Below are 57,671 nucleotides of genomic sequence, written 5' to 3'. Positions count from 1 at the left end.
TTTTACTTTTATGAGTCTGCTTTGGGCAAACGCGTTTCTCGATTTAAACTCTTCTGTCTGTTCTTTTAAAATATTAACGTGTTCGATTTTCGTACTCACTAAGTGATTGCTGTAAATCATAGACATTAATAAGAAGAACACCAACAAAAAATACCTGTAATGAATAGTGACTTCGTCACGGTTCAAAAAATTCCCTTTTATAATATCAATAAAAGTGAGTTTTTTCTGTGGACGGTTTGTTGGTCTTTTTGCCATGACTTGAGGTTGATTGAGTCGAGCCTCCTTTTTATTTTAATTTAATACCTGTTCTTAATTTTGCGCTTCTCGCCCGCGAGTTTTCCTTAATTTCTTCACTATCCGGAACGACTGCTTTGGTCTGCAAAAGATCAAAAGTCTTGTCGTAATTTCCGTAGATGTCTCTTGCCGGTTCGCCTTCGAACATTCCGTTTTTCAAAAATCTTTTGACCAGCCGGTCTTCCAGAGAATGGTAAGAGATGGCGACTAATCTGCCACCGGGTTTCAGCATTCTGTGCGCCTGAACCAGTAATTCTTTAATGACTTCCAGTTCCTGGTTGACTTCAATTCTGATGGCTTGAAAAATCTGGGCAAAAACTTTGTTCTGCTTAAACTGCGGAATGTAACTGAAGAGTTTTTTCAAATCTTCGGTGGTTTCAATGGGTTTCAGTTTTCGGTGATTCACAATTTCCCGTGCTAACTTTCTGGATTCCCGAATTTCACCGTATTGGTATAAAATATCTGCGAGATGCTCTTCCTCATATTCATTAATGACTTTTTTAGCATCCAGAAGTTGCATGACGTTCATTCTCATGTCCAGCGGCGCATTGCTTCTGGTCGAAAAACCTCTTTCAGCTTCGTCGAACTGATGAGAAGAAACGCCGAAATCCGCAAGAATTCCATCCACTTTCGAAACACCGTACATCATCAATGCATTTTCCAAAAACCTGAAATTTTGGTTGATGAGTGTAAACCGAGGATCGTCAATCGTATTTTTGAGGGCATCTAAGTCCTGGTCGAAAGCGTAAAGTTTGCCTTTTTCAGAAAGTCTGCTCAGGATTTCACGCGAGTGACCGCCGCCGCCAAAGGTGCAGTCCACGTAGATGCCGTCTGGATTCGTTACCAAATCATCTACACTTTTTTTCAGCAAAACAGGATTGTGATACATTTTTTTCTTCTAGGTGTTTTAATTTAAATTTCTCTGAACGTTTTACGGTTCTTCGCCGTCGAAACTGATCGTTCCCATCACGTCTTCAGCCAATTTTGCGAAATCTTCTTCTGAAGTGGTGATTACTTTTTCATAGGCCTCTTTGTCCCAGATTTCAAAAAGTTCGCCTGCGCTGGTGATTACGATTTCTTTTCGAAGGTTCGCAAAGAGCGTAAGGTCTTTTGAAATTTGTAAACGTCCCGCATTATCGGGCTCCACGATTTTCACTCCCGCCGTAAACATTCGGATAAAATCTGCATTTTTCTTAATGAAACGGTTGAGTTTGTTGAGTTTGTTCATCAGTTGTTCCCAGCCTTGCATTGGGTAAACTTCCAGGCAGGGTTGAAATACAGCACGTTTGACCACAAAGGAATCGTCGCCAAAGTCCCCCATCTGTTTTACCAGCGAAGAGGGGAGTTTTAGCCGACCTTTGTCGTCTATTCTGCATTCATATGTTCCGATGAAATTCTTCATTTGGGACAAATTTATATAAAAATTTCCAAAAGCTCCCACTTTTTCCCACTTTTTGACTTAATGTTAATAAGTTTTGACTTTATGATTAAAGTATTGATTAAAAAGAAGTTAATAAGTTGTTTTGATTTTTTTTCGCAGAACTTGGTCGTTCGGTGAAAAAATCTTAAATTTAATATATAAATAATGCTAAATAAGTTGGTTTTGGCGTTTAATTTGTATTTTTGCAAACGCTTATAGCGTAATGTTTATGATATTTAAAACTAAAAAGGACAAGAAGTTCGCTTTTATAGAAGCTGGAGATGGTGACCCTGTAATTTTATTACATGGTTTAATGGGTGGATTAAGTAATTTCGATGATACCGTAAATTACTTTTCAGAGAAGGGGTATAAGGTTTTTGTTCCTGTACTTCCTATTTACGATTTGCCCGTTCTGAATACCAATCTTACGACCATCGCGAAGTATGTCGCGAAATTCATCGAAGAAAAAGTGGGCAGAGCATCAACAATTGTGGGAAACTCAATGGGTGGTCACGTAGGTTTAATCCTTGCTTTAGCACGACCTGATCTGGTCGAGAATCTTGTTCTTACCGGCAGTTCCGGTTTATATGAAAAATCTTTCGGAGACAGTTTTCCCAGAAAAAGCGACAAAGATTATATCAGAAAGAAAACTGAAGAAGTTTTTTTTGATCCTAAGGTTGCCACAAACGATTTGGTAGAAGAAGTATTTGCTGTTGTGAACGACAGAATGAAAGGAATAAAAACGGTGATGTTGGCAAGAAGTGCCATCAAACATAATATGTTAAACGATTTGCCGAAAATAAAAATGCCGGTTTGTTTGATTTGGGGAAAGCAAGATAATGTGACGCCGCCGGATGTGGCAATAGATATGCATAATGCATTACCCAATTCTGATTTATATTGGATTGATCAGTGTGGTCACGCCGCAATGATGGAAAGACCACAAGAATTTAATGATCTGTTATATTCGTGGTTACAGAAACAAAAAAAGTAGTTGAATGGAAGTTTATTCTTCCATTTTTTATTTTAGTTATATTTTAAAAGAACTAATTATGGTTATCAAAACAGCGGAATTTGTAAAAAGTAGTGATAGATGGCAGGATTGCCCAGAACCGACCATGCCTGAATATGCATTTATTGGAAGATCAAATGTGGGCAAATCCTCGTTGATCAATGCGCTGATGAATCATAAGTATTTGGCAAAAACTTCCGGAACGCCGGGGAAAACGCAGCTTATTAATCATTTTGTTATTAATGAAAGCTGGTTTCTTACCGATCTTCCGGGTTATGGTTATGCCCGGGTTTCCAAAAGCATGCGGCGGGATTTTGAAAAACTGATTACAAACTATATCCTGAATCGGAAAAATTTAGTTAATCTCTTTATTTTAATTGATTCCCGACATACGCCACAGGCAATCGATATTGAATTTATTGAATGGTGCGGCGAAAACTCAATCCCTTTTTCAATTGTTTTCACCAAAGCAGATAAGTTGAAACCAACCGTAATCGCTAAAAACGTAGAGCATTATAAATCAGAACTGCTGAAAACATGGGAAGATTTGCCGGAAGTCTATGTGACCTCTGCCGAGAAAAAAACGGGTGGTGAAGGAATACTGGATTTTATTACAAAAACAAATGAATTCCTTATGCATAATCACGTTAAATTCTAACGTTTAAATTATTTCTTATCAGAAAATGGAAGATTTCGTTTGGAACATTAAGACTTTTGATCAACTTTCAACGGATGAATTACATCGGATTTTAAAAGCCAGAATCGATGTATTTGTGGTAGAACAAAACTGTCCTTATCCTGAAGTTGACGGTTATGATCCGCAAGCCATCCATCTTTGGGCAGAAAACAATGGTGAAGTTGCGGCCTACTGCAGGATTTTTCCAGCAGGAATAAAATATCCCGAAAGCTCGATAGGTAGGGTTTTGACCAATTATAAATATCGGAAAATGAATCTGGGGAAAACCCTGATGAATTTCGCAGTCAATACTATCGAAGCGAGATACCGCAGAACTTCAATACGAATTTCGGCACAGGATTATCTTCTTGCTTTTTATGCGCAGTTTGGGTTTATCCCGACTGGCAAAAGTTATTTAGAAGATGATATTCCCCACTCTGAAATGCTGCGAATTTAAAGAAAGCAGTATTTATAATCCTATTTCCGATAAAATTCCCAATACCCAAAACAGCGCAATCTTTTACTTAATAGTGAAAGATTAAGGATTTTATCATGCATTTTATTTTGCTATCTGTCAAGTAAAATGAATTTCTTAAATTAGCACCTTAAATAAATTATTAAATGAAAAGAATTTTTTTATTACTCACGTTTATGTTGAGTTTCCTGCAGTTAAAAGCAGATGAGGGGATGTGGCTTTTGAGCATGATCAAAAGACTGAATGGAGTCGATCTTAAAAAAGACGGTTTAAAATTAACACCCGACGAAATCTACTCGGTAAACAATTCTAGTCTGAAAGACGCTATCGTACAGTTCGGTGGAGGTTGTACTGCTGAAATGGTTTCTAAAGAAGGTTTGCTGTTTACCAATCACCACTGTGGTTACGGAAATATTGCAGCACTTTCTACTCCTGAAAAAGACCATTTAACCAATGGTTTCTGGGCAATGAAAAAAAGTGAAGAACTTCCTTCAAAAGGACTTTCGGTAAGATTTATGGTAAGAATGGATGATGTTTCTAAAAGAATCAACGCCAAACTTAATAACAATATGTCTGCTGAGGAAAGAAAAAATATCATCGATGCAGAATATAAATTAATTCAGGCAGAAAACTCCGAAAACGGGAAATATACTGTTGTTGTAAGAGATTTCTATAACGGAAATGAATTCTATTATTTTGTATATCAGGATTTCAAAGATGTCCGTTTGGTAGGTACTCCTCCAAATGCGTTGGGAAAATTCGGTGGCGATACCGATAACTGGGAATGGCCAAGACATACCGTAGATTTTTCAGTATTCAGAGTATATGCTGACGCAAACGGTAATCCTGCAGAATATTCCCCGAGCAATGTTCCAATGAAACCAAAGCATGCGCTGCCTATTTCAATGAAAGGGTATAAGCCTGGAGATTTTGCGATGATTTTAGGATATCCTGGGAGAACCAACCGGTTTTTGACTTCCTACGGTATCGAGCAAATGGTTACCAAAGATTATCCGGCTTATGTAGAAGCGTCTAAAGTTGCCATGGATGTCATGAAAAAATATATGGACAAAGATCAGGCAACCAAGATTGATTATGCTTCTCAATATGCGTCCGTAGCCAATTACTGGAAAAACAGACAGGGAACGATCGATGCGGTCATCAAAAACGGAACGGTTGCAGAAAAACAGGCTTTAGAACAAAAATTCCAGACTTGGGCTTTATTGCCGGAAAATGAAGCAATGTACGGTGGTATTTTGCAGGACATTAAAGCAAACTATGCGCAGATGTCTGATCGTAATGTAGAAAGAAACTATTCTTCACAATTACAGAGAAATGCAAAGTATATCACAATTGCTTACCAATTGGGTTCACTTCTAAATACGTATGCTGACCAGGATGTGGCCGGAAAAGCTGCGATGAAAACCAAGGTAACAGATGCGATTGATAGAGTTTATGATAAATTTAATGTAAAGCTTGAAGGTGAAATGTTAAACTCTATGGTAAATCTTTATCAACAGAGAGCGAATAAAGAAGTTGGTTCTGCTACATTATTTGCAGCTGACGCTAAAAATCTTTCCAACATGGCGTTCTCTTCAATTTTTGCAACCAAAGAATCTGCCCTGAATTTTCTAAACAATCCCGACCGTTTAAAAATCGATGCGGATCCTTTATTGAAATTAGCTAACGGATTCATCACAGACCAAAAATTAAACGGAGACAAATTTGCTAAAGTTGATGACGCTTTTGCAAAAAACAGCAGACTGTTTTTAGACGGTCTTAGAAAATCCCAGCCAGAAACTGCTTTCTATCCAGATGCCAACTCTACTATGAGATTAACGACCGGTAAGGTTACTACTCTGCCAGAAAGAGCTGATAGAAATTATGCAGGAATCAAAGAAAAAAATAACTACTATACCGAAATCAACGGAATGGTAGCGAAGTATAAAAAAGGAGATGAAGAATTTGATCTGCCTCAAAGATTCCTTGATCTGGTGAAGAAAAAAGATTTCGGTCAGTACAAAGATAAAAAAGGCTTTATGCCGGTGAATTTCCTAACAGATAACGACATCACAGGCGGAAACTCAGGTTCTCCAGTTCTTGATGGTCAGGGTAATTTGCTTGGTTTAGCGTTCGACGGAAATAGCGAAGCGCTGAGTGGAGATATTATCTTCGATAAAAAATGGCAGAAAACCATTAATGTCGATATCAGAATGGTCCTCTGGACGATTGAAAAATACGGAAAAGCAGGTCACTTAATCAGTGAATTGACTTTGGTGAAATAACTTTTTTTTAAAATTGTTAAAGACCGCTGGAAATGATCCGGCGGTCTTTTTTTTTATTAATGGGAACTCGTACAACTTACAATCATCATTGGCGATATTACGGTTCCAAACAGACATTGCGTGAGTGAAGCTGTAGATTTGACCAAGTCGAACTGCTTTGCGTCTTTGAATGTCTTTAAAAAGGATTAAAGCAGGGTGTTTGTCAAAAACATTTGAGGCCCTTGCGTTAAAAACTATATTATGACCGAAAAACTGTTATACAATTATATTTTTAGAAAAAATAAAAGCGAAGATTAATTTCTTCGCTTTATTTATCAGTCAACTTCGGGTCTCAGCATTCCCAGTTCGCCATAATGCTTTTTGAATTTGGCAATCTTCGGTCCTACGACCGCGCTACAATAAGGTTGCGTAGGATTCGCTTCATAATAGCCCTGATGGTATTGTTCAGCAGGCCAAAATTTTTCAAGTTTCGTAATCTCAGTTACGTATTTTCCGCTGTATTTTCCGGAAGCTTCAGATTTTTTCATGGCTTCCTCTGCTTTAGCTTTCTCGGCGTCGTCTTTATAGAAAATCACGGAGCGGTACTGGGTCCCTATATCATTTCCCTGTCTGTTCAAAGTAGTGGGATCGTGCAGGAAAAAGAAAACATCCATTAACTGTTCATAAGAGATGATTTTTGGATCATAAGCGATTTGTACTACTTCTGCATGACCCGTTTCTCCCGTACAGACTTCTTCATAGGTAGGGTTTTCTTTATGACCGCCGGAGTAACCGGAAATTACTTTATCTACACCTTTTAGTAAATTGAAACAACTTTCAACGCACCAAAAACATCCGCCACCAAAAGTGACGTATTCTAAATTTTGTTTGTCCATTTTTTTGTTATTTGTAACCAACTTTTTATTTTCCTGACCATTACAGGAAATTAAAAAAATACTGATAATAAGAATTAATAATTTTTTCATTGTGATAAAACTGATTTTTATTTTTAATCATATACGATAAAAACAGTTATTAGTTTTTTCACGAAAACCATGCCAGTCACTTCTCCCAAACCAAAGCACTTGCGCCAAGGATGGCAGCATCTGCTTCGTCAAGTTCGCTGAAAACCAGTTTCACTTTGTTTCTGAATATAGGGAACAGGTTTCTTTCCATGTGAAGTTTGGTTGGTTTCATAATAAAATCGCCTGCTTTGATTACACCGCCAAAAAGTAAAATAGCTTCAGGTGAAGAAAACATCACGAAATTAGCCAAAGCTTCTCCTAGTTTTTGTCCGGTATAACGGAAAACTTCAATGGCTACAGGATCTCCTTGTGTGGCACATTCAAATACAATTTTAGAATTCACTTCTTCTTCCGGATAATCATTGAGCATTGAATTCGGGAATTCTGCGCGCATTTTTTTTGCGGTAATGGTGATTCCGGTTGCAGAGGCATACGCTTCCAGGGAACCTTCAGAACCGGTGCTCCAGTGTTTTCTGCCACCTGGTTTTACAATGGTATGGCCCAGTTCTCCGGCGAAACCGTCGTGTCCGTAAATTAATTTCCCGTTCGAAATAATTCCGCTTCCCACACCCGTTCCTAGGGTCATCATGATGAAATCTTTCATTCCTCTGGCTGCACCAAACATCATTTCACCTAAGGCGGCAGCATTGGCATCATTGGTCATTTTGCAGGGAACGTCAAATTTATCGGTCATCATCTTTGCAAAAGGCACAATTCCTTTCCAGTGGAGATTTGGTGCCTGTTCGATGGTTCCGGTGAAATAATTGGCATTGGGTGCGCCCACTCCGATTCCATCGAACTGTCTTTGGCCACAATGCTTCATTATTAAAGGGGAAACTTTATCATATAAGGCATTTATAAAATCCTCTACTTCGGGATATTCCTCGGTTTTAAGACTTCCTTTTTCTAAAATTTCGCCGCGGTGATTGACGAGTCCGTATTTTGTATTGGTTCCGCCAATATCAACGCCGAGTGCTACTTGCTTGGATAGGTCTATTAATGCCATTAATGAAATTATTTAATCATTAAAATTACAAAAAATATTAGAACTGTTGCTAAAAAAGAACACTAATGGTGGATCGTTGTGAAATGAAATGCAGACTGGGATTGCTGCTTATGTTGCTGATGGATTGAAAGTTACTTGGTAGGTGTTCGGTTTCAGTTGATATTTGTCATGAATTTTTGGTATAAACTTTTCAAAAAAATAATCTTTTGATTGATGAGTTGGTGGGTATTTTTCCAAGTTGGACTTTGTTTTAAAAAAGAAAATCCCAAAGTAAAATTTCACTTTGGGATTTTTTATTGAATAGTATTATTTTTCCTAAGCTGGGATTTCTCCTTTGTATAAGAATGATACGATTTCTTTGTTGACTCTTTCTACCATTTCGGTGAAAAGATAAAAAGATTCCTGTTTGTAAATCACCAATGGATCTTTTTGTTCGTAAACCGCACCTTGTGAAGAACGTCTTAAATCATCCATTTCGCGTAAGTGTAATTTCCAGTTTTCATCGATGATAGCAAGAGAAATATTTTTCTCGAAATCATTGATCAAAGAATCACAATGGGTATCATGAGCTTCTTTTAAATCGGTAACGATGGTCATTGTTTTCGTACCGTCGGTGAAAGGAACCTGAATCATTTTGAACATTGAACCCTGGTTTTGGAACACATTCTCGATAATTGGGAATGATTTTTCTTTCAACAGATTCAACTTCATTTGGTAATCTTCGGTTGCCGCTTTGAAAAGAATATTGGTCAATTCCGGAACCTGTTTCGTTTTGAATTCACTCTCGGTAACCGGAGTTTCCATGGTGAAATATTTAATGATTTCGTATTCGAACTCTTTATAATCTCCTTCCAGTTTTCCTTGGGTAACGATCGATTGTGACACGTCATAGATCATGTTTGAAATATCATATTTCAGGTGATCACCGAATAAGGCGTTCTTTCTTCTTTTGTAAATAACGTCACGCTGTTTGTTCATCACGTCGTCATATTCCAAAAGTTTTTTTCGGATACCGAAGTTGTTCTCTTCTACTTTTTTCTGTGCTCTTTCGATGGATTTAGAAATCATTCCGTGCTGAATTACTTCCCCTTCTTTATGACCCATTCTGTCCATCATTTTCGCGATTCTTTCTGAACCGAAAAGACGCATCAAATTGTCTTCTAAAGAAACATAGAACTGTGAACTTCCCGGATCTCCCTGTCTTCCGGCACGACCTCTCAGCTGTCTGTCAACACGTCTTGAGTCATGTCTTTCGGTACCGATAATTGCCAGACCGCCATTTTTCTTGACTTCGCCCTGCAATTTAATATCCGTTCCTCTACCTGCCATGTTGGTTGCAATAGTTACCACACCAGGACCACCTGCCATTGCGACGATTTCTGCTTCTCTGGCGTGAAGTTTTGCATTCAGCACATTATGCTGAATTTTTCTCAATTGTAAAGCTTTCGATAATAACTGAGAAATTTCTACGGACGTTGTTCCCACCAAAACCGGTCTACCGGCGGCAGTTAATTTTTCAACTTCTTCAATTACTGCGTTGTATTTTTCACGGTTTGTTTTATAAACCAAATCCTGTCTGTCATCTCTTTGAATGGGTCTGTTGGTAGGAATTACCACTACATCCAGTTTGTAAATTTCCCAAAGTTCGCCTGCTTCAGTTTCTGCTGTACCCGTCATTCCTGCGAGTTTGTTGTACATTCTGAAATAATTCTGAAGAGTAATGGTCGCAAAGGTTTGTGTTGCGGCTTCAATTTTTACATTTTCTTTCGCTTCAATCGCCTGGTGAAGTCCGTCAGAATAACGTCTTCCTTCCATAATACGGCCGGTTTGTTCATCCACGATTTTCACCTCACCGTCGATGACCACATATTCATCATCTTTTTCAAATAAGGTGTACGCTTTCAGCAACTGGCTTAAGGTGTGAACTCTTTCTGATTTTACCGCAAATTCACTGAATACTTTTTCTTTGGCCTCAAATTCTTCTTCTTTGCTTAAATTCTTTGCTTCGATTTCAGCAATCTCAGTTCCGATATCATTCAGGACGAAGAAATCTTTATCTTCATTTCCGGCAGACATATATTCCACGCCTTTGTCGGTAAGATCAATCTGATTGTTTTTTTCGTCGATGACGAAGTATAAATCTTTATCGGCAATCGGCATATCTTTATTATTGTCCTGCATATATTGTCCTTCAACTTTTTGAAGAAGTGATTTATGCCCACTTTCTGAAAGATATTTAATCAGCTGTCGGTTTTTAGGTAAACCTCTGTATGCCTGAAGAAGTTTGAATCCTCCTTCTTTGGTATTTCCGTTAGCGATCAGTTTTTTAGCTTCGTGGAAAATGGCACTTACCGTTTTTTTCTGAATTTCAACAATACGGTCAACAGATGGTTTCAAAGTATCAAATTCCTGTCTGTCTCCCTGTGGAACCGGACCGGAAATAATTAATGGTGTTCTCGCATCGTCTACTAATACTGAATCTACCTCATCGACAATGGCAAAGTTTAACTCTCCCTGTACCAGTTCGGAAGGGGAAGTCACCATATTGTCTCTCAAATAGTCAAAACCAAATTCGTTATTGGTTCCGTAAGTGATGCTTGATTGATATGCTTTTCTTCTGGCGTCTGAGTTTGGCTGGTGATTATCAATACAGTCGATGGTCATCCCATGGAACTGATAAATAGGTCCCATCCAAAGGGAGTCTCTTTTCGCCAGATAATCATTTACTGTTACTACGTGAACTCCTCTTCCGGGAAGAGCATTCAGGTAAATCGGTAATGTTCCCACCAGGGTTTTACCTTCACCGGTGGCCATCTCTGCAATTTTACCGCTGTGCAATACCACACCACCGATGAATTGTACATCGTAGTGGACCATATCCCAAACGATAGGAGTTCCTGCTGCATCCCAATGGTTTTTCCAGACTGCGGTGTCGCCGTCTAAGTCAACGAAATCTTTCGTTGCTGCAAACTCCCGGTCCAGATCGGTTGCCGTAACGCGGATTTCTCCGTTCTGGGCCAATCTGCGGGCAGTTTCTTTGATGAGTGCAAAAGCTTCTGGAAGAATTTCGTTAAGAATTTTTTCTTCGACTTGGTAAGAATCTTTCTTTATGGTTTCGATTTTGGAAAAAAGCGATTCTTTCTCATCAACGTTTGTAGAATTCTTGATCTGTTCTTTGGTTTCCTCAATCTGCGTGGTAAAACCGGCAGTTGCAGTTTTTAATTTTTCTTTAAATTCGGCAGTTTTCGCTCGTAAACCATCATCAGTTAATTCCTGAATTTTCGGCTCTACTGCTTTTATTTTATTTAAAACTTTTTTTACTTCCTTGAGGTCAGTCACATTTTTGTCACCAAGAAAACCTTTAAGAACATTGTCTATAAATCCCATAGTATTTGCTTTCGGCTCAATGCGTGGGAACACGCGGCCATTTTAAAAATTTTAATTTTTAGAATTTTTCTAAAATAGAAAAGTCGATTGCCGAAAACGACGATCGACTGTGTTTTTTAATATTCATCTTCATTCCAAAGATAATCATCATCGGTAGGATAATCGCTCCATACCTCCTCAATCGAGTCATAGATTTCCCCTTCATCTTCGATGGCTTGAAGATTTTCTACCACTTCCATTGGTGCACCTGTTCTAATTGCATAATCAATAAGTTCCGCCTTTGTCATAGGCCAAGGTGCGTCGCTTAAATAAGAAGCTAATTCTAATGTCCAATACATATAATATAATTTTTTGCAAAAGTATAAAAATCATTGACATAAAAATATTTTTGTCTCTGATTTTCAACAAACTTTGATTAATATTTATTTTTTTCAGGAAGCATTTCTCAAAAACCATTCCACAAACTTTTTTATGCCATTTTGGAAATGAGTTCTTGGCTGATAACCGATTAAAGTTTTGGCTTTTTCAATATCCGCACTCGTTTTTATCACATCGCCGGGTTGCATTGGCAGATTTTTTTTCAGTGCTTTCTTTTCTAGTTCATTTTCAATTGCGGTCACCATTTCATCCAGGGAAATCACTTCACTTTCACCCAAATTGATGATTTCGTAAACATGATCGTGCGTTTCAATATACACAATTGATTTCTGAATGCCTTCAATGATGTCTTCAATGAAAGTATAATCTCTTGCGGTAGAGCCATCTCCATAAAAAGGGATTTCTTTGTCTTCGGATATGAGTTTGGTGAATTTATGAATCGCAAGATCAGGCCTTTGTCGGGGGCCGTAAACGGTAAAAAACCGCAGATGAATGATATCAATTCCATAAAGATGATGATAAACATGTCCTAAAATCTCAACACATTTTTTCGTGGCAGCGTAAGGCGAAATAGGTTTCTCTACAGCATCTTCTTCTGAAAAAGGCGTTTTTTCATTATTCCCGTAAACACTCGAACTTGAAGCGTTGATGAATTTTTTAATTTTAAAATCTTTGCACAACTCCCAAAGATTCATGGTTCCTTTGATATTCACTTCCTCATACTCAAGCGGCCGCTCGATCGAAGGACGAACGCCTGCTAAAGCTGCAAGATGAATCACGATATCAATTTTATGCTTTTGAAAAATTTTCTCTAATCCTTCTTTATCTCTAATGTCCTGATAATATAGCTGATAATTTTTTGATGAGGTTTCAAAAATTAATTTCTGAACGTCCAGTTCTTTTTCATGGAAGGTAAACTCTAGCATTTCTCCAACGGATTCCAGCGTATTTTTGATTTTAATCTTGTAATCATAAAAATCATCAAAGTTGTCAACATTAATGACAGAATGTCCATTTTTTAATAAGTGCTCGATCAAATGAGAACCTATAAATCCCGAGCCGCCTGTTATGATGTAATTCATGGTGTGTTTTTAAAACGCTAAGATAGGGATTTAATAAAAAAATTCAATCCTGAAGCGTACGGATTTGCGTAATTTTTTTAAGAGTCATATTGTACTTCATTGTTGCTGATTAAAACGGATTAAGTGGTTCATTTTGTATGATTTAACGCATAGTATTTTATTGGCGTTTTCCGTAATATTGTGTAATAAAACCAAAGTTATGAAACAAATGATTGTTAAGTATCCGTTAGTGATGATGGTGGCATTTCTGCTTGTTGTCTCGTGTAATAAAAAAGAAACCGTAACTGCGGCGGCTGAAAATCCTGAAGTGGTAATGCCCGCTTCAGATTCATTGTTGCATAATGATTCTACCGATTTGAGTTATGATTCTGCCACCGTGAAAACGGCAGTTGGCGTGAAGGATGAGGAGCAAAATGCGGTCAAAGATGAAAAAGCAGATGCCGAAAAACTGAAAAAAGACGAAGAACACGAGAAGTAGTTTTTCTCTTTTAAAAACTTAAAAGACATCCTAATCCAGGATGTTTTTTTATATTTGGCTCTAAATATTTAATCATGAAATTCTCCGGACAGATTCTTAAAATGGCCACTCAAAATGGTCAGCCAATTCAGTATTTCCTTAACCTGTCGAATGATTTAATTAATATGAATCAGTTGATCGGTAAGAATATTAAATTGAAACATATCGGTTACGAGTGTGTAAGTTGCGACAATGACGAGAAAATCTACCGGATGGGTTTCTGCAAAAAATGTTTTTTCGAAAGCCCTTTTGCCAGCGAGACGATTATTCGGCCGGAACTGTCTACGGCGCATTTGGGAATTGGCGAACGGAATTTAGAAGTTGAGGAATCGATTCAGCTAAAACCGCATATCGTTTATCTGGCTTACACTGGCGATGTGAAAGTGGGCGTAACAAGAGCGTCGCAAATCCCCACGAGATGGATCGATCAGGGTGCAACATTCGCACTTCCGATTGCAAAAACAGAAAACCGCTACGAAGCCGGCATGATTGAAGTGGCAATGAAAGAACATCTTGCCGATAAAACCAACTGGCGCAAAATGCTGGAAGATGATTATGAAGATGATTTGGATCTAGCTGACTTCCGCGAGAAAATAAAAAACCATTTCCCCGAAGATTTCAAAAATTTCTATTCCGGTGAAGAAGAAATTGTAAAACTCGATTTTCCGTATGAAGCACCAGAAAAAATCACGTCTTTTACTTTAGATAAAAATCCGGAATTTGAAGGGATTCTAAAAGGAATTAAAGGACAGTATCTTGCTTTCGAAGGTGGGAAATTTATTAATATCAGAGGTCATGAAGGGTATGTGATTGAGATGGAGATATGAATTCTGCCTGATAATCAGTGATTTTAAAGAAGTGAAAATGGTTCTATAATTGTATCTTCGGTTCCATGAAGAATAAAAAATTTAGAATTTTTTCAATCATCCTGGGGATTCTGCTTTTGCTTTTTCTCTCCATCAATTTTGGGTTGAACTTGTGGCTCAGAAGCAATCTGCCAGGTTACATCAAAAAGAATTCTGAATATATTATTACTTATAAGACACTGGATGTCGAGTTAGAAACCGGAAATATTTTTGCCACCGGAATTACCATCAATAATCAAAATCCGGATCGTACCGACAAAGTTGGATTGCAGGGGACGGTCGATACGTTATCGGTTTCAAGATTAGGGATTTTTGATCTGATTTTTAATAAAAGTGTTTCTATCGATAATTTAATACTTAAAAATCCAAAACTCAATATCAATCTCCCGAAACCGATTGATGAAAAAACGGGGGAAAAAGCAAATCCTGTTCAGTTTAAAAATATCAATATCAGTCGTGGAAATATTCAGATTTTCCGGCATACCAAACAGAAATTGCTGTCCGTAAAAGATTTGACTTTGATGGTTCAAAATCTTCAAATGACCGAAAAATCCCTCGGCGATCAATTACCCATTGCTTTTGAAAAGTACCATCTTACAGGAAAAAACTTCTTTTTCCGTCCTGATAATTTGTACGCGTTTACCGCAGAATCGATTTCGACGGAAGATGGGCAAATGAACGTGAAAAAGTTCGCCATGATTCCGCTTTTATCCTATCAGAATTTTCTGAAATATTATCCCAAAAAACGAAATCTATTTGACATTAAAGCTGCTGAAATGAGTTTTAAAGATTTCATTATTAAAGATAATAAATGGTCTCTCAGTGATGTGAAATTTGATAATCCGGAAATAACGGTGTTTACGACCCATGTAAAACCAAAGGAGAAGAAGAGAAGTTTTACCAATGAGCTGAATCTGGGAAATGTACTTTTAAATAACGCAAAAATCACGATTCTTAAACCCGGAGAGAATCCTTTATTTGTTGCCGAAAATTTAACAGTGCAAATCAGTCATTTGCAGATGAATGCCGAAACGGTAAAGGGGAAAATTCCTTTTAAATATGAGAATTTTGATATCAAAGGAAAAAACATCAGTTATGTTTCGGACCATGAAAACGTGAAAGTTGCCCATTTATCGGTGAAGCCAAAGTCTGCGGACTTCCAGAATGTTTCGGTAAAGCCAACCGCGGTCAATGCTGATAAAACAAGTCTGGATCTTACCGCAAATCAACTCAATTTTCAAATTAATGACTGGCAATTCATCAATAATAAACTGAAATTAGATGTTCAGAATATTGTAGTCGATCAATTAAACGGAACCATTCGAACTGCCAATAATTCAAAAAAAAAGAAACCCACTTTTGAGGGAGTTCAGTTTCCATTAACGGTGAAAAATGTAGTTTTAAAGAATTCAAATTTGGTTGTGGACCGTAAAAACCAGCCTTTGGTTTTTAAAGAGTTGAACGCCAATTTTCAAAATATCGAAATGAATGCGCAAACCATCAAAGAGGCCATTCCTTTTAAAACCGGGAATTACAATTTGACGACCAGGAACTTTAATTATAAAACTAAATTCTATAATCTGACGGCTTCACTTTTAAAATTGAATAAAAATGCGGTTCAGATTTCTAATTTTGCGATGAAACCTACCGTTTCACGGGCACAATTTATACGAATGATTCCGTCTGAAAAGGATTTGTATGATATTGCGGTCAGTAAAATCAGCGCAAATGGAACGTGGGATTTGATTTCGGAAAACCAATATCTCAATCTGGAAAATGTTGCTCTTAATAATGTAAATGCCAATATTTTCCGGAGTAAAATTCCCAAAGATGATTTAACCGAAAAGCCGATGTATTCTGAATTATTGAGATCAATTAAGTTTCCTCTTTTCATTAATAATTTAGATATTGTAAACTCACTTTTGGTGTACGAAGAAGACACCAAAAAAAGTGACGGGCCTGGAAAACTTATTTTCAGTGATTTCAATATGAATGTGAAAAACCTGAATTCAGCAAAAATGGCAGGAAAACCTACGCAGATTCCGATTTCGGTCAACTGCAGGTTTATGAATGCTTCTCCGATGAATGTCAAATGGAGTTTTGATACGGCAAATACGAACGATGCTTTCGCAATTTCGGGGAATATTGCAGATCTGCCGGCATCCAGAATTAATCCGTTTATTGAGCCTTATCTGAAAATCCAGGCAACCGGCTTGATCTCTGATCTGATTTTCGATTTTAAAGGAACGAAGCAAGGCATTCAGGGAACCTTGAAAATGGTTCATCAGAATTTAAAAGTTTCTATCCTGAAACCAACCGGCGATAAAAATAAACTTCTTTCGGCGGTGGCTAATATTTTTGTAAAATCAAATTCCGGAAATTATCCAGCGTCAGTAGAAGTCGAAGGGGTAGAACGGGATAAAACGAAATCCTTTTTCAATATGTTATGGCGCGGGATAGAACAGGGTTTAAAGAAAACCTTAATCGGCAAAAATGCGCCTAAAACAGAACAGTCGATAAAAAATACAGTCGGCAATACCAAATCTGCTTTGGAACAAAATAAAACCGAACTGAAAGAAACGAAAGCAGAAGTGAAGGAAAAACTTAACAACGTTAAAGGAAAAGTTCAGGAAAAGAAAGAAGTTGTGAAGGAGAAGGGCATTTTCAAAAACCTGTTCAAAAAGAATTCTTCTTCTAATTAAATGGGGACGGATTTTCTATTGATCAATATTGTGTATCTCATTTTCCTGTACAGGTACTTTTCGTAAGAAATCGGCGAATTCCTCACCGCTATAATTGCTTTCGCCACCGTAGGAATCCAGTATCGTTGATAATTCACCTTCTTTGTCTTCGATCAGATATAACACTGCATTGTCATCTGCGCTGCTGTCTCCTTCGAACCGGTAAGACTTCACGATGCAGAGGTCTTCAGGTTGATAAAGTTTTTCATCTTTTCCCAAAACCAGTTGTTTTTGAGAATTCATTGTGATTTCTTTGGTGATTCCCCGTTGTCTGAGAATATTGAGCACTTCGGAAAGTGTTTTTAAATTGTGATCTGACATGATATGGTATTTGATTTTAAAGCAACAAAAAAAGTACCATCACTTAAAACCAGGACTTGCGGGGGTTTTCAGGATTAGAAAAAAGAAAACAAAAAAAAGAAGAAGTTTCCGAGACTTACAAGAAACAAAAAAAACGCTGTTAATCAATGATTAACAGCGTTTAAAGTACCTCGGACGGGACTTGAACCCGTACATCCTTACGGACACAGGATTTTAAGTCCTGCGTGTCTACCAATTCCACCACCAAGGCAAGTGGAGCGAAAAACGGGATTCGAACCCGCGACCCCGACCTTGGCAAGGTCGTGCTCTACCAGCTGAGCTATTTTCGCAATTTCTTGAAAAAATCCTCAGAAATTTTCGTGCGGATGAAGGGACTCGAACCCCCACGCCTCACAGCACCAGATCCTAAGTCTGGCATGGCTACCAATTACATCACATCCGCTAAATGAACACTGTTCTTTTTTTTGTGAGTGCAAATATAAAAGATTTTTTCTTTCTAAACCAAACTATTTTTTAAAAAATTTAATTTTTTCGAAAATACACCCAGAACTTTCTTTTTAGATTCCTTTTTATTACTTTTACCGCTTTAACGAATTTATATCATGGAATTACAAGGAACAGTAAAGAAAATAACTGAAGTTCAGACGTTTGCGAGCGGATTTCAGAAAAGAGAAATGGTTTTAACAACCGAAGAGCAGTATCCGCAACCCATTAATATCGAATTTCTTCAAGAAAAAGGAGATTTACTTAATCCCTTGAAAGAAGGTGATAAAGTGAAAGTTTCTATCAATATTAGAGGGAGAGAGTGGACTTCACCACAAGGAGAAGTGAAATATTTCAACTCAATCACAGGCTGGAAAGTTGAAAACTTAGAATCAGCTGGTGGTTTTGAACCAACTCAGGCAACACCATCTGCAACTAAACCTGCGGAAGGAAAAGGCGTTTTTGAAGAAGACGAAGACGATTTGCCGTTTTAATATTGAAATTTTATAAATCCTGCTTTTTTGGCAGGATTTAATTTTCAGATGATTCTCCTAGATCCCAATGAAATTTCTTTTCCTGATCCCGCTTTGTTGGAGTCAGAATCCGGAATCATGGCCATGGGTGGCGATCTGTCGCCTCAGAGGTTGTATTTCGCTTATCAGCTCGGGCTGTTTCCGTGGTATAATCCGGGCGAAGAAATCCTTTGGTGGTGTCCCGATCCAAGATTCGTGCTTTTTCCCCAAGATTTAAAAATTTCTAAATCGATGAAAAAGATTTTGCGCGATGAGGTTTTTACTTTTACCACAAATACATGTTTTCGCGAAGTCATGGAAGAATGCAAAAATACTTTTAGAAAAGATCAGGACGGAACCTGGATTTCAGAGGAGTTAATCGATTCTTTTGTAGAGCTTCAGGAAAATGGGATCGCAAAAAGTATTGAAGTTTGGCAAAATGATCAGTTAGTCGGTGGATTCTACGGCCTGCAGATCGGGAAAATATTCTGTGGCGAAAGCATGTTTGCGAAAGTGAGCAACGCTTCGAAAGCGGGATTTATTCATTTTATTCAAAGTCAGAAAGAAAACCTGGAATTGATCGACTGTCAGATTTATTCCGAACATTTGGAAAGTTTGGGCGCAACCATGATTTCAAAAAAAGACTATTTAAATCTATTAAAAAATCAACAAATATGAATCCTGAAAAAGAAAGATGGGTTTTGCTGATAGTGCTCTCTATCATTTGGGGTTCTTCATTTATTCTTATTAAAAAGTCGCTCGAGCATTTTAATCCTTATGAAGTGGGTGCTTTACGGGTTTTGATCGCCGGAATTCTTTTGCTTCCAATGGCAATAAGTAATATTAAAAAATTTCCCAGAAAACATTTAAAGTGGTTAGTCCTGGCGGCTTTAACCGGGAATTTTATTCCGATGTTTCTTTTTCCGATTGCTGAAACCAAAGTCAGCAGCAGTATTGCAGGAATTGTCAATTCGATGATGCCTATTTTTGTGATCATCGTTGGGTTTCTTTTTTGGAAATTTTCAACAACGAAAAGGCAATTAATTGGCGTGGCAATAAGTTTTTCTGGTGCGTGCATTTTAGCGGTTTCTGGCGGAGAAGGTGGAGAGCTGAAATTAATACCTATTATTTTGCTTCTGGTAGCGACTCTGGGTTATGCCATTTCAATGACTACTGTAAAATCTAAACTCCATGAAATACCGGCGAAAATTCTGTCTGCATTTGTGTTTTCCTTTGTGTTAATCGTCCCATCTCTCATTGCGCTTGTATTTGCAGGATTCTTTAATGATCTTCATCCGAACAAAGATTTGTTCATCGGATTGGGCTTTGTGAGTTTGCTTTCGGTTTTTGGAACGGGGCTGGCCATGATGCTGAATTATCGCCTGCTCAATATCTCCACGCCTTTATTTGCTTCTACGGTCACTTTATTAATGCCGGTAGTTGCTGTAATTTGGGGCTTGTTGGATGGGGAAAAGCTGACGGCGATGCAATTTGCAGGGGCACTTATTATCCTTGCTGGACTGATTTTTCTGCGGGCGAGAAGCCCTAAAAAAGAAAAACCGCAAGACCCTGAAGTAGTGCGGTTTTAAATAAATCTAATAAAAAGTAAAAATGAAAGGCGACAAAGATATATAATTAGATTTATACTATCCAAATCTTTTTTTGTAAATTTTAAATTATTTCAAAAAGGATCATTCTCTTTTATTATTTTGCTAAATTTGGCTAATGTTTATCAAAGATTACATTTCTAAAGATTATCCTGCGTTCAATACCAGCGATTCCATAGAAGAAGCCAATGAAGTAGCCAAAGAATTTGGCTATACCCACGTTTTCATCAAGAAGAAAGGGGTTTATCAGGGCGCGTTAAGTCAGCAGTTTCTAGAGGAAAGTCCTGAAGGAACACTGCAGACGCTTGAACATCATTATGAAAAATTTGCCCTGCTTGACGATGGGAATGTTTTAGATTCGATTAAGCTTTTTTATACTTTCAACAGCAATGTCGTTCCGATCATTAATAAATTGGAAAAATACCAGGGCTATCTTTCCTGTGACGACGTTTTCTGCGAGTTTGCAAAATATCCGTTATTCTCAGAGAATGGGGCATTGTTGGTGATTCAAAACAATAAAAGAAACTACTCGATGACTGATATCTGTAAAATCGTGGAATCGAATAACAGTAAGATTTATGGTTGTTATATCAGCGCTTTTGAAGGAGATGATGTACAGATTACTTTAAAAATAAGCAGCGAAAATTTAAGCTCGATTGATGAAACTTTTGAACGCTACGGATACAGCGTGGTTCAGAAATATTATGATGACGAGAAAGAAGAACTGCTGAAAGACCGGTTCGGATTTTTTCAAAAATATATGGAATTTTAAAACAGATGAAACATAATATCCGCTTATTGAAAAGAAATAAAAATCTGTCGGTGTTATATCTGACAAATGAAAAAAGAAGATGAAAGCAGCTATTTATTCCCAGAAAAATGATTTAGATACCTTTTTGTATCTGAGTAAATTTGTATCTGAACTCGAAAAAAGAGGAGTTCAAGCCATTCTGTATGAGGAAATGGCAGATGCAATGCAGTTTTCTAAAATCTTTGAAACCTTTGCCGGTAAACAGGATTTGAAAGAAAAGAAAGTAGATTTGTTTTTTACTTTCGGTGGCGACGGGACCATTGTGAATTCCCTTCTTTTTGTACAGGATTTACTGATTCCGGTTGTGGGCGTCAATACAGGACGACTTGGTTTTCTGGCAAGTTTTACCAAAGAAGAAGTTTTTTTGGAACTCGACGGGATTATCAAAGGAGATATGAAAATCAGTGAACGGTCGGTTATTGAAATTATTTCACCCAATAATTCAATGTTTTTCCCTTACGCATTAAATGATTTAACCATCTCACGAAAAGAAACTACTGCGATGATCACAGTGGAATCTTATATTAATGATGAGTTTCTTAATACTTTTTGGGGTGATGGAATTATCATTTCGACTCCAACGGGATCAACTGCTTATTCGCTGAGTTGTGGTGGTCCCATTATTACACCCAATAACAACACTTTTGTCATTACACCCATTGCTCCCCATAATTTGAATGTTCGCCCGCTCATCGTAAATGATGATGTTGAGATTCTGTTAAAGGTAAAAAGCCGTGTTCCACAATATTCACTGTCACTGGATTCCCGCCTGTTCCACATGGAAACTGATGTAGAAATCATCTTGCGGAAAGCTCATTTTAAAATACTCTTGATTCATCCCACGAATCTTAGTTTTTACGAAACAATCCGTCAGAAACTGCTGTGGGGAAATGACAAAAGAAATTAGATATTCAACTTTAAATACTTAACTTTACTGTTCCAAAATCAGCAAAAAATAAATCTATAAAAATATCAACTATGAGCAAGAAATTTCCGGCAGGAGTTGCCACAGGGCAAATGGTTTCAGACATTTTCCAGTTCGCAAAGGAAAATAAATTTGCACTTCCCGCAGTGAATGTTATTGGTTCCAGCAACGTCAATGCAACGATAGAAACCGCCGCAAAACTGAATTCTCCTGTAATTATTCAGTTTTCTAATGGTGGTGCTGCTTTTAACGCAGGAAAAGGATTGAGCAATGACGGACAAAAAGCCGCAATTTTAGGAGGGATCGCCGGAGCAAAACATATTCATACTTTAGCAGAAGCTTACGGAGCAACCGTTATTTTGCATACCGATCACTGTGCGAAGAAATTATTGCCATGGATAGATGGACTGCTTGATGCGAGTGAAGAGTTTTTTGCCCAAACCGGAAAACCGCTCTATTCTTCTCATATGCTTGATTTATCAGAAGAGCCAATCGAAGAAAATTTGGACATTTCCTGCAAGTACTTCGAGAGAATGGCAAAAATGGGAATGACATTAGAAATCGAATTGGGAATTACCGGTGGCGAAGAAGATGGAGTAGATAATTCGGGGGTAGATTCTTCAAAATTATATACCCAGCCTGATGAAGTTGCTTATGCTTACGAAAGATTAAATGCTATTTCGCCAAACTTTACGATTGCTGCAGCTTTTGGAAATGTTCACGGAGTTTACAAGCCGGGGAATGTAAAATTAACACCGAAGATTCTTGATAATTCTCAGAAATATGTGGAAGAGAAATACGGATTAGGAGCAAAACCAATTAATTTCGTTTTCCACGGTGGATCGGGTTCTTCTTTAGAAGAAATTCGAGAAGCAATCGATTATGGGGTAATTAAAATGAATATCGATACCGATTTACAGTTCGCTTACACGGAAGGAATCCGGGATTTCATGGTCAATAATATCGAATATCTTAGAACCCAAATCGGAAATCCTGACGGTGCTGACAAACCGAACAAAAAATATTATGACCCAAGAGGTTGGGTGAGAAAAGGCGAAGAAACCTTTAGCAAAAGATTGGAGCAGGCATTTGAAGACCTAAACAATATTAATACTTTGTAATTAAATTATTTTAGATATTGTTTTTAAAAGCAATTTGTTTTTATTTGCAATCTGAAATTTATAATCTAAAATTAAACTCAATGGCATTTGACTGGTTTAAAAGGAAAACACAAAACATCACTACTTCTACAGAAGATAAAAAAGACGTTCCCAAAGGACTTTGGCATCAGACCCCAAGTGGAAAGATTGTGGAACATGAAGAACTGAAAGCTAATAATTATGTGTCTCCAGAAGATGGTTTCCACGTGAGAATTGGCAGTAGAGAATTCTTTTCAATTCTTTTTGATGACAACAAATTTACGGAACTCGACGCTGGTGTTGAAAGTGTAGATATGTTGAGTTTCAAAGATACCAAGTCTTACACAGACCGGCTGAAAGAAGTAAAAGCCAAAACGAAATTAACAGACTCAATCAGAAATGCAGTAGGAACTGTTAATGGTGAGAAAATGGTGATTTCCTGTATGGATTTTAGTTTTATCGGTGGATCTTTAGGTTCCGTGATGGGTGAGAAAATCCGTCGTGCAGTTGATTATTGCATTGAACACAAACTCCCGTACATGATTATCTGCCAGTCTGGTGGAGCGAGAATGCAGGAAGCAACCTATTCACTGATGCAGTTGGCAAAAGTACAGGCGAAACTGGCTCAGCTTTCAGAAGCCGGCTTGCTGTACATCGCCTATTTATGTGATCCAACTTTTGGTGGGATTACCGCTTCTTTTGCGATGACCGCTGATATTATTATTGCAGAACCGGGAGCTTTGATCGGTTTCGCCGGTCCTCGTGTGATCCGTGAAACAATAGGAAAAGATTTACCGGAAGGATTCCAGACTTCAGAGTTTCTGCAGGAAAAAGGATTCGTAGATTTCATTGTTAAAAGAACCGAAATCAAAGATAAAGTTTCGAAAACAGTAAGATTGTTAGCGCACGCTTAACACATTTCAATTACTAATAAAATCTCACCTCAATTAAAGGTGGGATTTCTTTTTATGAGAAACATCAAAATAATATTCAACGCTTTAAGATCCTTAAGTTTTACCAAAATTATGAAACTTTTGCGGTTGATTATTGCGCATCCATTATTTTCAATTCTGGGATTTTACGCAACCGTGAGAAGTTTCTCCTTAGCACAAAAACATTTCCCCAAATCCCATGCTACCAATGGAGAAGGAAATGCTTTTCGACATGCGCTCTGGAACTGCCTGATTCTCATGTACTGCTGCAAAATTTCTTCGCCACAAAAAGCTTTGGATTATTGCAGGAAAATGACCGATTTGCACGAAGAACTTTTTCCCAATAAACCACTCGAAACTAAAATGGATCTGCATAACAATCAAGTAGGAATGGATTATTTCATGGAATTGCTTCCAGGCGTTCACCGCCAATTCTTCGAAACGAGTTTTTTCGTGAAAGGACTTATTGAAAAAACCAAAACTGCAAAAGTCCTGAAAAGTTTAGAAGATGATTTTAAAGGCGATCTGGTTTATTTAAAGTAAAAAACCCCGACATCGCCGAGGTTTTAAAGTCAAGTTTCAAAAAGCGGAAGGTTTTATATCTACCGCTTTTTTAATTCCCAATTTTTAAGTTAAAGGAGCGCCAACTTCTAAATCACATCGGTGATGAGGTTCGCCGTGTGCCGGATTATTAGCAGGTTTCGGCCCAGATGCCTGCATTGGTGCAGGTGAAGGCGAAAGCGCAGGTGAAATTGGACTTGTGTTAAAATTATTGTTTGAAGCATTTTGCTGAGGCATTACCTGAGGAGCCGCATTTTGCTGTGGCGCACTGTCGATTGGCGCTCCAACAGGAATCTCGCAACGGTGAAAAGGTTGGCCATGTTCAGGATTCAAGGCGGGTTTTTCACCTGTACTATTTGCAGTAACTGCTGTAGCATCCTGTGAAACCGATTCTCCACTGGCAGAATTTGTATCAGCAACGTTTGTGGAATCATTCATCGGAGTTGCAACTTCAGCAGTTTCTGTTGAAGAGGCAACTTTTTTATCGCACGAATAAAGAATCGCGGCACTTGCTATTAATAATGGCAATATTCTCATGTTTTCTATTTTTTTCAAAAGTATGAAATTTAATTAGAACTTAAAATCAAGGCCGAAATACACATTTGCTCCCATAATCGGTGCATAAACCATTCCTGCATCAAAATAATTCCCGAAAGGATTTTCAGCATCAATAATCGGATTGTTCTGCGTATAACCTAACAGGTTTTCTCCGCCGACATAAGCGCGAATGTTTTTATTAAAATTTCTGGAAATCTGGGCATTAAGAGTAGTGTAACTTTTAGAATATTCCGGTAATCTGTATGCTGAAGGATTCGTATTTAAATTGGGAAGTTTCTGTTTTCCAATCAGCTGAAGCGTTGCATCAACATTCCAGAAAGCACCATTGTCTGTTTTGTCAGTAGAGTAGGAGGTATTAAAGAAACCTCTGTTTTTTGCCATAAAGGGAATTTCTCTTTTTCCTCCAGTAAAATCTGCCTGAACATCATAATACTTATATGCCAATCTCATTTCTAAGTTTTTTGCTGGCGTAAAATCCAACTGAGTTTGAAAACTGTTGGCAAATGATTCTCCTTCCAGATTATAAAAAACGATTTTTTGGGGAGAAATATCTAAATCGGTCAGGACTTGATTTTGAAAATCTGTTCTGAAGAAATCTGCAATCAAAGTCGCTTTTCTGTTAAATAATTTGAATTCCTGCTGCACGCTTGCTCCGTAATTCCAGGCAATTTCAGGTTTCAAATCATAGATTTTTCCACCATTTCCTAAGATTTCAATTTGTCTGTTCGATCCGAAATATTGCTGACTTTCAGCAAAAACATTAGCGGTTCTAAAACCTTTTCCGGCCGAAAGTCTAAGAATTGTTTTAGGCAAAACATCATATTTAAAGTTTAATCTTGGCGTAAACTGCGTTCCTGCCAAATTGTGAAAATCTGTTCTGGCTCCGGCAACCAAAGTGTATTTCAGCCCTGTCAAAGTATATTCGAAAAATAATCCAGGTACGGTTTCCGTTCTTTTATAATTTTGAGTCAGATAATCTTCGTCGTATTTATCGTATAGAAAACTTGCGCCCGTTTTGAATTTATTATTGGTATTTCCGATAATGCTTTCAAAAACCAAATTCGAGTAAAAAGTATTCTGGTTTCCCCAATAATTTCTGTTTCCAAAGAAACTGTCCTGTTGATGTGTCGTAAACTGGTTCATCCAGCCGATACTTTGGTAAGGTTTGCCTTTAAAAATATATCCGGTTTTATTCCAGATTTCGAAACGGGAAAGGTCGATTCCAACCCCATAAGCATTTTGTTGAGAACGGTCGGTTTTCTTGTCAAACGCAGTTTGTCCTCCGAAACGTTCATCTTTCACAAAACTAATTCCGAAATGAGTTCCTAAGCCGGAATGCTCCAAATCATTATAATTTAAAAGATAGGCAGCATTAATTTGATTTCCCGTCGGTTGATCCAGAAAGCCATCATTGTTAGAGTCAATTCTTCCTAAAGTCGCATTGCCATGAAGCAAGAGCGACTGACTCCAATGTTCGTTCAGTTGAGAAGTCGCGGTAATATTGCTCTCTACTCTTCCGTTCGCGTCTGCAAAAAAGTTAATCGCCGTTTCTGGTTTCTCATTTGCTTTTAAAAGTTCGGTATTAATTTGTCCCGTGATACTTTCGTAGCCATTAACCACGGTGCTTCCTCCTTTCGTTAGCTGGATGCCGCCAATCCACCTTCCGGGAATTAAATTCAATCCATAAGGTGCTGCTAAACCACGAATGGAAGGCAAGAGTTCTTTCGTCAACGCAGTGTATTTTTGATCCAAACCTAACATTTTCAATTGCTTGGTTCCGGTAACAGCGTTCGTGAAAGAAACATCAACGGTCGCATTCGTTTCAAAACTTTCCGATAGGTTACAACAGGCGGCTTTCAATAATTCTTTGGTACCGATATTAAAGGTCAAGCCGGTTTCTTTTTTACTTAAAGCCGTTGCATCTGCCAGTTTGATTAACCGGACTTCTTCAATTGATTTATCGAAATGATCAGCATGTTCCGAAAAGTCTTTTTTAGGCGCTGGCGCTTCATCATGGTGAACCAAATCACTTTTCACGCCCAAAGGTAATTCCCGGTCGTACAGGCAGCAGCCGGGAAGATTTTTGTAAGTATCATCTTTCGAAGTGTACCTCTCATTATCATGCCCAACTTCTGCAATCTTTTTTAATATTAAATCCGCTGAAGTTTTTTCAGGATTAAAGTTTAATGTTACAATCTGCGTTTCTGCATCCCAGGTTGCCGAATCTGCACCAGCACTGGCCGCCGCTTTTTCGATTCTCGCTTTGCATGAACTGCAGTTCCCACGAACAAAAAACTGATGATCATTTTTCAAAGGATTCGAAGAAATTTCTTTTTTTAGAAAAGAAGGCGCTCTATCATAATGACAGCAGGAAGGAAGTTTTTCGTAAACCGCATCAGTTGCAGTGAATTTTTCGTTGTCGTGCCCGGCATCTGCGATTTTCTTTAAAATTTGATCAGCCGAAGTTTTGGTTGCATCAAATTCCACTTCCAGCTGCTGAGTATCGGCGTTCCAGTTGGCGGTTTTTGCGCCTGTTTTTTTTGCTGTACTTTCTATTCTTTCTTTGCACATACCGCATTCTCCTTTAACCAGGAAAGTTGATTTTGTGACTGTTTGTGCGTATAAGAATGAAGTGAATATAAGGGAAAATAAGCAAAGACTTTTTATCAAAGTTTTCATTTTTAAAATAAGTTAATTAACATAAAAGGTTGCCAAAAGAACGTTCTTTTGGCTGTAGTCTATTGTGTTAACCTATTTTAGGGGGTTGCCAGATGTTTTGAATATTGGAAGAGAAATAAGAATTCCCATACCCGAAATTAAGGTCCTGAATAAAAAAATGCTTTTTTAAATTTGAATTAAATTCTGATGAAGGATAATTCATTACGAAATGAACTGTGCATGAATGACATTTGTTACAATCATCGCCACAGTTGTTTTTTTTGGAATTGTCTGTGGAGTTTTCAGAATGACAGGTGGTTGGTTTTTTTGTTTTGCAACAATCTTCTTTAGTCGATTTCTGATCGCAGCATTCAACTGTACTTTGAGCATAAAGCATCTGCTTGGGAAGAATAAAAATACTCAATCCCAAAACCATAAAAAATATTTTCAAAGTTCGTGACATGCTTTTGCAAAATTAATAAATTTAATTGACCTGGCCTGATAATCGTTAAATCCTCTTAAGAAAAGTTAAAAACTTACTATTCAATTGTCTGATAATTAATTAATTGTAATTTTGCCAGCGAAAAATCGTTTAACATAATATATAGAATGAAGAAGATCCTTTTACCATTAATAACTGTTTTATTTTTTGCTACCTCTTTTTATAACTTAGAAGACTTAGAGAAAAACCCAACAGAAACTCCTTTAAACACACAGTCACAAAACTTAGTCTTAAAAATAGAGCCGAAGTCTACCGCAAAATATGCGGAAGAAATCTACAGTTCGATCGGTTTCGACAACATCAATCAACTCCAGTCCGAAGTTTTTTCCAAAGCCTTTGTAGGATTTACCAATCTTAAAAAAGAAGGAAAATTAGATGAAGATTCTCATTTATTAACCATTTGCGATTTTTCGTTATCTTCCACAGAGAAGAGACTTTGGGTCATTGATCTGAATGAAAAAAAAGTCCTTTATAACTCTCTGGTTGCTCACGGAAAAAACACAGGTGAAGAATTCGCTCAGAAATTTTCAAATACCGAGAGTTCTTTACAAAGCAGTCTTGGTTTTTTTATTACAGAAAGTACGTATAATGGTTCCAACGGTTATTCGTTGAAACTTTTGGGAATGGATTCGGGCTACAATGATGCAGCTTTCCGACGGGCGATCGTGATGCACGGTGCAGATTATGTGAGCGAAGGTTTTATTAAAAATCAAAAACGAATAGGTAGAAGTTGGGGATGTCCTGCGGTTCCCCGCGCTTTAGCTGAAACGATTATCAATACCATCAAAGGGAAGAACTGTCTTTTCATTTATTATCCCGACCATCAATACCTTTCTAGTTCGAAATGGCTGAAGGCTGAGGAGAATATCTAAAACTTCACAATACAAAAATCCCGGTTAACATTTGCTAACCGGGATTTTTTATGATTTATTTTAATTCAATCGGATTGTTGTTTTTCTTCTGTTCTTCTTTTTGGCGTTCCTCCATTTGCTTTCGCTGATTTGGATCCATTTGAATTCTCATTTGACCACCCATTGAGGCCATGGCTGCCATTGGATCTTTTCTGAACTGATCCTGTTGCTTTTCGAAGGCCGCTCTTTTAATATTTATCGTAGAACCTCTTTGGTCGAAATTCACAACCTCATTAATTTTCTTGGCTTCTTTTAAATCGAAACTGTAATCGCCTTTAGCATCTTCAACTTTAACAATTAAACCGGGCAGTCCGGAAAATTTATAAGGGCCATCCTGAAAAGGAACTTCTGGTGTAAACCAAGCATACCAAGTTCTTCCAGCAAAGTTCGTCTCTGCTTTCTGGGTTTTATATTCTCCAATTGTTGCCGTTTCCGGAAGGATTTTCCAATTCATTGGCCGGTCTTCTTCATAAGCGTACTGATCGCGCAGAATTCTTGCTTTATATAATTTTTTCGCGGTTTTATAATCTTTTTCAATAATGAAGTCCATGTTTGTGCGCAAGCTCTGCATTTGACTTCTGTCAAAATTAAAACTTCCGGTTTGTCTCATCCGTCCCATAATAGAATCTCTTTTCAATCTGTTTTCAGCGTAGAAAATAGAATTTCCTCCCGAAATGTCGAGATTGGCTACTTCGGTTTTTGTGGTACTTCTGTCAGTAGAGTCTGGTTTCATAGTTACCTGATATACAAAACGGTTCGCTTGAGCGAAAATAATTTGGGCAGCTAAGCCCAAGACGAGTACGGCGATTTTTTTCATTCTTAAATAATTTGATTTTTTGATGATAATTAGGGGTGAAAGTTAAATTCCACCGTCTATAACATTGATAGACAAATATACCGAAGCAAATTTGATATTCATTATATTATTAGTAATTTTGCAATCTAAAATGATTCTAAATAAAAACAATGATAAAAGTTAGCGATCTAGCGAAAGAAAAAGCCATTCAGTTAATGACTGAAGACGGTTTCGATCCTTGGGAAGATTATATACGAGTCGGTGTAAAAAGCGGCGGTTGTTCCGGTTTAGAATATGTTCTGAAATTTGATAATATAAAAACAGATTCAGATCAGGTTTTTGAAGATAATGGTATTAAAATCGTTGTCGATAAAAAATCAGTGCTTTATCTAGCAGGAACAATATTAGAATTTTCAGCAGGGTTGAATGGGAAAGGATTTGTATTCAACAATCCCAATGCAAACAGAACTTGCGGTTGCGGTGAGAGTTTCTCGCTGTAAAACACATTTAATTTTCATTAAAAAATGGCAACAAAATATACGGAAGACGATCTTCGGGTCGATCTTGAAAATCAAAAATATGAATACGGGTTTACCACGGATATTGAATATGACGATTTTCCGACGGGTTTGTCCGAAGAAATCGTAAAAATGATTTCTGCGAAAAAAGAAGAACCGGAATGGATGACCGAGTGGCGTTTGGAATCTTACAGAATGTGGCTGAAAATGGAGGAGCCGGAATGGGCCAATGTGAATTACGAAAAAGTTGACTTTCAATCGATTCGATATTATGCTGCACCAACCGTAAAACCTGAATTAGCCAGCCTGGATGAAGTAGATCCGGAATTACTGAAAACTTTCGCTAAACTTGGGATTAACATCGAGGAACAAAAAAGATTATCAGGAGTGGCAATGGATATTGTTATCGATTCAGTTTCTGTAAAAACCACTTTCCAAAAAACTTTAAAAGAAAAAGGAATTATTTTTTGCGCAATTTCTGAAGCCATCAGAGATTATCCGGAATTGGTCCGCAAATATATCGGGAAAGTTGTTCCCAGAGGTGATAACTTTTATGCAGCTTTAAACTCAGCCGTATTTTCAGACGGAAGTTTCTGCTATATTCCAAAAGGCGTCAAATGCCCGATGGAACTTTCCACTTATTTCAGAATTAATAAATCCGGCAGCGGTCAGTTTGAAAGAACTTTGTTAATCGCTGATGAAGGAAGTTACGTTTCTTACCTGGAAGGCTGTACTGCGCCCGCAAGAGATGAAAATCAGCTGCATGCTGCGGTCGTAGAGTTAATTGCAATGGATGATGCCGAAATCAAATATTCTACTGTTCAAAACTGGTATCCTGGAGATTCAGAAGGTAAAGGTGGCGTTTTCAATTTCGTAACCAAACGGGGAATTTGTGAGAAGAACGCAAAAATTTCCTGGACGCAGGTTGAAACCGGTTCTGCTGTAACCTGGAAATATCCGAGCTGTATTTTAAAAGGAGATAACTCTGTTGGAGAATTTTATTCAATTGCGGTAACCAATCATCGCCAGTATGCAGATACCGGAACCAAGATGATTCACATCGGGAAAAATACCAAATCAACCATTATTTCTAAAGGAATCTCAGCCGGAAAATCAAACAACTCTTACCGCGGATTAGTGAAAATGATGCCTTCTGCAAAAGGAGCGCGTAATTTTTCACAATGTGATTCTCTATTAATGGGCAATGAATGTGGCGCACACACTTTCCCTTATATCGAAGTTAAAAATCCGACGGCACAACTCGAGCACGAAGCCACAACTTCAAAAATCGGGGAAGATCAAATCTTCTATTGCAACCAAAGAGGAATTAGTACAGAAAAAGCAATTGCATTGATTGTAAACGGTTTCGGAAAAGAAGTTTTGAATAAGCTACCGATGGAATTTGCGATTGAAGCACAAAAATTATTAGAAATTTCTTTAGAAGGAAGTGTTGGGTAGATTTTTGTAATTTTAAAAAAAAATTAAAGAAAATGGAACTTATTCTGAAGAAAGTAAAGAAAAAAGATTTTGAGGTGATAAAATCGCTTGCAAAAGCTTTGGGTTTTGAAATTGAGCAGAAAGAAGAGAAATCCTACAATCCGGAATTTGTAAAAGAAATTTTGAAAGCCCAAAAAGAAATAAAAGCGGGAGAAGGAATAAAAATGACCATGGAAGAACTTGACGCTTTATGGAAATAATTTTTTCTAGAAAAGCAAAAAGCGATTTGGATTTTTGGCAGAGATCGGGAAATAAATTGGTCCTGAAAAAAATCTCGGAACTTGTCCGTGCTATTCAAGAAAATCCCTTTAAAGGAATTGGAAAACCTGAACCTTTAAAACATAATTTATCAGGAATTTGGTCAAGAAGAATCAACCAGGAACATCGGCTGATTTATCAGATGGCAAACGAAAACACAATAGAAATTTTAAATATATTGTCTTTAAAAGGACATTACGAACAATAATATGTTACAAATCAAAAACTTACACGCTAGAATCCAGGACGGAGCAGAAATCTTAAAAGGAATCAATCTACAAATCAATCCCGGCGAAGTACACGCTATTATGGGGCCAAATGGAGCAGGAAAATCTACTTTAGCTTCAGTTATTGCTGGGAAAGAGGAATATGAAGTTACTGATGGTGAAATTCTTTTCGAAGGAAAAGACATTATCGAAGACGCTCCAGAAGAAAGAGCACACGAAGGAATTTTCCTTTCTTTTCAATATCCCGTAGAAATTCCGGGAGTAACCGTGACCAACTTTATCAAAGCCGCCATCAACGAAAACCGAAAAGCAAAAGGTTTAGAAGCGATGCCGGCAAAAGAAATGTTGGCTTTAGTCAAAGAAAATTCTGAGAAATTAAATATCAAAAGAGATTTCCTGGCCCGTTCACTCAACGAAGGTTTTTCCGGTGGCGAGAAAAAAAGAAATGAAATCTTCCAAATGATGATGTTGAATCCGAAATTAGCGATTCTGGATGAAACCGATTCCGGTTTGGATATTGATGCCTTAAGAATCGTTGCAGACGGCGTAAATTCTTTCAGAAGTGAAGGAAATGCAGTTCTATTGATCACGCATTATCAAAGACTTTTAGATTATATTCAGCCAGATTTTGTACACGTTTTAGCTGACGGAAAAATCATCAAAACCGGTGATAAATCTCTTGCTTTAGAATTGGAAGAAAAAGGATACGATTGGCTGCTTAATTAATTTGAAATTTGATGTTTGAAATTTGAAATTATGCCAACGATAAAAAACTTCGAAGATCTGGAAATTTGGAAAAATCAAGGATTTTTTGTCAAAATATAGACAGGCATGGTCTTAAAAATATCAAATTTCAAAAACATGATCAAAATCAAATCGATCGGTCTTCTGCTTCTGTGATGGATAATATTGCTGAAGGTTTCGAAAGGGAGGGAAACAGAGAATTTGTAAATTTCCTTACCATGTCGAAAGGGTCTGTAGGAGAAGTCCGTTCTCAGTTAATAAGGGCATTTGATCGGAATTATCTGGATGAAAGTACTTTTTTAACTCTTAAAGATGAAGCAGCTAACATGTCGGAAATGCTGTCAGGATTTATTACTTATCTTAAAAATTCGGAACATAAAGGCAATAAATTTAATAGGAATAAAGAAAATGAATGATGTTTGAGCATAAGAATTTCAAATATCAAACTTCAAATATCAAATATAAATAATGGCTCTATTAGAAAATATACAGAATAACCACACCGCTTTTTTAGAAACGCTTCAACACCGTTTTCTGGATGAGACCCGGAATGAAGCACTCAAAAAGTTCTTTCATTACGGTTTTCCCACTAAAAAAGACGAGGAATATAAATACACGAACTTACGGGAAATCACCGAGAAAAATTATAATTTCTTCCCTACAGAAGCACATACGATTTCCAAAGAACAGATTGAGGAACTGCATTTGGGCGAAGAAAATTTCGACTGGATTGTCTTCATTAATGGAAAGTTGCATAAAGAACTGTCCAAAATTACCATTGAAAATGTAGAGTTGCTTTCGTTCAATTATGCACTCAACGATCCAAAACATAAAGACGTTTTCGATCAGTATTTCAATACGATCGCCGACCAAAATTTAGCGTTTACGAATTTGAATACTGCTTATTGCAAGCAAGGATTTTTCTTAAAAGTCCCCAAAAATGTGGTCATCGAAAAACCGATTCACGTTTTCTATATTTCTCAGAACCAGGAAGAAAACACAGTTTACAACACCCGGAATCTATTGATTGCTGAAGAAGGCTCTAAAATCGAAGTCATCGAAAGCCACCATAATTTCGATGAAACTTACGTTTTTACCAATTCTGTGACTGAAATTTTTACGTACCAAAATGCAAAAGCAGATTGGCATAAAGTGCAGAATGACAGCGACACTTCGTACATGATGGATCACACTTTCGCCAAACAGGAACGTGACAGTTTAACGACGGTGAACACTTTCTCTTTCGGCGGAAAATTAGTTCGTAATAACTTGGATTTCATTCATAACGGTGAAAATATCAACTCGTTTATGAACGGAATTACGATCATCGATGGCGAGCAATTGGTGGATCATCATACCGCAGTTCATCACAAAACGCCACATTGCGAGAGTTACCAAAACTACAAAGGAATTTACAAAGGCAAATCTCACGGGGTTTTCAACGGTAAAGTTTTTGTAGATAAAATCGCGCAGAAAACCAATGCTTATCAGCAAAATAATAATATTCTGTTGGATGAAGGAGCATCGGTTGACACCAAACCACAACTCGAAATTTTCGCAGATGATGTGAAATGTTCTCACGGTTGTACAGTCGGTCAATTGAATGAAGACGCTTTGTTTTACCTTCGTGCCCGTGGAATTTCCAAAAAAGAAGCGCAGGCAATGTTATTGTTCGCCTTTGCGAATGACGCAATGGAAAATATCGATATTGAACCACTTAGAGTTAAAATTTCCAAACTTCTGGCAGAGAAATTAGAAGTGGATATGGAGTTTGAAGATATTTATTAGGGCGACAAATTTGACTACGTCGAAAGTTAATTTTTTATTTTTTTTGGCGACTTTTCCGCCTTCCGTTCCCGCTTTTTTAATTATCGGCTTCTGCTTCGCTCAGCCAACAATTAAAAAGAGCTCCACTCAAGTCGGGTCACAACCGGGATTTAAAAATAAAATTGTTTTCTAAACAAAACCATCAATAGAAACGGGCTTCGGCTCGTTTTTTTATGAAAACAAGTGAGTGGCTTTAGCCAAATCAACGGTTTACAAATTTCATTCAATCGTAAATTCAATATTAATATTTTTAAATCCGCACTTTGCTAAGTGGAACCGAAGATTCGACGAAGTCAAACGCCTTTGCGACCGTAATTTTTTAAGTGTATTTGTAGTTTCTTTGCCCATTTGTATTAAAAAACTTTAGTTACAGATCATGTTTTGAAGCAAAAATTAATATCTTTAAGTGATGAATTTAGAACATGTCAAAGACCATCTCAACGCTTACAAACAGCATGATCAGATTTTCGATGCTGCACAATTTCTCATTAATTTCTTCGGATTAGAAAGCGAAAACTTTGCAGGTTTCGGTTTCCGGCCAGAATTGGAACCTGATAAAATGTTGTTGACCACAGAAGGAGTTCTCGGCGAAAAACAAATGGTTATGATTCCCCGAAACCTTTTTGATTTCGATCTGAATTTGGTTGCAAACATGGTTGCTCATGAAATGTTGCACGTTCGTCAGAAAGCGCGGGAAACTTTAGTAGAAGATAAAAATGAAAGAGAATTTCAGTCGTATTACGAAATGCTCTTTCATAAAGAATTTCCACTAGTTCCCGATGTTTCTGATTTTCATAAAAAATTCTTCGGACAAAAAGCTTTGGAATATTATAAAAGAATGGGAGAGAATTCGGATTTACAAAAGAAATATTCCGACAAGAAAATTGAAGTGGAGAATTTAATTAATTCTCTTTAATATTGATGAAAAGATCTGCTATTGACAATAGTTACAATATAGATTCCTTTATTTTCAGCAAAATAAATTAAAGAATTATTCCGGTCTATTTTGCATTTCCTCAAATTATTAATTTTAGATTTAGGGCAAAAAGAGCTGTTTTTAGAAATGTTTTCTGTTAGTATTTCAACTTTATTTTTAAAGTTTATAACCTCTTTAAATGTCCATTTTTCAAATAGATAATCAATCGTATTTCTAAAATTTATTTTGGCAGAATCGGACCAGACAATCTTATTCATTTTTACGCAACTTGATGTAGTTTTCCATTTCCTCCATTACGGATTCGTGTGAATGAGTTCTTCCCATTTTAATATCTTCTATTCCTTTATTAATACTGTTCGTTTCTTCTTCAGAAAGATTTTCGGCCCAATCTTTTTCTTTTTTAAATAAAAGAAAATCAATATAATCTGATAATTCCTCTAATAAATAATCAGGAATATCTTTGATTTTATCAGATAAATTTTGATGCAATGCAGTTTTCATATTTTTAACTTTTTAAAAATCCTTCCAAAATTTCACACGCCGATTTCGGTAAATTAGTTCCCGGTCCGAAAATAAAATCTGCGCCGTTTTCATAAAGGAATTCATAATCCTGTTTAGGAATTACTCCTCCAACAACGATGGTAATATCATCTGCACCCAGTTTTTTTAGTTCTGCCACAACCTGCGGAACAAGAAATTTATGGCCGGCCGCCAAAGAGGAAACGCCCAAAATATGAATGTCGTTTTCTACCGCCTGTTTTGCCACTTCTTCGGGAGTCTGAAATAAAGGTGCAACATCGACATCGAATCCCATATCGGCGAATGCGGTTGCGACTACTTTTGCACCGCGATCATGACCGTCCTGGCCCATTTTTACGACCATAATTCGAGGTCTTCTTCCTTCATGTTGTTCAAATTTCTCTGCTAAAGAAAGTGCTTTTCCGAAATATTCATTTTTGCTTGCATTCATGGCATAAACTCCTTGTATGGTTCTGATATTGGCTTTGTAACGCCCGAAGCTTTCTTCCATTGCATCGCTCATTTCTCCTAAAGTTACTCTTCTTCTTGCCGCTTCAATGCAAATTTCTAAAAGATTTCCTTCTCCGGATTTCGCAGCTTCTTTTAAGGTTTCTAAAATTTCTGTTACCGCTTCAGGATTTCTGTCGTTCTTGATTTGATGCAATCTTTCAATCTGTTTTCTGCGAACTTCGGAATTATCGATATCTAAAATATCCAGTTCCATCTGTTTTTGATTGGATTTAAATGAGTTAACTCCAATAATGAATTCTTCCCCGCTATCAATTTTTGCCTGCTTTTTGGCGGCGGCTTCTTCAATGCGCATTTTCGGAATTCCGGCTTCGATGGCTTTCGTCATTCCACCTTCTTTTTCTACTTCATCAATAAATTTCATCGCTTCCTCAATCATTTTTTGGGTCAGACTTTCCACCAAATGACTTCCCCCCATTGGATCTACAACATCACAAATACCACTTTCCTGCTGTAAAATAATCTGCGTGTTTCGTGCGATTTTCGCGGAATAATCCGTCGGTAAAGCAATCGCTTCATCCAGTGCGTTGGTATGCAAAGACTGTGTTCCACCCAAAGCGGCGGATAAAGCTTCGATAGTGGTTCGCGTAATATTGTTGAAGGGTTCCTGTTCTGTTAAACTCCAACCTGAAGTTTGAGAATGAGTTCTTAAAGCAAGAGATTTAGGATTCTGAGGGTTAAACTGCGTTAATAAATTCGCCCAGATATACCGCGCTGCACGCATTTTTGCAATTTCCATAAAATGGTTCATGCCAACTGCCCAGAAAAAGGATAAGCGTGGGGCAAAATCATCGATTTTCATTCCGGCTTTCATGCCTGTTCTTACATATTCCAGACCATCAGCCAAAGTATAAGCCATTTCCAGAACCGGTGTTGCGCCAGCTTCCTGCATGTGATAACCCGAAATGGAAATCGAATTAAATTTGGGGATATTTTTAGCCGTATATTCAAAAATGTCTGCAATAATTTTCATCGATGGAGTTGGCGGATAAATATAAGTATTCCGAACCATGAACTCCTTTAATATGTCATTCTGAATAGTTCCTGAAAGCTTATCTTGGGAAACTCCCTGTTCTTCTGCAGCTACGATATAAAAAGCCAAAACCGGCAAAACCGCACCGTTCATGGTCATTGAAACCGAAATTTCATCTAATGGAATTTCATTAAACAAAATTTTCATGTCTTCTACAGAATTAATGGCTACACCTGCTTTCCCAACATCTCCTTCAACCCTTGGATGATCAGAATCATAACCGCGATGCGTCGCTAAATCGAACGCAACCGACAAACCTTTTTGTCCGGCAGCGAGATTTTTTTTATAAAATATATTAGATTCTTCCGCCGTAGAAAATCCCGCATATTGGCGGATAGTCCAAGGTTTTTGAACGTACATCGTAGAATATGGTCCCCGCAGATAAGGCGCGATTCCTGCGGAAAATTCTTTTTCGGTTAATGTTTTTGAATCTTTTTCGGTGTATGAAGATTTCATTTCCAAACCGTCTTTTTCGAAAAAATAGGGAACTGTTTGTTCCGGTTTTAAGGAAAAGTCGGGATTTGTGTTTTGTATTTTTTGGCGCATTGTTCTTAGCTTTAGAGGAGGTAAAGTTACGGTTTTTTAAGAAATTTTTCAGGGAGAAAAAATTTCGCAATGTAACTGTTGATTTCGAAGCGTTAACGAATTAAATAAGGTGGGTAACAAAATATTTATTAAATAAAACTTCCAGAAAAATCTGAAAGTTTTATAGATATGTTGAAACTGTGGACGGATTATATTAATAATTATCCTCCTCGCCTTTCATTTTCTCTGCATTCTCCGCCATAATAACGGCATCAATCATTTCCTGAATATCGCCGTTCATGTAAGCATCAAGGTTGTACATTGATTTGTTGATTCTGTGATCGGTAACTCTTCCTTGGGAATAATTATAGGTTTTGATTTTTGCCGAACGGTCACCGGTGGAAACCATTGATTTTCTTTGGGCGGCAACATCACCAACTGCTTTTTGCAATTCGATATCGTATAATTTTGTTCGGAGCATTTCCATGGCCAGTTCACGGTTAGCCAGCTGCGAACGTGCCTGCTGACAAACAACGACCATTCCGGAAGGTTTGTGCGTTAGCTGAACTTTCGTTTCTACTTTATTTACGTTTTGCCCACCTGCGCCACCAGATCGGGAAGTCTGCATTTCAATGTCTGCCGGATTTAATTCAAAATCAACTTCTTCGGCTTCAGGTAAAACTGCGACTGTAATAGCAGAGGTGTGAACTCTTCCTTGCGATTCTGTTTCGGGAACACGCTGTACCCGGTGAACTCCGGATTCAAATTTCATGATACCGTAAACGCCATCATTTCCTTCTACTCTTATAATCAATTCTTTATATCCTTTTGAAGCTTCGCTGGAATCGGTAATTTCGTGTTTCCAACCTTTTGATTTGAAATACATGGCGTAGGCACGATAGACATCTTCTACAAAAATTGCCGCTTCATCACCACCAGTTCCGGCTCTTAATTCAACGATAACGTTTTTGTCATCGGTTGGATCTTTTGGAATTAGAAGGACTTTTAACTGTTCTTCTAATCCTGGGATTTTATCGAGCATTTCGTATTTTTCTACTTTTGCCATTTCGACAAACTCTTTGTCTGAACCGTCGGCGATGATTTCGTCTGATTCTTCAATGGTGTTCAAAGCCTGCATGTATTGGTCGAAAACAGCAACAATTTTCCCCAGGTCGCTGTATTCTTTATTCAGCGTGGAGTATTTTTTCTGGTCAGAAATGATTTCCGGCTGGATGATAAGGTCTGCAACTTCGTTGTAGCGTTGTTTTATGGCTTCGAGTTTGGGTATAAGGGACTTTGACATTTTGGGATTTTTGTAGTTTGCAAAGATAAAGAAAAATGAGCCAAGTAAAAAGAGTAGGTTTCCTAAATAGGATTGCTGAAGAAATGGTTTTTTTAATCAATCGCGTGCAGTTTGGATTCTCACTTAAAATCCCTTTCTTGAGGAGGAAACCTTTGAGTTCACCTGTGGAAATATGAAATGAAAGTTATTGTAGCCCCGGTTGCAGCGGCATCCTTTTACGGAACGAAGTGGAGTAAAAGATACAGCGGAAAACGGGTGGGGTTTTGTAAAACAACGGAATTTTGTAGCTCCTAAAAAAACACCGCGTCCTTCGACAAGTCAATTCACAGCTCTCTGAGAGAGTGGAACCGCACAAAAAAATCAGTTCCTAAAAATAGAAACTGATTGTTATATATGATTTTGCTTTGTGATCGCTTTTCCCGGGATTAATGTGGGAAAGCAATGACATCAACTAGTGATGACCGTCGGTGTGAAGAAATGGACCACGTCCTTTTGGGTTGCTGTAAAGAAGTTCTACTCCTTCCTGCTCGGTCATGATTTTTCTTCTTACTTCTTCTGGATCAAAAGGTTTTGTTTTTCCAAAATATTCTGCCAATCCGACAGTAAGCCAAAGTGGAATGATATATCCGAAAAACATAAAAATACACCAGAATCCGATCAAGAACATACAAACGAAATATATGGTCCAAAGGAACTGGTAGAAAGGCCAAAATGATGATAACAGGATCATTGTAATAGATTTTAGGCAAAAATAGGATAAATTTTGATGTGGACAAAAAATTTGCTCCTGATTTTTGTTATTTTAATTGATAATAAATTTACTTAATGGGCGATTGATTCGAAGAAGTCATTTCCTTTGTCATCCGAAATAATGAACGCCGGGAAATTCTTAATTTCAATTTTCCGCACAGCTTCCATTCCAAGTTCTTCAAAATCAACAATTTCTACGGAGGTGATATTTTCTTTTGCTAAGATTGCTGCCGGTCCGCCAATCGATCCCAGATAGAATCCGCCATATTTGTGACAGGCGTTGGTAACCTCTTTACTTCGGTTTCCTTTGGCGAGCATAATCATGCTTCCTCCATGAGATTGGAATTCGTCTACATAAACATCCATTCTCCCGGCGGTGGTAGGGCCAAAACTTCCGGAGGCCATTCCGGTTGGGGTTTTTGCCGGACCTGCGTAATAAATCGGGTGGTTTTTGAAATAGTCAGGCATCGATTTTCCGCTGTCTAACAATTCTTTGATTTTTGCGTGAGCAATATCCCGGGCGACGATTAAAGTCCCGTTGAGACTTAGTCGCGTTTTAATTGGATATTTTGATAGTTCCGCTAAGATGTCCGGCATTAGCTGGTTTAGATCGATATTTACTGCTGCTTCCAGGTGCGGTGCTGTTTCCGGTAAAAATCGTTTTGGGTTGGTTTCCAGCTGTTCCAGGAAGATTCCGTCTTTGGTGATTTTTCCTTTGATATTTCTGTCGGCAGAACAGGAAACGCCCATTCCAACCGGACAGGAAGCTGCGTGACGGGGAAGTCGGATCACCCGAACATCGTGGGTTAAGTATTTTCCGCCAAACTGTGCTCCGATGGAACTTTCCTGGCAGATTTTCTGAACTCTTTTCTCCCATTCCAAGTCACGGAATGCCTGTCCGCCCATATTACCTTCAGTCGGAAGATGATCGTAATATCCGGCACTCGCTTTTTTCACTGCTGCTAAATTTGCTTCTGCTGAAGTTCCGCCAATCACCAAAGCCAAATGGTATGGTGGGCAAGCCGCGGTTCCCAGATCCATAATTCTTTCGCGGACAAAAGTGTCCAAAGAATTTTCATTGAGCAAAGATTTCGTTTTCTGATAAAGAAAAGTTTTATTTGCTGAGCCACCGCCTTTTGCTAAAAATAAAAACTTGTATTCGTTTCCAGTTTCGGCATAAATGTCGATTTGAGCGGGAAGATTAGAGCCCGAATTCTTTTCCTCGAACATTGTTAAAGGAACTATTTGGGAATATCTTAGGTTTTTTTCCTGATAGGTATTGTAAATTCCTTTTGAAATCCATTCCGCGTCATCAGCTCCGGTGTAAACGTTTTCACCTTTTTTCGCCACACAGATTGCGGTTCCTGTGTCCTGGCAGGAAGGCAGTGCTCCTTCAATCGCAACTGCAGCATTCTGTAAAAGATTGTAGGCCACAAAACGGTCGTTGTCGGTTGCTTCAGGATCTTCAATAATGTTTCTTAGTTTTTGTAAATGTGCAGAACGCAACATAAAAGAAACGTCTGCCAAAGCGTTTTCTGCAAGAAGTTCTAATCCTTTTGGATCGATATTTAAAATTTCTCTGCCGCCGAGCTGTTCCACGGTTACATATTCAGAGGTGAGTTTTTTATATTGGGTATCGTCTTTTAAGATCGGATAAGGTTCTTGGTAGTGGAATTCCATTTTTTTTGATTTTTTTTGAAGTGTAAAATTAAGGAATTTTAGACTTGTCACGAAACCGGATGTTCAGGATTATTATTAGGGCAATACTTTTTGATTTATTATTCAAAATAAAATCTATGTAAATTCAAAGTATAAAGATAGGCAAGAATTATAATATGCTATTAATCAGTTGTTAATATTATGTAAATTCAAAATAAAAGTTATGTAAATTCAAAATTAAGATTATCTTTGTAGGTAAGTAATGAGGCTATGATTGTAAAAAGAACATTAGAAGACACGATAAGAAAATACATTCAATTGTTTCCTATAATTGCCGTGAATGGGCCCAGACAGTCGGGAAAAACCACTCTTTTGAAATCTGCTTTTCCTGAATATCAATATATTTCTCTTGAGAATCCTGACATTCGAACGATTGCGGAAGCAGACCCTAATTCTTTTCTGGAAAAATATTCAGATAAAATAATTTTTGATGAAGTGCAGCGCACGCCGAAACTTTTTTCTTTTTTACAAACCAAAGTTGATAACGACAAAATTCAAGGACAATATATTCTGTCGGGCTCTCAGAATTTTCATCTTTTGCAGAATATTACCCAAAGTCTGGCGGGAAGAGTAGCGATGTTTAAACTTTTCCCCTTTGATAATCAGGAGCTTTCTGCGGCGGATCTGTTGCCAACCCATTTTGAAACTTTAATTACCAAAGGGTTTTATCCAGCCCTTTTCGACCGCGAAATTCCTTCTGATATTTTTTATCAAAATTATATTGAAACCTATATTCAAAGAGATTTGAGCGAGCTTTTGAATATTCGGGATTTAATGACTTTTCGGAGATTTCTACGGCTTTGTGCTGGAAGAGCAGGACAAATTTTGAACTTGAGTGCTTTGGCAAAAGACTGTGGGATTTCTCAACCAACGGCAAAATCCTGGCTTTCAATCTTGGAAGGCAGTTTTGTTATTTTTTTGCTGGAACCGTATTATGAAAACTTCAATAAAAGAATTATCAAAAGTCCGAAATTGTATTTTTATGACACGGGATTATTGTGTTATCTTCTGAACATTCCAGATGCCGATAAATTCACGGAAAACAGAATGATGGGAAATATTTTTGAAAATTTCATCATTGCAGATCTGCAAAAAGAAAATGCACACCATTATTCGCTGCAGAATTTTTGGTTTTGGAGAGACAGTAATGGGCACGAGGTCGATTTGATAAGTGAGGGAAAAGGCAATTTAAAAATTGCAGAAATAAAATCCACCAAAACGATTAGTGATAAGTTATTTTCGGGACTGCATTATTTTTCGAAAACTTTTCCTTTGAAGATCGATGAGAAATGGTTGATTTATGGAGGCGAAAACTCGATGAAGAAAAACAACATTGAGATTATTTCCTGGAGGAACAATTTTATGTAGATTCAAAATAAAACTTATGTAAATTGAAAATAGATTTATAGTTAAAGATGTAACTTCTTGTTTACTATAGTTATAATTTATGTAAATTCAAAATAAAATCTATGTAAATTCAAAATTGATGTACCGGTTTTTATTCAAATGTAGAATATTACCTTTTAATAAATTTAATCTGTCCTTTTGATTGATATTTAAAATGGTTATAAATCGTTGGATGATTTATAATTGTTTAATTTTAAAGAGCCGGATTTTCAAACCTTTGGAAGAAAAAACGAAATTGAGTAAATAGCCCCGATTGCAACGGCATCCTTTTATGAAACGCAGTGGAATAAAAGATATAGTGGAAAGCGGGACTGAACTTGAAAAACAGAGAAAATACTGTTGCTCCTAAAAAAATAAAACAATGAATTACAGAACAGAAAAAGACACGATGGGCGATGTGCAGGTGCCTGCAGATAAATTTTGGGGCGCGCAAACCGAGCGTTCCAGAAATAATTTTAAAATCGGTCCGGAAGCTTCGATGCCGCATGAAATTATCGAAGCATTTGCGTATCTTAAAAAAGCTGCCGCTTACACGAATGCTGAATTGGGCGTACTTTCTATTGAAAAAAGAGATATGATTGCGAAGGTTTGTGATGAAATTCTAGAAGGTAAACTAAACGGGCAGTTTCCGCTGGTGATTTGGCAAACCGGCTCTGGAACGCAGTCGAACATGAATGTTAATGAGGTGATTTCAAATAAAGCTCAAGTGAATAATGGCGGAACTTTAGGTGAGAAATCTGAAATTCATCCCAACGATGACGTGAATAAATCTCAAAGTTCAAACGATACTTTCCCCACAGCGATGCACGTTGCAGCGTATAAGAAAGTGGTGGAACATACTTTGCCGGCAGTTGAAAAGCTGAGAAATACTTTGCACGAAAAAGCAGAGAATTTCAAAAACATTGTAAAAATCGGCAGAACGCATTTGATGGATGCAACTCCATTGACTCTTGGTCAGGAATTTTCCGGTTATGTGGCGCAGCTAGATTATGCGATGAAAGCGATTACCAATACGTTCGAACATCTGCAGGAAATTGCTTTGGGCGGAACTGCGGTCGGAACGGGATTGAACACACCAAAAGGATATGATGTTTTGGTCGCGAAATATATTTCAGAATTTACCGGACTTTCGTTTGAGACGGCTCCGAATAAATTTGAAGCTTTAGCGGCTCACGACGCGATTGTTGAAAGTCACGGCGCGCTGAAACAGCTTGCGGTAGCGCTTTATAAGATTGCGCAGGATATTCGTTTTCTCGCTTCGGGGCCGAGAAGTGGGATTGGCGAAATTCATATTCCTGAAAATGAACCGGGTTCATCGATTATGCCGGGGAAAGTAAATCCGACGCAGAATGAAGCAATAACCATGGTTTGCGCGCAGGTTTTAGGAAATGATACCACGATTTCTTTTGCCGGAACGCAGGGGAATTTTGAACTCAACGTTTTCAAACCGGTAATGGCGTATAATTTTCTGCAATCTGCGCAATTGTTGGGCGATGCCTGTATTTCTTTCAACGATCACTGTGCTGTCGGAATTGAACCGAATGAACCGAGAATTAAAGAATTGGTAGACAAATCATTAATGTTGGTCACCGCTTTGAATACGCATATCGGTTATGAAAACGCCGCAAAAATTGCAAAAACCGCTCACAAAAACGGAACAACTTTGAAGGAAGAAGCAATCAATTTAGGACTTCTAACTTCTGAACAGTTTGATGAATGGGTGAAACCGGAAGATATGGTTTAAAATAGACGAAGAGATAATAGATGGATAGATAATAGATATGACATCGAAAAGATTAGTTAAAGTTTCTTTTAACATTTTAAAATGTGAAGAGAGTTCCGGAGGAACGACCGATTTCACAGCGTGGGAATTTATTCCCACGCAAATAATAATAACCAATTTTCCATATCAATTTTAAAATAAAAAATTCCGGGCAAATCGCTCGGAATTCTTTGTTGTTTTGGAATGTCAATGAAATTTTATAAGCCAATCCCCAAACCAATGATTAAAGCTTTTTCGTTTTTGATATATCGGTCTTTGAAATAATTACTGAAATCCCGCCTGACGAAAACGCTGATGCGATCATCTTTTAAAACATAGCGATTGATCACCATCCGATACGAATCTGGATGTTGGCCTAAAATTACCAGCGCATTAAAATCAAAATTTATAATCTCGTCCTGAAAATCTTCCGGAACAGACGGTTTAGGCAGCTTTTGCCTAATTTAGATAAAAACTTCCACCGAACTGGTGAAGAAATCTTCCAATTCCTGCAAAGTTTCTGGCGCCGTGATAATATCTTTGACCATCTGACCTTTGTCTAATAAAACGATTCTGTTGCTGACTTCTGTCGTATGCGCTAAATCGTGGCTGGAAATTAAAAAGGTTACCTGTTCTTTCTGCGACCAGTCTTTGATTAATTTTTTAAGTTTAATTTGAGTGGAAGGATCCAGATTGGCAAAAGGTTCGTCGAGAACAATGATTTCCGGCGTGCCGATCAAAGCGCCGACAATTCCGACTTTTTTCTGGTTTCCTTTCGAGAGATCCCGCACGTATTTTTTAGCATTTAAAATTTCACCATTGAAAAAATCCGAAAACTGTTTTAGAAATTCATCAACGCTGGCTTTGTTTTGTCCGCGAAGTTCGCCCAGAAAATAAAAATATTCTTCGGGAGTTAAATAACCGATCAAAAAAGTGTCGTCAATAAAAGCAGAAACTTTCTTTTTCCAGTTTTCATTTTCGTTGACTTTATGGCCGTCGATTTCTATAAAACCTGTCGTAGGCTGAATTAAATCGAGTAGAAGACTGAAAAGCGTTGTTTTCCCGGCACCGTTATTACCGACCAAACCGAAACTTTCGCCTTTCGGAATTTTGAGGTTTTCGATGTGAAGAACTTTTTTGTTGCCGTAAACTTTAGATATATTTTGAATTGAAATCATGGTATGAATATTAATAATTAGTAGAATTTAAACTTTTTTAAAAGCTTCGAGCGTTGAATATTTCTCGGTTTTGTAAACTTTAACAATAATATCGAAGACTTTGTCTCTCAAAATAAAACCGATAATTCCCAAAATGGCCAAACTCCCAACCGCCGGATAAATTCCGAAGAAATATTTGGCAACAGCAAAAACGCCCATTGGTAAAATCATCTGTGGAAGCAGGAGCAGCATAATTTTCATGTTGAAATTATTGCCGCCTGCGCCGAAAGATTTCGCTTTAGAATTAAGGTCGATTGGTTTTTTATTAAAAGCTCCCGCCAATAAAGTGATGTAGGAATTCACTCCCAGATTATACAATCCTGCTGCAAGAACGGTGAGATAAAATTCCCAGCTGATAAAAAGATAAGCCGAAGACAATATAATGGAAATGAAAATTGCCATGACGATCAAAGCCCATTTTGCTTTTAAATACTGTTTGTAAGGAACGTTTTGCGTCATCATCAGCGGATAATAAGAACTGTCCCAACTTGGAACGCGCTGACCGAACATGAGCATAAATCCACCGGTGACAAAGATTCCGGTAAATAACTGCATGAAACTGTTTTCGTAACCTTTTGAAAAGGTCAATAACCCGTAAAATAAAAAGAAGATGCTCATTATTACAGCAGATTTTGCGGCTTTGCTTCTCTTCAATAAACGAATATCATTATTAATGAAGGTTCCCATTACGCCATAACGGTTAAGAAAAGCGATGTTTTCGGTTTTTCCTTCGGCGACTTTTAATTCAAGCCCTTTGTCCAGATAAAAGTTTTTGTAAATTTCCTGATAAGCGAGATAAGCGACTGCTGCTGCCAGCATCACGGGGATCAGAAAAGCGCCCGGATACTGATAAAAACTATAAAATATTTTCTGAGAATATTGGGAAAGTTCAATGATCTTATAGTATTCTAAAGCTCCGGAGACGGCCATCAATCCAAAAACTGAAATCACCACGATATCTTTTCCATTCAATAAAATATTGAGAAAATTATTAAAGTAGAAAATTGCAAAAATCCCGATGGTGAACAGAATGACATGAATTACAGAGTAACCGCCATCGAAAATCAGTAGGCCGGCAAACGGAAGAAGAAATAAAAGATTTCCCCAGTTGAAGAAATTAAAAAGGATTTTCAACAGGGTATAATTTACCAGTTTTTTCTTGGTAATTCCTAAAGTGAGAAAAGGTTTAATGTTCTGCGTCGGCATTTGCTGCATGAAATACCTGATTAATAAATCAAACGCCCAATAATAAATAAAGTATTTGCTGAAGAGAAGAATTGGATCTGCATGTAATTTTTCCTTGGCAAAGAAATAAAGTATAAAAGGCAATGCTGCGAATATCGCACTGAAATAGGCCATTCCGAAAAACATCAGAATCTTCATTGCGAGATTGGCACCGAATTGTGGATTCCGTATAAAATTTTTGAATTCAAGTTGTAGAAGTCTCCAGTACATAGTCTTACTTTTTAGGATGAGTCTAAAAATAAGCAAAATGTTACAGATAAATTAGCGAAAAATAAAATAAATTATGAAACCAGCAAGAATCGTTAGGGTTAAGTACAATTGGAAAAGTTCACCTAAATCATCAGGACTTGGTACTTTAAACTTGGAAGTTTCTTTAACCGTCTTTCTTTTTATTTTTATAAAAATAAAAGAAGATAGATCGCGAAAAACAGTAAAACTCCGGCATAAAGAAAATCCATTGCTTTAAAGTTTTTATTTCATCAACTCTTTTGCCTGCGAAATTGCGGCATCGGTAATTTTACTGCCGGAAAGCAATTGTGCGATTTCCTGTAATTTCTCGTCGTGATTCAATGAAATAATCGTCGTTTGGGTTTTACCGGAAATTTCCCGTTTGATGACTTTGTAATTGTTGTTTCCTTTGGCAGCGACCTGTGCAAGATGACTGATGACGATCAACTGCATATTCTCCGACATTTCTTTCATCACATTTCCGATTTCTTCCGCGACTTTTCCGGAAACTCCGGTGTCGATTTCATCCAGAATTAAAGTCGGAAGTTCAGAATTTTCAGCCATGAGTTTTTTAATGGAAAGCATAACCCGGGAACGTTCGCCACCGGAAATTGCAGTTTGAATTGGCTTTAAAGGGAAACCCGAATTCGCCTGAAATAACAGTTGAATACCTTCTTTCCCGAATGAAGTGAAGTTTTCAAGATCGGTTAACTGCACTTCTATTTTGGCTTTTTCCAAACCTAATTGGTGCAGTAATTTCTCGGTTTTATTAATGAAATTTGGAATTGCTTTTTTTCGGTTCTGTGATAATTCCGCAGAAGATTTTTCTAAATGTTCCGCCGTAAGTTCTATTTCCTTCTCAGTTTGGCTGATGAGAAATTCTAAATCTGCGAAACCGCTCTGTTCATTTTGAATCTGATCGCGAATTTGCTTTAATTCTTCTACAGAATTTACCTTATGTTTCAGGAATAAAGAATTAATCCGACTGAGCTGCGAACTCAAATGCTCGAGCGTTTCCGGATTGGTTTCCATTTTCTCGGCCTCATTCTGAAGGTCGAAAAGCAAGTCTTTGAACTCTACAAAAGTTTCTTCAAACCTTTGATTAAGTTGGGAATATTCGTGCGATAAAGAAGCAACTTTCGATAATCTCATTTTAACGTCAAGCAGAGAATCAAGAACGCCGATTTCTTCCGCATCGATTTTATTAAAAATCATCGAAAGATTTTCGATAATGGTTTCTGCATTTTCTTGTTTGCTTAACTGGTTCTGAACATCTTCCAGATCGAATTCGTCCAGATTAACTTCTAACAGTTCTTCTAATAAAAAACCTTTGTAATCGCTTTCTTTATTGCCTTCTGAAAGTTGTTTTTTGAAGTTTTCTAAGTCCCGCAGCAGTTTTTTATAGGCGGTAAATTCTTTTTGATATTTTAAAAGTAATGTTTTGTTTTTCGAAAGTCCATCAATCATTCGGAACTGATATTCTTCATCAAAAAGATTAGAAGTTTCAAATTGAGAATGAATGTCAATCAGTTTTTCAGAAAGTTTTTTCAGTATTTCCAAAGTAACAGGAACGTCATTTATAAACGCCCGTGATTTTCCGGTCGGCAAAATTTCTCTTCGGATAACGGTGTTGATTTCAAAATCAAGATCATTTTCTTCAAAGAAATTTTTGAAATTTTCATTAATGATGAATTCGGCTTCAACAACACTTTTGGCTTCAGTACTTTGGATCGATTTCACATCGGCTCTTTCGCCCAAAATCAAACGCAACGCGCCCAGAATAATCGATTTTCCTGCACCGGTTTCGCCTGTAATTACCTGTAAACCTTTGTTTAAAGTGATTTCAAGTGAATCAATAAGGGCGAAATTTTGAATGAATATTCTTGAAAGCATATTTTGAAAAATCAATTAGGAAGTTTTATATCAAACTTCGAACTGTAAATTTAAGACTTTAAAAGAGATTATGAAATACAAAAAGCAAATTGCAAATGCCTAAAATCGCGGTCCTGGCAGATTTTTAACAATGAAATCCTGACGTTTGCTTTTAAATTAAGGTGAAATGAAACTGGGAACTATTTCCACTTATTCCATTTACTGTCAATGTCTTTGGGAGATAATGTGCTGAAAAGTGCTTTTAAATCTGCCATATTGACGTTGGTATTATTTCCGTTATTAAAAATATCAAAAATTTCCTGTTTTTTGGTATCAATAAAAATATTCACAGGATAATTCATCTGAAAATTATTTTCGTAGGCTTTCAGCTGCATCAGCGCGTCTGCAATAATTTTTTTACCGGACGACTGATCCTGCTTTCCGAGATTGTCTAAACCGGCACGGTGATAGGTGTAATAAACGGTTCGCAGCGTATTCTGATCCGGTTTCAACATGTTGTCGATCAAAGCCGCCCGCGTTCTTGTGCCTTCCATCAAAGACCAACCGGCGAATTTTTGGTTCTGCGCATTGTTCGAAATCTTTTGTGCTTTTTCAAACCACTGTTGTCCGCCTCTTACTTTAAAACTGTCGGCATCGTAACCTAAAATAGTGTAAACATAAAAACTGATCACATCAATCAAATTCTTGCCGGAGAACTGTCTTTCGTTGAAAACAAGGTTTTCGTTTTCGGTATAATCAAAATTAAAGTTGGTATCGTTTACATTCAGAAGCGGCGTTTCATAAGTCGTGTTGAAAACCGGACGAACCGCCTGTACCACAATACTTGCTTTGAAATTATTGCTGCCGGTTTTTTCATTGATAACGATGGCGAAATTACATTTGATCTTTTCGAAGTTCTGTAATTTCTTTCCTGTCCAACTTGTATTGTTGATGAAATCCCGTAAATTTTTCTCTAAAGTTTTATAAACCTGCATATTGCTTCCGCTTACCTGCTGGGTGTTGACTTGCACATTTGCCAAAAGTTCCTGAGAAAAACTTAAGTTAAAGGAAAGCAGAATGATGAATATCGTAGAAAGTTTCTTCATTATTAAATTAAAGTTTGAAAACGGAAATTTAAGGATATTATTTCAACATCTGGTCTTCCACAAAATTTAAAATATCCCTGGCCACTTCCTCTTTTGATTTTAAAGGAAATTCTGTCAGCGACGATTCTGTGATGATTTTAATTTTATTGGTTCTCCCTTTGAAACCAGCACCTTCATCGCGAAGTGAATTCAAAATAATCATGTCCAGGTTTTTTTTGTGGAGTTTTCCTTTGGCGTTTTCTTCTTCATTTTGGGTTTCCAGTGCGAAACCTACCAGGAATTGTTTGGTTTTCCTTTCGCCCATTGTTTTCAGAATGTCCGGATTTTTCACCAGTTCAATCGTTAAGGAATCATCATTTTTTTTGATTTTTTCCTGAGCGATTTCTTTCGGTGCATAATCTGCTACAGCCGCGCTTGCAATGGCGATATCGGCATTTTCGTAATATTCAAATACTTTAGCAAACATTTCTTTTGCAGAAGTTACGCGGTGAACTTCTATATCCTGGTGATTTGTTTTCTCAGAACTCGGTCCGGAGATCAGAATTACTTTTGCTCCGCGGTTGGCAGCTTCCTCAGCCAATGAAAAACCCATTTTTCCGGAAGAATGATTTCCTATAAACCGAACGGGATCAATGGCTTCGTACGTCGGTCCAGCCGTAATGAGAACCGTTTTGCCTGCAAATTTTTTATTTGAATCAAAGAATTCTTCAATAATCTGAGCGATGGTTTCCGGCTCAGCCATTCTTCCTTGTCCGGAAAGCCCACTGGCCAATTCGCCGTCTTCTGCTGGAATAATATGATGACCGAAATCTTCAGCCAACGCTAAATTCTGCTTCGTGGAAGGATGCTGATACATATCTAAGTCCATCGCCGGCGCGATAAAAACCGGACATTTCGCCGACATATAAGTTGCTAAAACTAAATTGTCGCACAGGCCGTGAACCATCTTTGATAAAGTATTTGCAGTGCAGGGAGCGATTATAATAACCTCTGCCCAGAGCGCTAATTCCACATGATTGTTCCAGGTACCGTTTTCAGAATAAAAATTGCTGTAAACCGGATTTTTAGAAAGAGTAGAAAGCGTAAGTTTCGATACAAACTGTTCGGCAGACGGCGTCATCAAAACCTGAACTTCCGCGCCTTTTCTGATGAAATCTCTGATGAGGTAATTGATTTTGTATGCGGCAATTCCGCCGGAAATACAGATGAGGATTTTCTTACCTTGAAGTTTCATTAATTAGAATTTTAAAAGTTGAACGAATTTACTTAAATTTTTATGAACTAAATTGAATCCATTGACTATATTAAATATAAAAGCCACAAAAACAAGATGTTCTGTGACTTTTAAAATAATTAAAGAAATAAATAATTAGTTTCTTTCTTCGGTTTTTCTGTAGTAGATTTCGTCATCCAACCATTCTTGAATTGCAATAGAAGTTGGTTTTGGAAGTTTTTCGTAATGTTTAGAAATCTCGATTTGTTCTTTATTTTCAAAAACCTCTTCAAGAGTTGAATTATGCACTGCAAATTCATCTAGTTTATTATGGAGTTCAGAGCGAATTTCTGCATTGATCTGCTCTGCTCTTTTACCCATCACTACGATTGCTTCGTAGATAGAACCTACGTTTTCTTCGATTTTATCTCTATCGTAAGTTATTGTACTTAATTCGGCTTTAGAATCTTTTACGCTCATTTTCAGTTAGTTGTTATAATTGGAGTTTGCAAATATACGGATTACTTTTTGATTTTGAAAGTGGCCGCAGGAGCAGGAGTTGCCAAAGCAGCGCTGTCTCTTTTCGTTTGTTCAGCTTCCTTTGCTGCCTCACGCAGGTCTTTCTCCGCGTTGATTTTTGCTTCCTCTGCTCGTTGTTTATCTTTGAGTTCCTTATTTCGTGCTTCTACTTTTTTCTCAAGTTCAGCAAATGTTTCTTTTTCTTTTAATAATTTGTTTCGAAGATCTGCAGCAGTCTTTGCATTATCGGTTCCCGGTACCTCTCTTTCGATTTGTTTGGTAAACGCCAATGCACTTTCAATACGGTCTTTCTTTAAGCTGTAAATTGAATTAACGGCTAATTCATATTTCGATTTCAACATGTAATCGTAGATTTTAGCACGCAGTTTCGTACTCGGGAAATCATCCAATACATTTTCAAAAGCGGTACTCGCGGCTTTGTAATCAGCCATTTTATAATATTGCTTCGCGTTTTCGTAAGCCTTGAACTCTAATTTGTAGGTTAACTCATCAATTAATTGATTGATATTTTTGGATCGGTCAGAATTCGGATAGTTATTTAGAAAATTCTGCATTTCATTAATTGCTAAATCCGTGCTCGTTTGGTCTAAGTTATAATCCATACTTCCTTCATAATAACATAATGCCGACATGTAAGCCGCATCTTCTGCGCGCTTGTCTTGCGGGAATGTTACCGAAAAGTTTTTGAACTGGTGTCCGGCCAGCTTGTAGTTCTTATCGTAATAGTTGGCATACGCAGAATTATAAACGACGTTTGGTGCGTCATCCGTTCCTGCTACCAGATTCGAAAGCCTTTCGTACAAAGCCAAAGCGTCTTTCCACTTTTTCTTTTCGAATTTTTCGTTGGCTACCTTCAGGATATAATCTTTATCTGCACTTTTCAATGCTAAATCCTGTTGTTTGTTGCAGGCAGATAATGCAAAGAATGCAAGTGTAATAATCAAATACTTTTTCATAAATAAAATATAGCAGAAATTATTTAATTCTAATTTCTGCGGTTCAGGGTGCAAAAATATAACTTTTTTATCAATAGATTTTTTTTTATGATAATTTAACTAATAATTTAATCAGCATGGTAGCCTAAAAGTGAAAAAACGGTTACTAAAATGTTCGCCATCACTTTTTTCTCTGCTTCTTCGAAGTAATTTTCTTCTGTACCTGAAACATATAATTCATAAAAGTTTTTATTTCTGATGACAAATAATGAAGAACCCACGATAAGCGTTAAAATATCTTCCGGTTTTGGAGCGTTGCTGAAAACTCCCGATGCAACCCCCTTTTTAATGACGTCATCAATTTTGGAAGTGAAAGTAGTATAAAATCCTAGTAAATCTTCTTTTAAATGTTCAGTATGACGAAGTTCCTGGGTGACAAAACCATGAAAATAATTAAACTTAAACAGTTGATTCACCACATATTTAATCAATTCTTTCATCTGCATTTCGGGTTTTCCTTCTCTGATCATTTCTGCGAATTCTGCAAAGCTTTCTCTTGTTTTCTGTACGCGGTACCGGTAGAGATAAGACATCATTTTTTCTTTTGACCCAAAGTAGTAGGAAATCATCGCTACATTGATATTGGCATTTGTAGAAATATCCCGTACGGAAGTGCCTTCAAAGCCTTTCTTTGCAATCAGTTTTTCGGCCACATTTAAAATGTGGATTTGTTTTTCGTTAAATTTTTTTTTCACGGTGTTGTAGTTTTTAGTAAAGTAAAGTTAAATAAAATATAACAAAATTTAAAACAAATGTTTAATCGCAAATGATCACTTTTAGTTATTTTTGAAGATGGCTTATTTTGATTTCCATCATCATCATTTCGGAAAACAGGCTGGGATTTATAATTTGGGCGTTGGAGAATCTCCGCCCAATGGCTTTTTCTCTGCTGGTTTTCATCCTGATTTAAGCTTGAAATTTTCGGAAGAGCAGTTTGTCTGGCTCAGAGAAATTTCGAAACATGAGAATTGTGTGGCAATCGGTGAATGCGGTTTGGATGGATTGATCAACATTGATGATGCGATACAGGAAGCGCTTTTTAAAAGACAGATTGAACTGGCCAATAAACGGCAGAAACCTTTAATTATTCATTGTGTCAGAAGGTTTTCGCAAGTGATTCATTTTCAGAAAAAAGCAAAAGTTCCGATGATTATTCATGGTTTTAATAAAAGAAAAAACATTGCTGACGATTTACAAAAGCACGATTTTTATTTAAGTTTTGGAAAATCTGTTTTGCAAAATGTAAATTTGCAGGAATTTGTAAAACATTTCCCGACCGATAAACTTTTTCTGGAAACTGATGATGCTGAATTTGATCTTCAGTTACTATATCAAAAAGTAGCGGAATTGAAAAATTTGAACGTGGAAAATCTCATTTTACAAATCGAAGAAAATCTGAAAATTTTTAATATTTCCCTGATAAAATGAAAAAAGACTGGCTCGAAAGAACAGAATTGCTAATTAAAGAAAACGGTTTAAATAAACTGCAAAAAGCCAATTTATTGGTGATTGGTTTGGGTGGAGTTGGCTCATTTGCTGCGGAGTTTTTGGCCAGAGCCGGAGTGGGAAAAATGACGATTGTTGATGGTGATACCGTTGATTTAACAAATATTAACCGCCAACTTCCAGCCTTGAATTCTACCCTTGGGAAACCGAAAGTTGAAGTAGTTGGTGAGCGGCTTTTGGATATTAATCCTGATTTAAAATTGACTCAGTTGAATCAGTTTCTAAATCCTGAGGATATGGATACTATTTTCGATAACCAACAATATGATTATGTTTTAGATTGCATTGACAGTGTTTCGCCAAAGGTTACGTTGATTCTGAATGCCCGCCGCCGAAAAGTGAAAATTGTAAGCTGTATGGGAGCTGGCGGGAAAATGGATCCTTCAAAAGTATTGGTACGCGACATTCACAAAACGCAAAGTTGCCATCTTGCCAAACAGGTTCGGAAACGGCTGAAAAAAGAAAATATAGATAAAGGAATCCGGTGTGTTTTTTCTACTGAAATTCAGGATGAAAAAAGTTTAAAAATGACCGACGGAACGAATTTTAAAAGATCTTTTTACGGAACAATCAGTTATATTCCCGCTATTTTCGGACTTTATGCTGCGGCAGAAGTCATTAATTATTTAATAAAAAGAGATGAGTGATTGCAAATTTCCGACAGAGGAAAAGTTGAAACATAAGAAAGAAATCGGGTTGCTTTTTGAGAAAGGCAAATGGAAAACGTGTGACAATGTAAGAATCATAACGCTCAATTTAGATAAAAAACCGCAGGAAGGTTTCTCTTTTAACAATCAAAAAGTTGGAGTTTCTGTGTCCAAAAGACATTTTAAAAAAGCCCATGACCGAAACAGAATCAAAAGATTATTGCGGGAATGTTATCGGTTAAACAAAGAACTGTTCGTTGAAAAATTTGGAACGAATTCACTGTCAATGCTATTTTGGGTTTCTACCGAAATGCCTGTGTGTTTTGAAATCGTAGAAGATAATTTTTTAAAGCTTTGTGAATCAGTGAAGTGAAATTTTAAAGCGTAGCACGTTTTTTGTAAATTTGGAAAACAAATACACTTAAAATCCACACAAATGTTTGATAATATTCCTTATTTGCCTTATGTTCTGAGTGCTTTTATGGGCATTGGTTTAGCTGCAGCAACTGGCTTCAGGGTTTTTCTGCCGATGTTTGCCGTAAGTCTCGCTTCTTATATGGGCTGGATTCCGATGAATGAGAGTTTCGCATGGCTTGCCGGTTTACCTGTTTTAATTACCACGGGTATTGCAACAGTTGTTGAAATTCTTGCCTATTATATTCCGTTCGTAGATCATCTTTTGGATACCATGTCGGTGCCCTTGGCAACCATTGCGGGTTCTGTGATGTTTGCGAGTCAGTTTGCAGATTTAGGAACTTTTCCTCAATGGACTTTAGCATTAATTGCCGGTGGCGGAACGGCTGCTGCAGTCAGTTCGGGTTTTGCCGGAACTCGTGCTGCATCAACCGCAACTACTGGAGGTTTAGGAAATTCCGTTGTCGCAACCACCGAAACTGCTGGCGCCGGAGTAATGTCAATTTTAGCAATGGCTGCGCCAATTATTGCATTTATTGTAACGATTATTTTAATTATAATTGTTTTGGTTTTAGGCCGAAAACTTTGGCGAAAATTTCAAAACTTTAAGACCGACCGAACTTCGAAAACAATCAATGTCAAAGCGGTTGACCGCAAGAATATAGAATAACCAATAATCCACTAAAATTCAGTGGGTTATTTTTTTTATTTGTTTTGTCTTAATTCTTTGATTTGTTTTATTTTATCGTCAAAATGAGGCTTCTTGTCAGGATGTTTTTCGGATAAGATTCCAAAGGCTTTAATCGCTTTCGTGTATAGTTTTTGTTCGGTATAAAGGTTGGCTAAAGTCTCGGTCATCAAATGTGAAATATCATCATTTCTTTCTTTGATTACAAAATCAGATTCCTCTTTTAGTTTTGAGATTCTCGGTTCTTTTTCGATGAAGTTTTCGATGACTTTGTTTTTAATTTCCGTTATCGATATTTCTATTTTTTCTTTTGCTTCCTGTTTAATCCGGTCTATTTTCAGCCAGCTTTGCCAAGTATTGATGAAATCAGGAACATTGCTGTCTTCTAAGATTTCGGTGGGTTTTTCCTCTTCCCGGTTCGCTTTTTCTAGCGCCGAAACATTTTGGGTGAAAAATGAGACATTGAAAACAGGGCGCTCAGCGGTGGCGTTTTCGTCAATAATAGTTTCAGTTTTTTCTTCAGTTTTAGGCGGCGTTTCCGTAAAAGCTATTTCTTCTTTTTCGACCGATTTTTCTTCCGTTTTTTT

Annotated in this window: 56 protein-coding genes, 3 tRNA genes and 1 pseudogene (2 of these 60 running past the window's edge); 31 read left to right on the top strand and 29 right to left on the bottom strand. The window is 37.3% G+C overall.

The features are described 5' to 3' along the window. The 3 genes in view from QGN23_RS09745 to mraZ are tightly spaced (at most 42 nt apart) and all read right to left on the bottom strand, a layout consistent with a single transcriptional unit that may run on beyond the window. Positions 1-255, bottom strand: the 5' portion of a protein-coding gene (locus QGN23_RS09745; protein WP_282904123.1) for an FtsL-like putative cell division protein. Its footprint begins 111 nt before the window's first position; 255 of the gene's 366 nt are visible here — the first part of the coding sequence; it begins with the start codon at positions 253-255; its stop codon lies beyond the left edge, outside the window. A 31-nt stretch (positions 256-286) separates the two neighbouring features. After that, the gene (gene rsmH / locus QGN23_RS09740; RefSeq protein ID WP_282904122.1) at positions 287-1,183 is read right to left on the bottom strand and encodes a 16S rRNA (cytosine(1402)-N(4))-methyltransferase RsmH; all 897 of its coding nucleotides are present in this window, start codon (positions 1,181-1,183) and stop codon (positions 287-289) included. Positions 1,184-1,225: 42 nt separating this feature from the next. Next, a complete protein-coding gene (mraZ, locus tag QGN23_RS09735; RefSeq protein ID WP_282904121.1) occupies positions 1,226-1,696 on the bottom strand; it encodes a division/cell wall cluster transcriptional repressor MraZ in 471 nt (156 codons plus the stop codon). A gap of 247 nt (positions 1,697-1,943) precedes the next feature. Between mraZ and QGN23_RS09730 the strand changes: the two genes are divergently transcribed. The 4 genes from QGN23_RS09730 to QGN23_RS09715 all read left to right on the top strand — a co-directional run bounded on the left by QGN23_RS09730 (position 1,944) and on the right by QGN23_RS09715 (position 6,162). Continuing rightward, a complete protein-coding gene (locus QGN23_RS09730; RefSeq protein ID WP_282904120.1) occupies positions 1,944-2,708 on the top strand; it encodes an alpha/beta fold hydrolase in 765 nt (254 codons plus the stop codon). 58 nt (positions 2,709-2,766) lie between these two features. Beyond that, positions 2,767-3,384 (top strand): ribosome biogenesis GTP-binding protein YihA/YsxC, encoded by a 618-nt coding sequence (gene yihA / locus QGN23_RS09725; protein WP_282904119.1) that lies wholly within the window; start codon positions 2,767-2,769, stop codon positions 3,382-3,384. Positions 3,385-3,409: 25 nt separating this feature from the next. Next, complete coding sequence (locus tag QGN23_RS09720; protein WP_282904118.1) at positions 3,410-3,859, top strand: GNAT family N-acetyltransferase; 450 nt, start codon at positions 3,410-3,412, stop codon at positions 3,857-3,859. A 164-nt stretch (positions 3,860-4,023) separates the two neighbouring features. Then, positions 4,024-6,162, top strand: coding sequence for a S46 family peptidase (locus QGN23_RS09715; protein ID WP_282904117.1), 2,139 nt, complete (start codon positions 4,024-4,026; stop codon positions 6,160-6,162). Between the two features lie 314 nt (positions 6,163-6,476). Here the strand turns inward: QGN23_RS09715 and msrA are convergent, their stop codons facing one another. The 5 genes from msrA to QGN23_RS09690 form a co-directional block, all read right to left on the bottom strand. After that, on the bottom strand, positions 6,477-7,127 hold the full coding sequence (gene msrA / locus QGN23_RS09710) for a peptide-methionine (S)-S-oxide reductase MsrA (RefSeq protein ID WP_282904116.1): 651 nt from the start codon (positions 7,125-7,127) through the stop codon (positions 6,477-6,479). 76 nt (positions 7,128-7,203) lie between these two features. Next, the gene (locus tag QGN23_RS09705; RefSeq protein WP_282904115.1) at positions 7,204-8,172 is read right to left on the bottom strand and encodes an ROK family protein; all 969 of its coding nucleotides are present in this window, start codon (positions 8,170-8,172) and stop codon (positions 7,204-7,206) included. Positions 8,173-8,487: 315 nt separating this feature from the next. Then, on the bottom strand, positions 8,488-11,559 hold the full coding sequence (secA, locus tag QGN23_RS09700) for a preprotein translocase subunit SecA (protein WP_282906384.1): 3,072 nt from the start codon (positions 11,557-11,559) through the stop codon (positions 8,488-8,490). A 116-nt stretch (positions 11,560-11,675) separates the two neighbouring features. Next, positions 11,676-11,897, bottom strand: a complete 222-nt coding sequence (locus QGN23_RS09695) for a DUF2795 domain-containing protein (protein ID WP_133439307.1) — start codon at positions 11,895-11,897, stop codon at positions 11,676-11,678. 93 nt (positions 11,898-11,990) lie between these two features. Next, positions 11,991-13,019, bottom strand: coding sequence for a GDP-mannose 4,6-dehydratase (locus tag QGN23_RS09690; protein WP_282904114.1), 1,029 nt, complete (start codon positions 13,017-13,019; stop codon positions 11,991-11,993). A 199-nt stretch (positions 13,020-13,218) separates the two neighbouring features. On the opposite strand from QGN23_RS09690, the gene QGN23_RS09685 reads away from it, so the two are divergent. From QGN23_RS09685 to QGN23_RS09675, 3 genes are all read left to right on the top strand, one after another. Then, positions 13,219-13,497 carry a hypothetical protein gene (locus tag QGN23_RS09685; RefSeq protein WP_282904113.1) on the top strand — a complete coding sequence of 93 codons (279 nt, stop codon included), beginning with the start codon at positions 13,219-13,221 and terminating at the stop codon, positions 13,495-13,497. 74 nt (positions 13,498-13,571) lie between these two features. After that, positions 13,572-14,363: a DUF2797 domain-containing protein gene (locus QGN23_RS09680; protein WP_282904112.1), complete on the top strand. Its 792-nt coding sequence runs from the start codon at positions 13,572-13,574 to the stop codon at positions 14,361-14,363. A 65-nt stretch (positions 14,364-14,428) separates the two neighbouring features. Further along, positions 14,429-17,104 carry a hypothetical protein gene (locus QGN23_RS09675; RefSeq protein ID WP_282904111.1) on the top strand — a complete coding sequence of 892 codons (2,676 nt, stop codon included), beginning with the start codon at positions 14,429-14,431 and terminating at the stop codon, positions 17,102-17,104. A 15-nt stretch (positions 17,105-17,119) separates the two neighbouring features. Here the strand turns inward: QGN23_RS09675 and QGN23_RS09670 are convergent, their stop codons facing one another. From QGN23_RS09670 to QGN23_RS09655, 4 genes are all read right to left on the bottom strand, one after another. Continuing rightward, positions 17,120-17,464 (bottom strand): hypothetical protein, encoded by a 345-nt coding sequence (locus QGN23_RS09670; RefSeq protein WP_282904110.1) that lies wholly within the window; start codon positions 17,462-17,464, stop codon positions 17,120-17,122. A 166-nt stretch (positions 17,465-17,630) separates the two neighbouring features. Then, a tRNA-Leu gene (locus QGN23_RS09665) sits at positions 17,631-17,714 on the bottom strand. Positions 17,715-17,717: 3 nt separating this feature from the next. Continuing rightward, positions 17,718-17,793, bottom strand: a tRNA-Gly gene (locus QGN23_RS09660). Positions 17,794-17,824: 31 nt separating this feature from the next. Further along, positions 17,825-17,906: transfer RNA gene (locus tag QGN23_RS09655), tRNA-Leu, on the bottom strand. A gap of 160 nt (positions 17,907-18,066) precedes the next feature. On the opposite strand from QGN23_RS09655, the gene QGN23_RS09650 reads away from it, so the two are divergent. The 8 genes from QGN23_RS09650 to QGN23_RS09615 all read left to right on the top strand — a co-directional run bounded on the left by QGN23_RS09650 (position 18,067) and on the right by QGN23_RS09615 (position 24,416). After that, a complete protein-coding gene (locus QGN23_RS09650) occupies positions 18,067-18,441 on the top strand; it encodes a DUF3127 domain-containing protein (RefSeq protein ID WP_133439313.1) in 375 nt (124 codons plus the stop codon). A gap of 48 nt (positions 18,442-18,489) precedes the next feature. Then, a complete protein-coding gene (gene aat, locus QGN23_RS09645) occupies positions 18,490-19,137 on the top strand; it encodes a leucyl/phenylalanyl-tRNA--protein transferase (protein ID WP_282904109.1) in 648 nt (215 codons plus the stop codon). Then, positions 19,134-20,048: a DMT family transporter gene (locus tag QGN23_RS09640; protein ID WP_282904108.1), complete on the top strand. Its 915-nt coding sequence runs from the start codon at positions 19,134-19,136 to the stop codon at positions 20,046-20,048. The genes aat and QGN23_RS09640 overlap by 4 nt, the downstream gene beginning before the upstream one ends. Before the next feature lie 136 nt (positions 20,049-20,184). After that, a complete protein-coding gene (locus QGN23_RS09635) occupies positions 20,185-20,838 on the top strand; it encodes a CBS domain-containing protein (protein WP_282904107.1) in 654 nt (217 codons plus the stop codon). A 79-nt stretch (positions 20,839-20,917) separates the two neighbouring features. Continuing rightward, on the top strand, positions 20,918-21,784 hold the full coding sequence (locus QGN23_RS09630) for an NAD kinase (protein ID WP_282904106.1): 867 nt from the start codon (positions 20,918-20,920) through the stop codon (positions 21,782-21,784). A gap of 71 nt (positions 21,785-21,855) precedes the next feature. Continuing rightward, a complete protein-coding gene (fbaA, locus tag QGN23_RS09625; RefSeq protein WP_282904105.1) occupies positions 21,856-22,923 on the top strand; it encodes a class II fructose-bisphosphate aldolase in 1,068 nt (355 codons plus the stop codon). Positions 22,924-23,003: 80 nt separating this feature from the next. Next, the gene (gene accD, locus QGN23_RS09620; protein ID WP_282904104.1) at positions 23,004-23,855 is read left to right on the top strand and encodes an acetyl-CoA carboxylase, carboxyltransferase subunit beta; all 852 of its coding nucleotides are present in this window, start codon (positions 23,004-23,006) and stop codon (positions 23,853-23,855) included. A gap of 54 nt (positions 23,856-23,909) precedes the next feature. Continuing rightward, a complete protein-coding gene (locus QGN23_RS09615; protein WP_282904103.1) occupies positions 23,910-24,416 on the top strand; it encodes a DUF6973 domain-containing protein in 507 nt (168 codons plus the stop codon). A gap of 84 nt (positions 24,417-24,500) precedes the next feature. Here QGN23_RS09615 and QGN23_RS09610 read toward each other — a convergent pair whose 3' ends face one another. Both QGN23_RS09610 and QGN23_RS09605 read right to left on the bottom strand, forming a co-directional pair. Continuing rightward, the gene (locus QGN23_RS09610) at positions 24,501-24,989 is read right to left on the bottom strand and encodes a hypothetical protein (protein ID WP_282904102.1); all 489 of its coding nucleotides are present in this window, start codon (positions 24,987-24,989) and stop codon (positions 24,501-24,503) included. 15 nt (positions 24,990-25,004) lie between these two features. Further along, the gene (locus QGN23_RS09605; protein ID WP_282904101.1) at positions 25,005-27,671 is read right to left on the bottom strand and encodes a TonB-dependent receptor domain-containing protein; all 2,667 of its coding nucleotides are present in this window, start codon (positions 27,669-27,671) and stop codon (positions 25,005-25,007) included. 588 nt (positions 27,672-28,259) lie between these two features. Between QGN23_RS09605 and QGN23_RS09600 the strand changes: the two genes are divergently transcribed. After that, positions 28,260-29,024, top strand: a complete 765-nt coding sequence (locus QGN23_RS09600; RefSeq protein WP_282904100.1) for a murein L,D-transpeptidase catalytic domain family protein — start codon at positions 28,260-28,262, stop codon at positions 29,022-29,024. 55 nt (positions 29,025-29,079) lie between these two features. On the opposite strand, the gene QGN23_RS09595 is transcribed toward QGN23_RS09600, so the two are convergent. Then, the gene (locus QGN23_RS09595) at positions 29,080-29,880 is read right to left on the bottom strand and encodes a GLPGLI family protein (RefSeq protein ID WP_282904099.1); all 801 of its coding nucleotides are present in this window, start codon (positions 29,878-29,880) and stop codon (positions 29,080-29,082) included. 149 nt (positions 29,881-30,029) lie between these two features. Between QGN23_RS09595 and QGN23_RS09590 the strand changes: the two genes are divergently transcribed. The 8 genes and pseudogenes from QGN23_RS09590 to QGN23_RS09555 all read left to right on the top strand — a co-directional run bounded on the left by QGN23_RS09590 (position 30,030) and on the right by QGN23_RS09555 (position 35,846). Then, entirely contained in the window at positions 30,030-30,359 is a 330-nt protein-coding gene (locus tag QGN23_RS09590; protein WP_282904098.1) for a HesB/IscA family protein, read from the top strand. Positions 30,360-30,383: 24 nt separating this feature from the next. Further along, on the top strand, positions 30,384-31,835 hold the full coding sequence (sufB, locus tag QGN23_RS09585; RefSeq protein WP_282904097.1) for a Fe-S cluster assembly protein SufB: 1,452 nt from the start codon (positions 30,384-30,386) through the stop codon (positions 31,833-31,835). Between the two features lie 32 nt (positions 31,836-31,867). Beyond that, positions 31,868-32,074 (top strand): DUF2683 family protein, encoded by a 207-nt coding sequence (locus QGN23_RS09580; RefSeq protein ID WP_282904096.1) that lies wholly within the window; start codon positions 31,868-31,870, stop codon positions 32,072-32,074. Next, on the top strand, positions 32,065-32,340 hold the full coding sequence (locus QGN23_RS09575) for a Txe/YoeB family addiction module toxin (RefSeq protein ID WP_282904095.1): 276 nt from the start codon (positions 32,065-32,067) through the stop codon (positions 32,338-32,340). The genes QGN23_RS09580 and QGN23_RS09575 overlap by 10 nt, the downstream gene beginning before the upstream one ends. 1 nt (position 32,341) lies before the next feature. Continuing rightward, positions 32,342-33,085: a Fe-S cluster assembly ATPase SufC gene (gene sufC / locus QGN23_RS09570; protein ID WP_282904094.1), complete on the top strand. Its 744-nt coding sequence runs from the start codon at positions 32,342-32,344 to the stop codon at positions 33,083-33,085. Between the two features lie 30 nt (positions 33,086-33,115). Further along, positions 33,116-33,519 (top strand): annotated as a pseudogene (locus tag QGN23_RS09565) (four helix bundle protein). Between the two features lie 52 nt (positions 33,520-33,571). Beyond that, complete coding sequence (gene sufD / locus QGN23_RS09560; RefSeq protein ID WP_133439329.1) at positions 33,572-34,891, top strand: Fe-S cluster assembly protein SufD; 1,320 nt, start codon at positions 33,572-33,574, stop codon at positions 34,889-34,891. A gap of 448 nt (positions 34,892-35,339) precedes the next feature. Next, positions 35,340-35,846: a hypothetical protein gene (locus QGN23_RS09555; protein ID WP_282904093.1), complete on the top strand. Its 507-nt coding sequence runs from the start codon at positions 35,340-35,342 to the stop codon at positions 35,844-35,846. A gap of 270 nt (positions 35,847-36,116) precedes the next feature. On the opposite strand, the gene QGN23_RS09550 is transcribed toward QGN23_RS09555, so the two are convergent. The 5 genes from QGN23_RS09550 to QGN23_RS09530 all read right to left on the bottom strand — a co-directional run bounded on the left by QGN23_RS09550 (position 36,117) and on the right by QGN23_RS09530 (position 42,205). Beyond that, positions 36,117-36,368 (bottom strand): hypothetical protein, encoded by a 252-nt coding sequence (locus QGN23_RS09550; protein ID WP_282904092.1) that lies wholly within the window; start codon positions 36,366-36,368, stop codon positions 36,117-36,119. A gap of 4 nt (positions 36,369-36,372) precedes the next feature. Beyond that, on the bottom strand, positions 36,373-38,493 hold the full coding sequence (gene scpA, locus QGN23_RS09545) for a methylmalonyl-CoA mutase (protein ID WP_282904091.1): 2,121 nt from the start codon (positions 38,491-38,493) through the stop codon (positions 36,373-36,375). Between the two features lie 193 nt (positions 38,494-38,686). Continuing rightward, complete coding sequence (gene prfA / locus QGN23_RS09540) at positions 38,687-39,775, bottom strand: peptide chain release factor 1 (RefSeq protein ID WP_282904090.1); 1,089 nt, start codon at positions 39,773-39,775, stop codon at positions 38,687-38,689. A 451-nt stretch (positions 39,776-40,226) separates the two neighbouring features. Then, positions 40,227-40,505 (bottom strand): hypothetical protein, encoded by a 279-nt coding sequence (locus QGN23_RS09535; protein ID WP_133439335.1) that lies wholly within the window; start codon positions 40,503-40,505, stop codon positions 40,227-40,229. A 92-nt stretch (positions 40,506-40,597) separates the two neighbouring features. Beyond that, a complete protein-coding gene (locus QGN23_RS09530) occupies positions 40,598-42,205 on the bottom strand; it encodes a fumarate hydratase (RefSeq protein WP_282904089.1) in 1,608 nt (535 codons plus the stop codon). A 249-nt stretch (positions 42,206-42,454) separates the two neighbouring features. Here QGN23_RS09530 and QGN23_RS09525 point away from each other — a divergent pair, with 249 nt between their 5' ends. Further along, positions 42,455-43,612 (top strand): ATP-binding protein, encoded by a 1,158-nt coding sequence (locus QGN23_RS09525; protein WP_282904088.1) that lies wholly within the window; start codon positions 42,455-42,457, stop codon positions 43,610-43,612. A gap of 400 nt (positions 43,613-44,012) precedes the next feature. Beyond that, positions 44,013-45,395, top strand: coding sequence for a class II fumarate hydratase (fumC, locus tag QGN23_RS09520; RefSeq protein ID WP_282904087.1), 1,383 nt, complete (start codon positions 44,013-44,015; stop codon positions 45,393-45,395). A 482-nt stretch (positions 45,396-45,877) separates the two neighbouring features. On the opposite strand, the gene QGN23_RS09515 is transcribed toward fumC, so the two are convergent. Both QGN23_RS09515 and QGN23_RS09510 read right to left on the bottom strand, forming a co-directional pair. After that, a complete protein-coding gene (locus tag QGN23_RS09515; protein ID WP_282904086.1) occupies positions 45,878-46,591 on the bottom strand; it encodes an ABC transporter ATP-binding protein in 714 nt (237 codons plus the stop codon). A gap of 27 nt (positions 46,592-46,618) precedes the next feature. Further along, a complete protein-coding gene (locus QGN23_RS09510; protein WP_282904085.1) occupies positions 46,619-48,085 on the bottom strand; it encodes a DUF5687 family protein in 1,467 nt (488 codons plus the stop codon). A 73-nt stretch (positions 48,086-48,158) separates the two neighbouring features. Here QGN23_RS09510 and QGN23_RS09505 point away from each other — a divergent pair, with 73 nt between their 5' ends. Next, positions 48,159-48,341: a hypothetical protein gene (locus QGN23_RS09505; protein ID WP_282904084.1), complete on the top strand. Its 183-nt coding sequence runs from the start codon at positions 48,159-48,161 to the stop codon at positions 48,339-48,341. 5 nt (positions 48,342-48,346) lie between these two features. Here the strand turns inward: QGN23_RS09505 and QGN23_RS09500 are convergent, their stop codons facing one another. From QGN23_RS09500 to QGN23_RS09475, 6 genes are all read right to left on the bottom strand, one after another. Continuing rightward, positions 48,347-49,996 (bottom strand): DNA repair protein RecN, encoded by a 1,650-nt coding sequence (locus tag QGN23_RS09500; protein WP_282904083.1) that lies wholly within the window; start codon positions 49,994-49,996, stop codon positions 48,347-48,349. 179 nt (positions 49,997-50,175) lie between these two features. Continuing rightward, positions 50,176-51,081, bottom strand: coding sequence for a type IX secretion system protein PorD (gene porD / locus QGN23_RS09495; protein ID WP_282904082.1), 906 nt, complete (start codon positions 51,079-51,081; stop codon positions 50,176-50,178). 37 nt (positions 51,082-51,118) lie between these two features. Further along, positions 51,119-52,315, bottom strand: a complete 1,197-nt coding sequence (gene coaBC / locus QGN23_RS09490) for a bifunctional phosphopantothenoylcysteine decarboxylase/phosphopantothenate--cysteine ligase CoaBC (protein ID WP_282904081.1) — start codon at positions 52,313-52,315, stop codon at positions 51,119-51,121. Positions 52,316-52,450: 135 nt separating this feature from the next. Then, entirely contained in the window at positions 52,451-52,774 is a 324-nt protein-coding gene (locus tag QGN23_RS09485) for a DNA-directed RNA polymerase subunit omega (protein ID WP_193811389.1), read from the bottom strand. A gap of 41 nt (positions 52,775-52,815) precedes the next feature. Beyond that, a complete protein-coding gene (gene bamD / locus QGN23_RS09480; protein ID WP_282904080.1) occupies positions 52,816-53,790 on the bottom strand; it encodes an outer membrane protein assembly factor BamD in 975 nt (324 codons plus the stop codon). A 107-nt stretch (positions 53,791-53,897) separates the two neighbouring features. Continuing rightward, positions 53,898-54,524 (bottom strand): TetR/AcrR family transcriptional regulator, encoded by a 627-nt coding sequence (locus QGN23_RS09475; protein ID WP_282904079.1) that lies wholly within the window; start codon positions 54,522-54,524, stop codon positions 53,898-53,900. A 97-nt stretch (positions 54,525-54,621) separates the two neighbouring features. Between QGN23_RS09475 and QGN23_RS09470 the strand changes: the two genes are divergently transcribed. The 4 genes from QGN23_RS09470 (at position 54,622) to QGN23_RS09455 (ending at position 57,066) form a co-directional block, all read left to right on the top strand. Beyond that, on the top strand, positions 54,622-55,257 hold the full coding sequence (locus QGN23_RS09470; protein ID WP_282904078.1) for a TatD family hydrolase: 636 nt from the start codon (positions 54,622-54,624) through the stop codon (positions 55,255-55,257). After that, complete coding sequence (locus QGN23_RS09465; protein ID WP_282904077.1) at positions 55,254-55,982, top strand: tRNA threonylcarbamoyladenosine dehydratase; 729 nt, start codon at positions 55,254-55,256, stop codon at positions 55,980-55,982. Before QGN23_RS09470 ends, QGN23_RS09465 begins: the two co-directional genes overlap by 4 nt. Next, positions 55,975-56,355 (top strand): ribonuclease P protein component, encoded by a 381-nt coding sequence (gene rnpA / locus QGN23_RS09460; protein WP_282904076.1) that lies wholly within the window; start codon positions 55,975-55,977, stop codon positions 56,353-56,355. The genes QGN23_RS09465 and rnpA overlap by 8 nt, the downstream gene beginning before the upstream one ends. A gap of 63 nt (positions 56,356-56,418) precedes the next feature. Further along, on the top strand, positions 56,419-57,066 hold the full coding sequence (locus tag QGN23_RS09455) for a DUF4126 domain-containing protein (RefSeq protein ID WP_282904075.1): 648 nt from the start codon (positions 56,419-56,421) through the stop codon (positions 57,064-57,066). 35 nt (positions 57,067-57,101) lie between these two features. On the opposite strand, the gene QGN23_RS09450 is transcribed toward QGN23_RS09455, so the two are convergent. Further along, positions 57,102-57,671, bottom strand: partial view of a hypothetical protein gene (locus tag QGN23_RS09450; protein WP_282904074.1) — the 3' portion only. It continues 1,230 nt past the right edge of the window; 570 of the gene's 1,800 nt are visible here — the last part of the coding sequence; its start codon lies beyond the right edge, outside the window; its stop codon occupies positions 57,102-57,104.

The sequence above is a fragment of the Chryseobacterium gotjawalense genome (assembly GCF_030012525.1).
GTDB classification, from domain to species: Bacteria; Bacteroidota; Bacteroidia; order Flavobacteriales; family Weeksellaceae; genus Kaistella; species Kaistella gotjawalense.
The sequence above is the reverse complement of the archived record's forward strand: the minus strand, read 5'-3'. Positions and strand labels throughout refer to the sequence as shown.

Bases quoted from the DNA above. Each gene is read 5' to 3' on its own strand.
- rsmH (WP_282904122.1), bottom strand. From the start codon at position 1,183: ATGTATCACAATCCTGTTTTGCTGAAAAAAAGTGTAGATGATTTGGTA.
- mraZ (WP_282904121.1), bottom strand. From the start codon at position 1,696: ATGAAGAATTTCATCGGAACATATGAATGCAGAATAGACGACAAAGGT.
- QGN23_RS09730 (WP_282904120.1), top strand. From the start codon at position 1,944: ATGATATTTAAAACTAAAAAGGACAAGAAGTTCGCTTTTATAGAAGCT.
- yihA (WP_282904119.1), top strand. From the start codon at position 2,767: ATGGTTATCAAAACAGCGGAATTTGTAAAAAGTAGTGATAGATGGCAG.
- QGN23_RS09720 (WP_282904118.1), top strand. From the start codon at position 3,410: ATGGAAGATTTCGTTTGGAACATTAAGACTTTTGATCAACTTTCAACG.
- QGN23_RS09715 (WP_282904117.1), top strand. From the start codon at position 4,024: ATGAAAAGAATTTTTTTATTACTCACGTTTATGTTGAGTTTCCTGCAG.
- msrA (WP_282904116.1), bottom strand. From the start codon at position 7,127: ATGAAAAAATTATTAATTCTTATTATCAGTATTTTTTTAATTTCCTGT.
- QGN23_RS09705 (WP_282904115.1), bottom strand. From the start codon at position 8,172: ATGGCATTAATAGACCTATCCAAGCAAGTAGCACTCGGCGTTGATATT.
- secA (WP_282906384.1), bottom strand. From the start codon at position 11,559: ATGGGATTTATAGACAATGTTCTTAAAGGTTTTCTTGGTGACAAAAAT.
- QGN23_RS09695 (WP_133439307.1), bottom strand. From the start codon at position 11,897: ATGTATTGGACATTAGAATTAGCTTCTTATTTAAGCGACGCACCTTGG.
- QGN23_RS09690 (WP_282904114.1), bottom strand. From the start codon at position 13,019: ATGAATTACATCATAACAGGCGGCTCGGGATTTATAGGTTCTCATTTG.
- QGN23_RS09685 (WP_282904113.1), top strand. From the start codon at position 13,219: ATGAAACAAATGATTGTTAAGTATCCGTTAGTGATGATGGTGGCATTT.
- QGN23_RS09680 (WP_282904112.1), top strand. From the start codon at position 13,572: ATGAAATTCTCCGGACAGATTCTTAAAATGGCCACTCAAAATGGTCAG.
- QGN23_RS09675 (WP_282904111.1), top strand. From the start codon at position 14,429: ATGAAGAATAAAAAATTTAGAATTTTTTCAATCATCCTGGGGATTCTG.
- QGN23_RS09670 (WP_282904110.1), bottom strand. From the start codon at position 17,464: ATGTCAGATCACAATTTAAAAACACTTTCCGAAGTGCTCAATATTCTC.
- QGN23_RS09650 (WP_133439313.1), top strand. From the start codon at position 18,067: ATGGAATTACAAGGAACAGTAAAGAAAATAACTGAAGTTCAGACGTTT.
- aat (WP_282904109.1), top strand. From the start codon at position 18,490: ATGATTCTCCTAGATCCCAATGAAATTTCTTTTCCTGATCCCGCTTTG.
- QGN23_RS09640 (WP_282904108.1), top strand. From the start codon at position 19,134: ATGAATCCTGAAAAAGAAAGATGGGTTTTGCTGATAGTGCTCTCTATC.
- QGN23_RS09635 (WP_282904107.1), top strand. From the start codon at position 20,185: ATGTTTATCAAAGATTACATTTCTAAAGATTATCCTGCGTTCAATACC.
- QGN23_RS09630 (WP_282904106.1), top strand. From the start codon at position 20,918: ATGAAAGCAGCTATTTATTCCCAGAAAAATGATTTAGATACCTTTTTG.
- fbaA (WP_282904105.1), top strand. From the start codon at position 21,856: ATGAGCAAGAAATTTCCGGCAGGAGTTGCCACAGGGCAAATGGTTTCA.
- accD (WP_282904104.1), top strand. From the start codon at position 23,004: ATGGCATTTGACTGGTTTAAAAGGAAAACACAAAACATCACTACTTCT.
- QGN23_RS09615 (WP_282904103.1), top strand. From the start codon at position 23,910: ATGAGAAACATCAAAATAATATTCAACGCTTTAAGATCCTTAAGTTTT.
- QGN23_RS09605 (WP_282904101.1), bottom strand. From the start codon at position 27,671: ATGAAAACTTTGATAAAAAGTCTTTGCTTATTTTCCCTTATATTCACT.
- QGN23_RS09600 (WP_282904100.1), top strand. From the start codon at position 28,260: ATGAAGAAGATCCTTTTACCATTAATAACTGTTTTATTTTTTGCTACC.
- QGN23_RS09595 (WP_282904099.1), bottom strand. From the start codon at position 29,880: ATGAAAAAAATCGCCGTACTCGTCTTGGGCTTAGCTGCCCAAATTATT.
- QGN23_RS09590 (WP_282904098.1), top strand. From the start codon at position 30,030: ATGATAAAAGTTAGCGATCTAGCGAAAGAAAAAGCCATTCAGTTAATG.
- sufB (WP_282904097.1), top strand. From the start codon at position 30,384: ATGGCAACAAAATATACGGAAGACGATCTTCGGGTCGATCTTGAAAAT.
- QGN23_RS09580 (WP_282904096.1), top strand. From the start codon at position 31,868: ATGGAACTTATTCTGAAGAAAGTAAAGAAAAAAGATTTTGAGGTGATA.
- QGN23_RS09575 (WP_282904095.1), top strand. From the start codon at position 32,065: ATGGAAATAATTTTTTCTAGAAAAGCAAAAAGCGATTTGGATTTTTGG.
- sufC (WP_282904094.1), top strand. From the start codon at position 32,342: ATGTTACAAATCAAAAACTTACACGCTAGAATCCAGGACGGAGCAGAA.
- sufD (WP_133439329.1), top strand. From the start codon at position 33,572: ATGGCTCTATTAGAAAATATACAGAATAACCACACCGCTTTTTTAGAA.
- QGN23_RS09555 (WP_282904093.1), top strand. From the start codon at position 35,340: ATGAATTTAGAACATGTCAAAGACCATCTCAACGCTTACAAACAGCAT.
- QGN23_RS09550 (WP_282904092.1), bottom strand. From the start codon at position 36,368: ATGAAAACTGCATTGCATCAAAATTTATCTGATAAAATCAAAGATATT.
- scpA (WP_282904091.1), bottom strand. From the start codon at position 38,493: ATGCGCCAAAAAATACAAAACACAAATCCCGACTTTTCCTTAAAACCG.
- prfA (WP_282904090.1), bottom strand. From the start codon at position 39,775: ATGTCAAAGTCCCTTATACCCAAACTCGAAGCCATAAAACAACGCTAC.
- QGN23_RS09535 (WP_133439335.1), bottom strand. From the start codon at position 40,505: ATGATCCTGTTATCATCATTTTGGCCTTTCTACCAGTTCCTTTGGACC.
- QGN23_RS09530 (WP_282904089.1), bottom strand. From the start codon at position 42,205: ATGGAATTCCACTACCAAGAACCTTATCCGATCTTAAAAGACGATACC.
- QGN23_RS09525 (WP_282904088.1), top strand. From the start codon at position 42,455: ATGATTGTAAAAAGAACATTAGAAGACACGATAAGAAAATACATTCAA.
- fumC (WP_282904087.1), top strand. From the start codon at position 44,013: ATGAATTACAGAACAGAAAAAGACACGATGGGCGATGTGCAGGTGCCT.
- QGN23_RS09515 (WP_282904086.1), bottom strand. From the start codon at position 46,591: ATGATTTCAATTCAAAATATATCTAAAGTTTACGGCAACAAAAAAGTT.
- QGN23_RS09510 (WP_282904085.1), bottom strand. From the start codon at position 48,085: ATGTACTGGAGACTTCTACAACTTGAATTCAAAAATTTTATACGGAAT.
- QGN23_RS09505 (WP_282904084.1), top strand. From the start codon at position 48,159: ATGAAACCAGCAAGAATCGTTAGGGTTAAGTACAATTGGAAAAGTTCA.
- QGN23_RS09500 (WP_282904083.1), bottom strand. From the start codon at position 49,996: ATGCTTTCAAGAATATTCATTCAAAATTTCGCCCTTATTGATTCACTT.
- porD (WP_282904082.1), bottom strand. From the start codon at position 51,081: ATGAAGAAACTTTCTACGATATTCATCATTCTGCTTTCCTTTAACTTA.
- coaBC (WP_282904081.1), bottom strand. From the start codon at position 52,315: ATGAAACTTCAAGGTAAGAAAATCCTCATCTGTATTTCCGGCGGAATT.
- QGN23_RS09485 (WP_193811389.1), bottom strand. From the start codon at position 52,774: ATGAGCGTAAAAGATTCTAAAGCCGAATTAAGTACAATAACTTACGAT.
- bamD (WP_282904080.1), bottom strand. From the start codon at position 53,790: ATGAAAAAGTATTTGATTATTACACTTGCATTCTTTGCATTATCTGCC.
- QGN23_RS09470 (WP_282904078.1), top strand. From the start codon at position 54,622: ATGGCTTATTTTGATTTCCATCATCATCATTTCGGAAAACAGGCTGGG.
- QGN23_RS09465 (WP_282904077.1), top strand. From the start codon at position 55,254: ATGAAAAAAGACTGGCTCGAAAGAACAGAATTGCTAATTAAAGAAAAC.
- rnpA (WP_282904076.1), top strand. From the start codon at position 55,975: ATGAGTGATTGCAAATTTCCGACAGAGGAAAAGTTGAAACATAAGAAA.
- QGN23_RS09455 (WP_282904075.1), top strand. From the start codon at position 56,419: ATGTTTGATAATATTCCTTATTTGCCTTATGTTCTGAGTGCTTTTATG.